A 57,671-nucleotide genomic window follows, 5' to 3' on the forward strand; every position below is an offset into this window, starting at 1 on the left:
GGGTCCTTTGTGTAGACGAGACAGATGCTCGGCAGGGGCTCTACCGGGGAACGCCCCTTGCCGAGCATGGCTCGGCACTGCATGACCGCCGCCCTTGCCGGGTTCAATGCGTCTGACGGCGCTCGGCCCGATGCAGCAACTGCGTGCGGCCGTCCACCACCGCATACAGTGCCAGCCGGCTCAGCTCGAACGCTTCGACCGGTACCGGCTCGGTCAACAGTTGCTGTTGCAGAGGCGGGTCCAGTGCGATGCTGCAGACACTGCAATGCGGGGTAAATTCGAAACGGTGGGGTGCAAACGCAAGACCGCTGCCAGCCAGCCGCTGGTGCAGGGCCACCAGGGGGGCCGGATCAGCCGGCGCCAGCCAGGTCACCGGGCCGCTGGCAAAGCGGCGTAAGCCTGCAAACCGCATACGAATCGGCAGGCAGGCATCGACGATGCCTTGCATGCACTCGAGCACCGGTTCCAACGCCTGCCCCGCCAGCAACGGACCCACGCCAGAGGATCCGGCTACGGTGATTTCAGCCGGAAACCCGGCCAGGCGCGGATCGTATCGACGGCGTATCGCCAGCACCGCGGCGGCGACAGGATCAGGCAGCTCCAGCACCACATAGGTCGGGTGCCTGAACATCTGCCTCAGTGCGCTTCGCGCCGCACATGCCGCACGAAGCGGCGCAGCAGCTGGCGGGCCAGCGGTGCGGCGGTCACTTCGCGGGCGACGCTTCGGGCGCAGCCGCCGTGGCGGGCGATGCAGTCGGCGCGGGCGCGGACGTAGCCACGCATGTGGTGGGTGGCGAATTCGGGGTGGAACTGCAGGCCCCAGGCCTGCTCGCCCCAGCGGAAGGCGTGGCAGTTGTCCTGCACCGAGCGGGCCAGCACGGTGGCGCCTTCGGGCGCACGCAGTACCGTCTGCAGGTGGGTGGCGTGGGCCGGGAAGCTGGCCGGCAGGCCGGCGAACAGCGGGTCGGCTGCGGCCGGGGCTTCCAGTTCCAGGCGGATTGTGCCGGACTCGCGCCCGGCCGGGTTGTAATCCACCTGCCCGCCCAGCGCGTGCGCCAGCAGCTGATGGCCGTAGCAGATGCCCAGCAGCGGCATGCCGGCATGGGCGGCGTCGCGCAGCCAGTCGGCGCTGCGTTCGCTCCAGTCGGCACGGTCGGTGACGAAGGCCGCCGAGCCAGTGACTATCGTGGCGGAGAAGTCGCCGCGGTCGGGCAGCTTCTCGCCGCGCTCGACGTTGACCACCACGGTGTCGGCTTGTTCCAGGCCGGCGGCGACGCGGATCCAGTGCGGAAAGCGGCCATAGCGGCGCAGGGTCGGGAATGGTTGCCCGGTTTCAACGATCAAGAACGGCTGGGGCTTCATTCCGAGGGCGGCAGGACAGACAGGACTTCCTCGATTGTAGTCAGCCCTGCGGCTACCTTTTCAAGACCCGTGCGGCGCAGGGTACGCAGGCCTCCGGCGGCGGCGGCTTTGCTGAATCCGGCCAGATCCATGTCGCGGGTGATCAGTGCGCGCAGCCGCGAACCCAGTGGTAGCAACTCATACAGGCCAATCCGGCCCATGTAACCGGTGCGCCGGCACTCCAGGCAACCGACCGGTGCATATGCCGTGACCACATCTGGTAATGCGTCATGGGCATGACGCAACGGCGCCCAATCGGCATCGCTCAAGGTGTCTGGCACTTTGCAGTGCGGGCAAAGGGTACGCACCAGCCGCTGCGCCAGCACGCCGTTGACGGTGGAGGCGATCAGGTAATGCGGTACGCCCAGGTCGAGCAGGCGGGTGATCGCCGAGGGCGCGTCGTTGGTGTGCAGGGTGGACAGCACCAGATGGCCGGTCAGCGAGGCCTGCACCGCCATCTGCGCGGTCTCCAGGTCGCGGATTTCGCCGATCATGATGATGTCCGGGTCCTGTCGCAGCAGGGTGCGCACGCCGGCGGCGAAATCCAGGTCGATATTGGTCTGCACCTGCATCTGGTTGAATTCGGGCGCGATCATTTCAATCGGGTCTTCCACCGTGCACACGTTCACGTCCGGCGTGGCCAGCCGCTTGAGCGTGGAATACAGGGTGGTGGTCTTGCCCGAACCGGTGGGGCCGGTGACCAGCACGATGCCGTGCGGGCGGGCGACAAGTTCGTTCCAGCCTGCGGCTTCTTCCGGGCTGAAGCCGAGCTGCTCGATGCTTTTGAACGCCGAGTCGGGGTCGAAGATACGCATCACGCACTTCTCGCCAAAGGCGGTGGGCATGGTCGACAGGCGCATTTCCACCTCGCGCCCGCCCGGCGAGCGGGTCTTGATGCGGCCATCCTGCGGGCGCCGGCGCTCGGCCAGGTCCATGCGCCCCAGCACCTTGATGCGGCTGACCACGGCGGTCATCACCGACGGCGGCAGCTCGAATACCTTGTGCAGCACGCCATCGATGCGGAAACGCACCCGCCCCATGTCGCGGCGCGGCTCCAGATGGATGTCGCTGGCGCGCTGTTCGTAGGCATATTGCAGCAGCCAGTCGACGATGCTGACCACATGGTGGTCGTCGGCATTGACGTCGCCGGCGCGGCCCAGTTCCACCAGCTGCTCGAAGCTGGGCAGGCCGCTGCCGTTGCTGCCGTCGCGGGCATCGCTGCGGGCGCCGCGCACCGAGCGGGTGACGCCAAAGAACTCCATCGAGTAGCGGTGCAGGTCCAGCGGGTTGACCAACACCATGTCGATGCGGCGCCGGCTCAGGTGCTGCAGATCGGGCACCCAGTCGCGCGCCATCGGCTCGCTGGTGGCCACCAGCACGCGCTCGCTGTCCACCGCCAGCGGCAGGATGCGGTGGCGGCGCGCATAGGCGTGCGAGACCACCGCGGTGGCGCCGGCCACGTCGACGCGGGTTGGGTCGATGCGCAGGTAGCGGCTGTGGGTACGGTTGGCCAGCCACTCGGTCAGGCGCTCCAGGCTGAGCTCGCCGGTGCCCTGGGTGGCGGCCAGTTTCAGGTTGGCCAGCAGCACCAGCGGGTGCACCTCGCTGGCATTGCGCGCACCCTGGGCGGAAAAACGGATCCGCTCCTGGTCATGCGCGGCGACCAGCCCGTCGGCCAGCAAAGCACCGGCGATATTGGAAAACTGCAGTCTTCCCGGGGCGATAGCCACCTGCGGTGATGGTGCCTGAGAGCCCTCTACGGCCGCGTTTTCCACCCCAAACCCCTTGCTGGCGCGGCCATCGCGCGGTCGGTCGCTATACTAACGCACCCCTTACGTACGGCTCAGGCAGCATGTCCGCGACTCCCCCCGTTTCGATAACTTTCCAGGGACTGATCCAGACCCTCAACGATTTCTGGGCGAAACAGGGCTGTGTCTTGATCCAGCCGCTGGACCTGGAAGTGGGTGCCGGTACCTTCCACCCGGCCACTTTCCTGCGCTCGATTGGCCCGGAAAGCTGGAATGCCGCCTACGTGCAGCCTTCGCGCCGTCCCACCGATGGCCGCTACGGCGAAAACCCCAACCGTCTGCAGCGCTACTACCAGTACCAGGTGGCGATGAAGCCGAGCCCGGACAACATCCAGCAGCTCTACCTGGACTCGCTCAAGGCGCTGGGCATCGACCCGCTGGTGCACGACCTGCGCTTCGTCGAGGACAACTGGGAATCGCCGACCCTGGGTGCCTGGGGCCTGGGCTGGGAAATCTGGCTCAATGGTATGGAAGTCACCCAGTTCACCTATTTCCAGCAGGCCGGTGGCCTGGAATGCCGGCCCGTGCTGGGCGAAATCACCTATGGCCTGGAGCGGCTCTGCATGTACCTGCAGAACTGCGACAACGTCTACGACCTGATCTGGACCTACGGCCCGGACGGCACCCCGGTCACCTACGGCGATGTCTACCTGCAGAACGAGGTGGAGCAGAGCACCTACAACTTCGAGTACGCCGACGTGGAAGAAATGTTCCATCGCTTCGACGCCTGCGAGAAGGAAGCGCAGAAGCTGGTGGAAGCCGGCCTGCCGCTCCCGGCCTATGAACAGGTCTGCAAGGCCTCGCATTCGTTCAACCTGCTCGACGCGCGCCGCGCCATCTCGGTGACCGAGCGCCAGCGTTACATCCTGCGCGTGCGCACCTTGTCGCAGGCGGTGGCCAAGCTGTACGAGGCCAAGCGCCTCGAAGCGGTCGCCGCCAAGGAGGTGCAGGCATGAGCATGCAACCGCTGCTGATTGAACTGGGCGTGGAAGAGCTGCCGGTCAAGGCGTTGCCGGGCCTGGCGCAGGCCTTCTTTGATGGCGTGATCGATGGCCTGGCCAAGCGTGGGGTGGCCTTCGAACGTGGCGATGCCAAGCCGCTGTCGACCCCGCGTCGCCTCGCCGTGCTGTTGCCGGGCGTGGAAACCGAACAGCCCGAGCAGCACTCGGAAGTGTTCGGCCCGTATCTGAACATCGCGCTGGACGCCAATGGCGCGCCGACCAAGGCGCTGCAGGGTTTTGCGGCTAAAGCCGGCATCGATTGGACCGCGTTGGAACGCACCACCGACGCCAAGGGCGAGCGCTTCGTGCTGCGTTCGGTAACGCCGGGCGCGCAGACCGCCAGCCTGCTGCCGGACATCCTGCGCGAGGCCATCGCCGCCATGCCCATCCCCAAGCCGATGCGCTGGGGCAACCACGAATACGCCTTCGCCCGCCCGGTGCATTGGCTGGTGCTGCTGCACGGCAACGACATCGTGCCGGCCGAGCTGCTGGGCCTGACGTCCGACCGCTTCAGCCGTGGCCACCGTTTCATGGCCGACAAGCAGGTGTGGCTGAGCACGCCGAACGACTACGTTGAATCGCTGAAGGCTGCCAATGTACTGGTCGATGCCGACGCACGCCGCGAGCGCATCATGGTCGAGGTCAATGCCGCAGCCGCACAGGCGGGTGGCGTGGCACGCATCACCGACGACAACCTGGAGCAGGTGGTCAATCTGGTCGAATGGCCGGCGGCGGTGCTGTGCAGTTTCGAACGCGAATTCCTGGCCGTGCCGCAGGAAGCGCTGATCGAGACGATGGAGATCAACCAGAAGTTCTTCCCGGTGCTCGATGCCGGCGGCAAGCTGACCGAGAAGTTCATCGGCATCGCCAACATCGAATCCAAGGACGTGGCCGAAGTTTCCAAGGGCTACGAGCGGGTCATCCGTCCGCGCTTCTCCGATGCCAAGTTCTTCTTCGACGAAGACCTCAAGCAGGGTCTGGTGGCGATGGGCGAAGGCCTGAAAACCGTCACTTACCAGGCCAAGCTGGGCAGCGTGGCCGACAAGGTGCAGCGCGTCAGCGCGCTGGCGCAGGTGATTGCGCCGCAGGTCGGTGCCGACCCGGTACAGGCCAAGCGTGCCGCCGAGCTGGCCAAGAACGACCTGCAGTCGCGCATGGTCAACGAGTTCCCGGAACTGCAGGGCATTGCCGGTCGTCATTACGCCGTTGCCGGTGGCGAATCGCCGTCGGTGGCGCTGGCCATCGACGAGAGCTACCAGCCGCGCTTCGCCGCCGATGACATCGCGCTGTCGCCGTTGGGCAAGGTGCTGGCCATCGCCGAGCGTCTGGACACGCTGGCTGGCGGCTTTGCCGCAGGCTTGAAGCCGACCGGCAACAAGGACCCGTTCGCGCTGCGCCGCAATGCGCTGGGTCTGGCCCGCAGCATCATCGAGTCGGGTTTTGATCTGGATTTGCCGGCGCTGCTGGCCACGGCCAACGCCGGCCTGGCCGAGCGCAAGGTGCAGGCCGATGCCGGCGAGTTGCATGACTTCATCGTCGACCGCCTGAAGGGCTATTACGCCGACAAGGGCGTGCCGGCCACCCACTTCAACGCCGTCGCCGAGTTGAAGCCGGCCTCGCTGTACGACTTCGACCGCCGCATCGATGCCATCGGCACCTTTGCCCAGCTGCCGGAAGCCGAGGCACTGGCCGCAGCCAACAAGCGCATCCGCAACATCCTGCGCAAGGCCGATGGTGAGATCCCGGGCATGATCGATCCGGCCCTGCTGCGTGAACCGGCCGAGAGCGAACTGGCCGAAGCCGTGGCCGCCGCCATCGACGACACCGGCACCGCACTTGCGCACAAGGACTACGTGGCCGTGCTCGGCCGCCTGGCCCGCCTGCGCCCGCAGGTGGATGCGTTCTTCGATGCGGTGATGGTCAACGCTGAAGACCCGGCACTGCGTGGCAACCGCCTGGCGCTGCTGCGCACCCTCGGCGACCGCCTCGGCAGCGTGGCGGCGATCGAGCACCTGTCCAACTGACGCATGGACACCGGCGCCTCCTGGCAGTCCGCACAGGCCGCGCTGGCCCGGCGTGACATGCCGGAGGCGCGCCGGCATCTGCTGGCGGTGCTGGCGCAGCAACCCGCGCATGCCTATGCGCGGGTGATGCTGGCCGGCACGGTATTGGCGCAGGGCCGGCTGCGTGAGGCCGTGCAGCAGCTGCAGCAGGCCGCCGCCATCGACTACCGCGACCCTGCATTGCTGTTGCGCGTGGCGCAGGCCCTGTTGCGCGTAGGCGACAGCGAGAGCGTGGCGCGCCTGATGCGCAACGCCTGCGTGACGCAATGCAATGACAGCCCAACCCTGGCGGCATTGGCGCATGTGCTGCAGTCCTTGGGGCTGCACGCCGATGCCCTGCGGCTGATGCAGCGTGCCGCCGCACTTGGCTTCGACAATCCCGATTTCCATTATTTCCTCGGCGTGCAGCTGCAGTTCAACGGTGAACTGGACGCGGCCGAGCAGGCGCTGGCGCGCTGCCTGCAGCTGCAGCCCGCGCATGGCCGCGCCGCATTGACGCGCGCACGACTGCGCCGCTGGCATGCAGACGACAACCACGTTGATGGCCTGCGCAGGCAACTGCAGGTGGTCGCAGCCGATAGCGAAGATGCAGCTGCGATGTGGTTCGCGCTGTACAAGGAGCTGGAGGACCTGGGCGATTTCTCCCAGGCCTGGGAGGCGCTGCGGCAAGGCAATGCTTCGATGTGGCGCCGCCTGCGCCATGATCGGCTGGCAGACCGGTCGCAGCACGAGGCGATGGCAAGGCTGGCCGCAGCGGGCACGTTCCACACGGCCGGTGCAATGGATGAAGATGACGGCGCGCAGCCGATCTTCATCATCGGCATGCCGCGCTCGGGCACCACGGTGCTTGAGCGCATGCTCGGCAATCATTCGCAGATTGCCTCTGCCGGCGAACTGGGTGACTTCGCCCAACAGCTGCGCTGGGCTGCCAACCAGGCCGGTCGCGCGCTGCTTGATCCGGCATTGCTGCAGGCGCTGCCAACGCTGGACTACGCTGCGGTAGGCAAGGGTTATCTACGGCAGACGCGTTGGCGCCTGAACGGCCAACGGCGCTTCATCGACAAGCTGCCGCCCAACTACCTGCTGGCCGGCCCGATTGCGCGCGCGCTGCCGCAGGCGGTGATCGTCTACGTCAGGCGCGATCCGATGGCGGTGTGTTTCTCCAACTACCGCGCCATGTTCGGTGACTCCTATGGCTACAGCTATGACTTCGACGCACTGGCTGCGCACCACGCGGCGCATACGCAGCTGATGCAGGCCTGGCAGCAGCATCTGCCCGGGCGTGTATTGGAGATTGATTACGAAGCGATGGTGGCCGACCCCGATGCGGCGCTTGCGCAGGTGCTGGAATGCTGTGGCTTGGCGCCTGAGCAGGGTGGCAGCGACCTGACCCGCAATGCCGCCGCGACCGCAACCTTGAGCAGCGTGCAGGTGCGCGAGCCGGTGCACGCGCGCAACGTCGACGAGTGGCGTCGCTATGCCGAGCAGCTTGCGCCACTGCGCGAACGGCTGCAGGCGGGCGGATGAAACAAGAGCGGCCGTAGCCGCTCCTGTCTCCCTGCCGTTGCTTGATGCGATTTACTGGCTGCGACCGAAACGCCAGTTCATTTCCAGCATGTACGAGCGGCCATAGCCGTTGTAGTTGAAGATGTTGTAGTACGGATAGCTGGTGTAGGTGCGGTCACGCGGCGGTCGCTCGCCGGTGAGGTTGTTGGCGGTGACGCTCAGTGAGACATCATCGGTCACCGCATAGTCCACGGTCAGGTTGAAGGTGGTCCATGCCTTGACCTTGCCGGCATCATCGGCGGCATAGCCCTCGGTGGTGTCCTGCGCGGCGAAGTTGGGCGTGCGCCCGTAGCGGATGCCATACAAGGTGGTGGTCCAACCACCCATCTGCCAGCCAAGCGTGCCGCTGAAGATGTTCTTGAACTCGGAGGAATAGTACGGGTCACGCAGCAGGTCGATCACCGGGTCCTCGGGGTACTGCTGGCTCTCATGATTGAGGGTGACGTTGTAGCGGGCGCCCAGCATGAAGCTGCCCCAGCTGTCGGTGGCCCAGCGATAGTCCAGGTTGGCGGTGATGCCGCTGACGTCTTCCTTGGCGACGTTGATCGGGTTCACCGCCACCGTGTTGATCTGGTCGGGCTGCGGCGCGTTGGGGCCGGCGCGGCCGATGCGTTGCAGGGCATCCACGCAGGTGGGCGAGCTGGCATCAAGCTGGCCTTGCCGGCATGCCGATTCGTTGCGCAGCAGCAGGTCAAGGTCGAGGTCGGCGACCTTGTTGTCGATCTTGATCCGGTAATAATCGGCGCTGACCGTGAAGCTGCTGTTGGGTGACCAGACCACGCCGCCGCCCCAGGACTTGGCGGTGATCGATTTCAGGTCGCCATTGCCGGAGCGCGAGCCGCGTACCTGCTCGTCGTTGAGCGTGCATTGGCTGATCGGCACCCCCGGTTGCTCGGTGGCGCAACGATAATAATCCGGCACGAAGGTATAGAAACCGCTGTCGCCGGCAAACACATAGGCCATGTCCGGCGACTTGAACGCGGTGGCGTAGTTGGCGCGGAACAGCAGCGCGTCAATCGGGCGGAATTCCAGCGCGGCCTTGTAGGTAGCGCGTGAATCGCTGCCGCCACCGTCGTTCTTGTAGTCATCGTAACGCCCGGACAGGCTGGCGGTGAGCTTGCTGAAGATCGGCACGCGCAGTTCCACCGCCGCCGCCCAGTTGTCGCGCTTGCCCTTGCCCTGGGTGCCGCTGAGGCCCCAGAACTGGTCGCTGACCACGCGGGTGTCGGTGGGGTTGCTCCAGGACTGCTGGCCGGCCTGCAGCACGCCGGCAAAGCCGACATCGCCAGCAGGCAGGGTGAACAGCGAGGTGTTGGTGAACTGCAGGTTGACGTTCTGCGTCCAGGTCTTGGATTTGGTGCGGATCTCGCCCTGGAAGCTGCGGTACTGCTCGGGCGTCAGCGCCTGGTAGAAGCCGGCGTCGTTGGGCTCGTAGATCGGGTAGCCGTAGTACTCGCCCAGCTGCGGGCCGAGGAAGTGCTCGCGGAAGAAGTCCTCCATCTTGTCCTTCAACGGCCACCACTGACGGCTGTCGATCTGGTATTCGGAGCGGGCGTAGTAGGCGTTGTAATCCCAGTTCGATTGCCCGACCGCACCCTTGATGCCGATGGCGATGTTGTAGGAATCGGCGGTCTGGCGCTCGTTGTTGAAGTCGACATCGCCGGTTTCCTCCGGCGAGAAGATGCGCTGGTAGCTTTCCAGGTCGCCGGTGAGGCCGTTGAAGATGTAGCCGCTGGTATCCAGCGACGGCTGCCAGAAGCGTGAGCCCGAGTTGCTCTCGTTCTTGGTGCGGTTCATCAGCAAGGTGGCGTAGATATCGGTGCTGTCGTTGAGCGCGTAGTTCAGGTTGGCATAGCCGGCCGCGCTGCGTTCCTTGTTGAGGATGGTCGAGTACCCCGGCTCATAGCGGCTGCCGCAGTAGTTGCCGCGGCCCGGGCGGGTGTCATAGATGGTGGTGCCACCAAACAGGCCGGCCAGCGGTGCGCAGGCCGCAGCACCCGGATCGATATAGGCGCCATTGCTGGCGTTGTGCACAAAGGTGCGGCTGCCATAGCGGGCGTCGGCGTCGGGACTGTCGTTGGTGGAGTCGAAGTCCTTGCGGTTGAAGCCGTAGATCGGGTCCTGGTTGCTCAGCTGCAGGCCGGCGGTCAGGTCCAGCTTGTCCCAGCTGTGGCCGCTGGTCAGCTGGAAGCGCTGGTTGCTGCCGCCGCCGCCGTCATAGCTGCCCATGCGGAAACTCATCTCGGTGCCGTCCAGCCGCTTCTTGAGAATGATGTTGACCACGCCGGCGATCGCGCTGGAACCGTAGACCGAGGATTGGTTGCCCGGGGCGATGTCGATGCGCTCGACCATGGAGGTCGGGATGCTGGCCAGGTCGACGAAGTTGCTCTGGCCGTTGTAGAGCAGGGGGTAGTCGGCCATCGGCCGGCCGTCGATCAGCACCAGGGTGAAGCCGGGGTCCAGGCCAAGCAGGCTGATCGGTTTGGCCGAGGAGGTGAAGCCGCCGGAGAACTGGCTGTCCTGCACCGCACCGGTGGCCAGCGGCTGCGAGCGCAGCACCTCGTAGACGTCCTTGAAGCCCTGCTTCTGGATGTCCTGGGCGGTGATCGAGGTGACGGGGGTGGCAGTCTCGACCTGCACCTGCGGAATCAGCGAGCCGGTGACGGTGATCTTGTCGAGGGTTTCAACGTTTCGTTTGCTTGCATCGTCCTGGGTCTGGGCGAACGCAAAGGGCGTATACGCAGCAAGGGCGGCGCACACAGCCGTGCTCAGGAGTTGTCGTTTCATCGTGGGTACCTGGACTTGGGAAAGTGCCTGGCCCAGTCAACCGGTCGCTTCCTTGCAGGAACGCACCAACCCGGGACATCTTCACCACGTGTTCTAGGAACCGGAGCGGCTGGGTGTTTACGATAATTTAACTGTACCTGTCAACGTGGCGTGACGGTCCAGACAGGTAGCGCGGCGGGAGGGCCGGCTTTTGGGGTTGCGTGATGGCCCCCGGCGCAAACGGGTCAGGTGTCGCCTGGTTGCCTGCCCCTCATGTAGTGCCGAGCCATGCTCGGCAGAGGCGTTATCGGGAGAGCTTCCTGCCGAGCAGGGCTCGGCACTACTGGGCGTTGCTGGGGGGCTTCTTGCCGAGCATGGCTCGGCACTACATGGGCGTTGCTGGGGGAGCTTCTTGCCGAGCATGGCTCGGCACTACATGGGCGTTGCTGGGGGGCTTCCTGCCGAGCATGGCTCGGCACTACTGGGGGAGCTTCTTGCTGAGCGTGGCTTGGCACTACATTGGTGGTGGAATGAGGGCCGTGTGATTTTGCGGGTCATGTTCAGACCGGTATGCTGACGCGCATGCAGCTATCTCGAATCACCCCGCTCCTTCTGTTTCTGGCATTGCTGGCGGCAGCTCCGCTCGCGCATGCCCGCGGCACCATTGAAAAAGTCCAGATCAAGGGTCTGGACAAGGGTGACGACGCTGAAATCATCGAAAACATCGAGGTTTCACTGTCGGTCTATGACGCTATCGGCAAGGTGCAGGGCGAGTCCCGGCTGGAATATCTGCTGTCGCAGGCCGAGCGGCAAACGCGGACCGCGTTGGAGCCGTTCGGTTTCTACAACCCCAAAATCACCGTTGAAGCGCCGCGTACCGGCGATACCCTGCAGGTGCTGATCCAGGTCGACAAGGGTGAGCAGATCAAGGTCCGCACCGAGGAGCTGTTCATCACTGGCCCGGCCTCGCGCGACAAATATCTGCAGGAAGACATCGAGGCCTTCCAGCCCAAGACCGGCGAGGTCTTCGATTCGGTCAACTACGAAGCCAGCAAGATCAAGATCACCCGCCGGCTGGCCGAGCGTGGTTACTTCGATGCCGATTTCACCCAGCGCAAAGTGGAAGTGACGCGCGCCGAGAATGCCGCCGACATCTTCCTCACCTGGGACAGCGGCCGCCGCTACAACATGGGCCCGATTTCCTTTGAGCAGGATTACTTCCGCCCGGACCTGTTCGAGCCGCTGGTGTATTGGGAGCAGGGCAGCTACTGGCATGAAGGCAAGCTCGACCGCCTGCGCGAGTCGTTGACCAAGCTCGATTACTTCAGCGTCATCGACATCCAGCCGCATCCGGAACAGGCCGATGACAACGGCGAGGTGCCGGTCAACGTCAAGCTGACCCGCGCCAAGCGCACCATCTACACCGCCGGTCTGAGCTACGGCAGCGAGAGCGGCCCGGGTGTGCGCGGCGGCGTCGAGCGTCGCTACGTCAACCGCCGCGGGCACAAGCTCACCACCCAGCTGGATTACGCGCAGAAGCGCAAGAGCTTCATCACCAGCTACCGGGTGCCGGGCTTCCGTTGGCTGGATGGTTGGTACACCTATGCGGTCAGCGCCTATGACGAACAGACCGACTACATCGACCTGCGCAACATCAAGCTGATCGCCAGCCGCAGCGGCGAGATCAACGAGTACTGGACCGCCATCGTGTCGATGAACGCCCTGCGCGAACGCTGGCGCTACAGCTCCGGCGATGCGTTCAATGCAGCGGTCTACAACTATTCAACGCTGGTCTACCCGCAGCTCACCGCCGACTATGTCGATGTCGATGACAAGAGCTTCCCGCGCCGTGGCATGAGCGGCAACGCCACCCTGCGCGGTGGCATTGAAGGAGCCGGTTCGGATACCAGCTTCATCCAGGCCGACGCCACCGTGCGCTGGTACATCCCGTTGGGCGAGACGGACCGCCTGATCCTGCGCGGGCAGGCCGGTACCACCTGGACCAGCGATCTGGTGTCGATGCCGCCCAGCCTGCGCTATTTCGCCGGTGGTGACCGTTCCATCCGTGGTTATGCCTACCGCGAAGTCGGGCCACGCACGCCGGCACCGGACAAGTACGCACTCGGTGCCAAGAATCTGGTGATCGGTTCGGCCGAGTACGAGCATTACTTCGGCGGTGGCCCGTGGGGCGGCGCGGTGTTCGTCGATACCGGCAGCGCGTTCGACAACACCATTGATCTGCATACCGGCGTGGGTTTCGGCGTGCGCTGGAAATCGCCGGTGGGCCCGGTCCGCATCGATATCGCACACGGCTTGAACAACCCCGATTCGCAGTTCCAGCTCTACCTCAACATCGGAGCTGACCTGTGAGCCGCCGTCCCGACGACGTGAGCCCGGAAGAACGCGAGGCGCGCATCGCCGAGCTGCGGGCCAAGCGCAAGGCGCGCCTGCGCACGCTGGCGATCCGCAGCGGCGTCACCATCACCGTGCTGGTGTTGCTGGGCCTGTTTGCCCTGTATTGGCTGCTGCAGACGGTGGCCGGGCGCGAGGTATTGCTGGCGCAGGTGGTGGCACGGCTGCCGGCCGGTTCCTCGCTGACCTGGAGCAAGGCCGAAGGCCCGCTGGCCGGGCCACTGATCCTGCATGACCTGGATTTCCGCTACAACGATCTGCATTTCACCGCCGCACAGGCCTACCTGGATCCGGACATCCGCCCGTTGCTGGGCCGCAAGCTGCGCCTGGATGCTTTGCGCATCAGCGATGCCACGCTGGAACTGGGCCCCTCCGAAGACAAGCCGTTCGAGCTGCCGCGCTGGCCGGATGTGCTGCCGGCCATCGAGCTGCCGCTGGCCCTGCAGGCCGACACCATCGTGATCGATGGCCTGCGCATCACCCAGCTGCAGCAGCCGATCATCGACATCACCCGCATCCGTGGCGGGCTGGAAGCGGCCGATGGCGAGTTCAGCGCCAGCCAGCTCAAGGTCAACAGCAACCTGGGCGATTTCCGCATCGACGGCCATTATCTGCCGCGCGAGGACTACGCCACCGACCTCACCGTGCGCGCGCTGATGCCGCCGCGTCCGGGCCAGCCTGCGGCGCGCCTGGGCCTGGTCGCTCGCGGTGACCTGGCGCATATGGAAGTAGCCATTGCAGGTTATGCACCCAAGCCGCTGCACGTCAGCCTGATCCTGGACGGCCGCACCGATCCGGTCTGGAATGTGGCCGCGCGCAGCGAGCAGCTGGACATCGGCCAGGTGGTACCGGCGCAGTTCCTGGCCGAAGCCCCGGCACCGCTGGCGCTGGATTTCACCGCGCGTGGGCGCGGAGGCCAGGCCAAGCTGCAGGGCCGGGTACGCCAGGGCGAGAACGAACTGGTGCTGGCGCCGTCCAATGTCGCCATCGAAAACCAGGTGCTGACCGTTTCACCTTTGGTTGCCGAAGCCTTCGGTGGCAGCGTGCGCCTGCAGGGCACCGCTGATTTCACCGATGCGCAGAATCCCGGCTTCCGCTTTGCGGTGGTGGCCAACCAGCTGACCTACATCCCGGAGCCGGACCCGAGCTCGCCGGACAGCACGCCGGTGCCGCTGCACCTGAAGGAAGCGCGGCTCGGCGTGGCCGGCAACCTCAAGAACTGGGCCGCGGTCGGCAAGGCCGATGTCGCGCGTGAAGCACAGGACGCCAACCTGGATTTCGACGTGCGTGGCAACGACCAGCAGGCCCATATCGAACGGCTCAAGGCGACCACCCCCGGCGGGGCGCTGGAATTGAAGGGCTCGGCAGCATGGGCGCCGAGCTTGGCCTGGGATGTGGAAGCGAGCCTGGCCAAGTTCGACCCGGGCTATTTCGTCCCCGGTTGGGAGGGCAATCTGTCCGGCACGCTCGCTTCCAAGGGCAAGCAGTTGCCGGCAGTGGCTGGCAGCACCGACATGCGCTTTGAAGCCACGTTGGACGTACCGCAGATCAACGGCATGCTGCGCGGCCGCCGTGTCGATGCACGCGCAAAGCTCGCGCTGCAGGGCACCCAGGGCGAAGGCAATGTGCGGCTGGTGATGGGCGACAGCCAGATCGAGGCCAAAGGCAAGGTCGGTGATCGCCTGGATGTGGACGCACGGCTGCAGCCGCTGCATCTGTCCGATCTGCTGCCCGGTGGCAGCGGCAGCCTGGCCGGTACGCTGCAGCTGCGCGGCACCCCCAGCCAGCCCGACATCAGCGCCGATCTGCGTGGCAACGGCCTGCAATGGGACGACTGGAAAGCGCAGCAGATCAGCATCACCGGCCGCCTGCCGTGGCGCGGTGACAGCGGCGCACTGCAGATTCATGGCAGCGCGGTCGAAGTCGGCATGCTGCTGGACCAGGTCAACATCAATGCACGTGGCAGCGTGCAGAACCTGCAGCTCGATGCCGATACCCGCAACGAGCTCGGTGCGGTAGCGCTCAGCGGCAGCGTGCGGCAGCAGGGCCAGGCCTGGCGCGGCGAGCTGGCGTCGCTGCGCATCGCCCCGGTCAAGGGCGCGCCATGGCAGCTGCGGCAGCCGGCCGCCTTCAATGTGCAGGGCAGCAACTTCACCCTGGCCAATGCCTGCCTGGGCGCGGACACCGGCGGTGCCCTGTGCGTTGCCGCCAACTGGCCGCGCGAAGGCCTGCAGCTGCGGGGCGACGCCTTGCCGCTTGCGCTGGTGCAGCCTTGGCTGCCGCCCAACGAAGGCCGCCGCATGTACCTGCGTGGCGAGCTCACCCTGGACGGCAACATCCGCCCGCGCGGCAATGCTTGGGAAGGCGCCTTCAAGGTGGCTTCGGCAGAAGGCGGCATCCGCCTGGGCGACAACGCCCGTGGCGAGCTGGTGCGTTACGACAATTTCTCGTTGAACGTGGACATGCTGCCCAACAGCATCAAGGGTTACCTGGGTGTCGGTTTCAAGGGCGACGGCTTCATCGACGCAAAAGTGCAGACCGGTTGGGAGCCCAATGCGGCGCTGACCGGCGAGTTGTACATGAACATCGCACGGCTGTACTGGCTGGAGTTGTTCTCGCCCGACCTAGTGCGGCCGCAAGGCCTGATCGAAGGCCACGTCAGCCTGCGCGGCACACGTTCGCAACCGACCTTGGGTGGCGAGGCCAAGCTCAGCAACTTCACCGGTGAGCTCCCCGCACTGGGCCTGACGCTGAGCGAAGGCACGGGCATGTTCGTCGCCCAGCCTGACGGGTCGGCGCGCATCAGCGCCTCGACCAAGACCGGTGGCGAAGGCGCATTGCAGGTGGACGGTGGGCTGTCCTGGTTTGGCGACGCGCAACCGCTGCAGCTGCATATCCACGGCGACAAGGTGCTGCTGGCCAACACCAGCGAACTGCGCGTGGTTGCCAACCCGGACCTGAACTTCACCCTGGCCGGCACCGCGATGGAGCTGCGTGGCAGCGTGCATGTGCCTGAGGCCCACCTGGACCTTGAGCGCCTGGATCGCGGCACCTCGTCCTCGGAAGACATCGTCGTGCTGGATCCGGTGGATCCGGAAGAGGGCCCGTCCTCGCCGCTGGACATGGACCTGACCGTCAGCCTCGGTGACAAGGTCAAGATGAGCGGCTTCGGCCTGAAGGGCGCGCTGACCGGGCGGATGCAGGTGCGTGCACGGCCGGGCCGCGAAATGACCGCCAACGGCGGCCTGGAAGTCAGCGGCCGCTACAAGGCTTACGGCCAGGACCTGACCATCACCGACGGCCAGCTGTTGTGGAACTACGGTGTGGTCTCCGACCCGCGCATCAACATCAAGGCCGAACGTGCGATTGGTGATGTCACCGCTGGTATCACCGTCACCGGCCGCGCACAGCAGCCGAAGGTGGACGTGTGGTCGAACCCGGCGATGTCGCAGTCCGAATCGCTGGCCTATCTGGTGCTGGGGCGCAGCCTGAGCATGGCCAGCAGCGACCAGGCACAGCAGGTCAACGCGGCCTCGGCGGCGCTGTCGGCCGGCAGCGGCCTGTTGGCCGCGCAGGTGGGCGCCAAGCTTGGCCTGGATGATGCAGGCGTCAGCCAGTCACGCGCCCTGGGCGGCTCAGTGATCGGCGTGGGCAAGTACATCACGCCCAAGCTCTACATCGGCTACGGCGTTTCGCTGGTCGGCAGTGGCTCGGTGCTGACCCTGAAATACCTGCTGCGTCGCGGCTTCGACATCGAAGTGGAATCGTCCACGGTTGAAAACCGCGGCTCGGTGAACTGGCGCAAGGAGCGTTGAGGCGCGGCACAGCCGCGCTGTGGCTGTTGCGCGGGTTGGGCGAGCTGCAATGTGTGCACCTTGTAGGAGCGGCGTAAGCCGCGAAACCAGCACTCCCTCCGCAGCCTTTGGCGCATAGCACCGGCCGAAGACGCTTCGCCGCGAAGCCACACTTCGGTGGCTTCGCGGCTCACGCCGCTCCCACAGCTCCCACAGCAGGCAGGCGCCGGCAACACGCAAGCTGATAGCAATCCCGTGTGCACCTTGTGGGAGCGGCGTAAGCCGCGAAACCGGGCTTGCGTCCGCAGCCGGTAACGCATTGCAGTGGCCGAAAGCAGGCTCCATCGCAAACTGACGCAGCAGTAGCTTCGCGGCTTACGCCGCTCCCACAACTTCCACAAGAAGCTTGCGCCGGCTGCACGCAAGTTGCTTGCAACCCCATTCTTGTAGGAGCGTCGTAAGCCGCGAAACCGGGCTTGCGTCCGTAGCCGGTAATGCATTGCAGTGGCCGAAGGCGGGCTCCATCGCAAACTGACGCAGCAGTAGCTTCGCGGCTTACGCCGCTCCTACAGCAGGGCTTCAGTGCATTGCGGTTGCGTTGTTGCGTGATCCGCGTCGCCACAAGCGCAGCCAGCTATCCCGGAGCCAGAACACCAGCGCCAATCCCGCGACCAGTTCCCCAAAGGCCAGCAGGAACATCAGCAGTTGAACGGTGATACCGCCCATCAGCACGATCGCCAGGAACCAGATAGTCAAGGGCATCTTCCAACGGTACACGTGGCGGCCGCGTCGCCAGTGGCGCCAGGCTGCCAGCATCAGCGTCAGCCATGCCAGCACGCTGCCGGCCAGGCGCGCGTGTGCCAGATGGATGAGCAGCACGCTGCTTACGCCAAGTATCGGGATCAACCAGCGATGCAGGACTGCGTAGCCAGGTCGCGGGTGCTCGTCAGCGGAAATCCAGCGCATCATCTCCAACCAGCAAGGGATGAGTGCACGCGCGGCCAACAAGATGCCGCCGCCGTAAGCGCCTGCGCGCAAGGCGCCAGGTAGCCTTGCCATGTTGCTGTCTGCCGGCGCGCGAAGGCCCAGCAGGGCCCAACCCAGCAGCACCAAAAGCAGGAAGCCCACGCCGAGCAGCAAGCCTTGCAGCAGCGCCAGTTGCATGCGCGGGCCGGCCGGCTTGCTGTAATCGCTGAGCGAGGACCAGAACGCTACCTGCGCGGGCTGCAGCGGCGCGGGGACGTTGCCGTCGCCTGCAACACCAAGGCGTTCCAGCAGACGGTTGACCTGCACCGTGCGCCAAGGGGGAACCGCCGACCACAAGGCCTGCCAGGGCTGCCAGGGGCGGGTCAGGCGCTGCAGTTCCCGCTTGGCGTCAGCGGCGGTGACGTGCCTGCCGTAGCCGCGCAGATGCCGGGCCAGATCACTTGCCCCGGCGGGTTGCAGCATCCAGTTGCGATGCAGGCGTTGGCGGCATTGTTGGATGCGGACCGGATCAACCCCGTTATCCACTTCATCCCAACGAAAAAAACGGATCAGTACGTCGAAGCTTTCATTCCGAATGGGCGCATCGTGATTGAACAGGTGCATAGCCAGCAATACGCCGACACGCGGCTTTTCCAGCAACGACCACAGCTCCGGCCTGTTCTGCAGCCAAGCTTCAAAACGGCCAGCCTCGGTGAGGAACGCTTGGCCGAGGATGAGCTGGATCATTGCATCGGTATCGAGCAACGGCGCGATGATCGGGAGGTCCGGCATCTGCACGCCAGCTACCGTGCTGTCCACGCCGGTGGCAGGAGTGCCAGCCGACGGACCGGGGGCCGGTTCAGCGTCGGTGCTGACTTCCGGCAGCGTCTGGGTGTCGCTGCCGGTGAGTTGTACTGGATCACGAAGCTCGCTGAATGCTGCAACGGCAGGGATCGCCGGCAGCTGTGAGTTCGCTGTCGGATTGTCCGTAGTTGCAGGTGCCACAGTCAGAACATGAGGCCCCGGATCAGCCTCGGTGCTGACTTCCCGCAGTGCCGGGAAGTTGCTACCTGTGAGTTGCACTGGATCATGCAGCTCGCCGAACGCGGTGCTCTCGCTGCTGGAGAATTCGGTGCCCGGCATCAAATTTGCGGATGCGAACCGAGCATCCGGCTCATCCGCGGCGTCGGCCAGTGGAGCTTGGCTCTGCGTAGGATCGTCCTGCGCGGCCTCTTCCTCCTCCCATAGCACTCGGTACTGAGCCCATTCCAGTGCTGATTTGTAAGCCTCGTGCAGTTGCTGGAACGCCTCGGGATCATCATCCGGACGAGTGATACGCAGCCGCTTCGCATATGCACGCTTGACCGTGCGCTCATCCGCATCGGGCGCCAGCTCCAACAGCGCGTAGGCCCAGTTCACAGTGAGCGTTCCAATGCATCCAATGCCTCATCCAGCTCGCTTCGTTGCTGATCGACCAGTCGCGTATCCTGGCTCTCCAGCACCTGCCGGAAGTGCGCGAGCCAACGCTGCAGGCGCTCGCGGTCATCGATGCTTTCCTCATAGAGGCGCTCGGCACGCGCAAGTACCGCAAGGTTGAGCTGCTGGTCACGAGGGTGGATTTTCAGTGATTGCAGGTTCTGCAGTCGTTCGCGGATATCTTCCGCTGACAGCAAGCCCGGGTTGCGCTCCAGGATCAGCTCATGGCGTGCGTTGCTTGAGTTCTCGGTCACTTCGACCTGCAGCAGGCCGTTCATATCGTAGGTGAAACGGGCAGTAACACTGCGATCAGCATCGGTCGCGCGGGTGGAGAGTGGTACGCGCAACTCCCCCAGTTTGATGTTCTTGTCCACCATCGGGCTCTCGCCCTGGTAGATATCGATCAGGATGTGATTCTGCTGCGGATTGGCAGGGTGGAAGCTGTCCTCGCGGCTGACCGGAACCACGCTGTTGCGTTGGATGATGGGGTGGAAGTAACCCGGGTGCATCTGACCATCCGGGCCTTGCCTCGATACCTGGGTCCCCAGTGTGTAAGGGCAGACATCGGTAAGCACGATTTCCTGCAGGCTCTGGTCACGGGCTTTCAGTCCGCCGGCTACCGCGGCTCCCAAGGCGATCGCGTGGTCAGGATGGATGTGTCGCAGCGGTAGACGCCCGAACATGCGTGCGACCAGACGACTGATCATCGGCATGCGCACCGCGCCTCCGACCAGGATGATGTTGTCCAGCGCGTCCGGCTTGAGACGGGCATCGCGAATGGCGCGTTCGATCGGTGTACGCATGCGTTGCAGCAGCGGAGCGCACAGCTGTTCGTAGCGCGACTCTTCCAGCGTCCAGCCCAGGTCCTTGCCACCTATGTTCACTTCAACACTGGCGTGTGTTTGCTGGCTGAGTTCACGCTTGAATTGCTCCAGACGGCGCACCAGCTGCGCACGCTCGGCAGCGGTTACCGAAGCAGGAGCGAGCTTGAGCTCGGTGTGGAACGCATTGACCAGCACCTCCAGAAAATCCTCACCGCCGAGGAAGTTGTCACCTGCGCTGGCATGCACTTCGACGATGCCGTCGAACAGTTCCAGCACCGACACGTCGAAGGTACCGCCGCCCAGGTCCAGCACCAGGATGCGGCCCTCTTCGTCGCGCTGCTGCAGGCCATAGGCCAGGGCGGCGGCGGTGGGTTCGTTGATCAGGCGCTCGACGCGGATGCCGGCCAGTTGGCCGGCCGCACGGGTGGCCTTGCGCTGGGCATCGGAGAAATAGGCCGGCACGCTGATCACCGCTTCCTCGACCTTGTGCCCGAGTGCGGCTTCGGCATCGGCCAGCAGCGAGCGCAGCACCAGTGCGGACAATTCTTCCGGGCGGAAGCGGTGTGCGCCCAGCCGCGTTTCGCGCTCGGTGCCCATCCAGCGCTTGAAGTGGGCAACACTTTCACCGGGATGGCTGACCAGCCGATCACGCGCGGCCTGGCCGACCAGCACCGCGCCATCGGCGACACTGACCACCGAGGGCGTCAGCACCTGTCCGTGCGGATTGGGGAAGAGTGCCGGGCCATCGGCAGTGTGCATGCCGATGGACGAATGTGTGGTGCCCAGATCTATACCAACGATCATCCCTGACTGCCCTGTCCTGATTAAGAGAAGAATTGTAGGCAAGCGCAGGCCCTGGAGCCACATTCAGGTGTTTTGAGGTTGCTGGCCTGCGCTTGCACGGCTACTGTCGGCGGCTGTTCTGTAATCCGCTGGAGATCCGATGACGCGTAAACCGCTTACCGCCGCGCTGGCGCTGGGCATGAGCCTGGCCGCTGTTGCCGCCCACGCCAACGAAGGCATGTGGATGCCGACGCAGTTGCCTGAGCTGGCCAAGACGCTGAAGGACGCCGGCTTCAAGGGCGACCCCAGGCAGTTGGCCGATGTCACCGCGCCGCCGTTGAGCGCAGTGGTGCGCGTTGGCGGCGGCACCGGTTCGTTCGTCTCCGACGACGGCCTGCTGTTGACCAATCATCACGTGGCCTATGGCGTCATCCAGTACAACGCCAGCAAGGAGCACAACATCATCGATGAGGGCTTCATCGCCCAGGGCCGCGACGACGAGCGCGCCGCCAATCCGGATTACCGGGTGCTGGTGACGGTGGGCTTCGACAAGGTCACCGATGAGGTACTCAAGGACGCACGCGGCAAGACCGGGCGCGCGTATTTCGACGCGGTGGAAAGCGCGCGCAAGCGCATTGTTGCCGACTGCGAAGTGGAAGGCCGGGTGCGCTGCTCGGTAGCCAATATGTACTACGGCAGCGATTTCTACTGCATCCGCCAGTTGGAGCTGACCGACATCCGTCTGGTCTATGCACCGCCGCGTGCTATCGGCAACTACGGCGATGAAATCGACAATTTCATGTGGCCACGTCACACCGGCGATTTCACCTTGCTGCGTGCCTACGTAGGCAAGGATGGCAAGCCGGCGCCGTACAGCAAGGACAATGTGCCCTACCAGCCGCCGGCACACCTGAAGATGGCGCTGGACGGCCCGAAGGAAGGCGATTACGCGATGCTGGCCGGTTACCCGGGCACCACCTATCGCCTGCGCACTGCTGACGAGTTCGCCAACCAGATCGATACCGTGCTGCCGCGGCGCGTCGAGGTGTTCCAACAGCTGATCGATGTCATCGAAGCGCAGGGCAAGACCAATGCCGATGCGCGCACCCGTTATGCCTCGCAGCTGCAGTCGCTGAAGAACAACCGCAAGCGTGCTGCCGGTGAACTCGAAGGCCTGCTGCGCAGCGACGCCAAGAGTCAGCGTGCGCAGGACGAGCAGGCGATGCTGGCCAGTGCCGATGGCAAGTACAAGGCCGATATCGATGCGCTGTTCGCGTCGTTGGCGGCCGGGCAGCAGGCCGGCGCCAGCGAGTTCCTGCTCAGCACCTTGTCGGGCCAGACCCAGCTGCTGCGTTCGGCACTGCTGCTTGAGCGCCTGCGCATCGAGTCGGCCAAGCCCGACGCACAACGCGAGAGCGGCTACCAGCAGCGCGATCATGCCTTGATCGAAGGTGTGCTCAAGCAGGTGCAGCGCCGCTACGATCCGGCCACCGAAAAGGCGTTGATCAGCGCATTGATGCTGCGTTACCAGCAGCTGCCCGATGACCAGCGCGAGCCTGGCTACGACGATGTTTTTGGGCGCACGCCGCAACAGCTGACCCAGCGCCTGGAGGCACTGTACAAGGGCACCGGCCTTGGCACCGAAGAGGCACGCCTGTCGCGCTTCGCCGCCGCACGGCAAGGCCAGGCGGCGGCTGCGGACCCGTTGATGCAGGCTGCAGCGATGCTGGTCCAGGCGCAGATTGCGGCCGAGGCCAAGGGCAAGGAACGCGAAGGCGAACAGCTGCGCCTGCGCCCGTCCTACATGCAGGCTTTGTTCGCCTGGCGCGCATCGCAGGGCAGGGCGGTATACCCGGACGCCAACAGCACCCTGCGCATCAGCTACGGCAAGGTCGAAGCGCTGCAGCCGCGTGATGCGGTCAGCTACGCGCCGGTCACCACCGTGGCCGGCATTGTCGAGAAGAACACCAATACGGTGCCGTTCGACGCGCCCAAGCCGCTGCTGGCGGCGATCGCCAAGGGTGACTTCGGCAGCACCGCCGATCCAGTGCTGAAGACCCAGACGGTCAACTTCCTGACCAACCTGGATACCACCGGCGGCAACTCCGGCTCGCCGGTGCTCAACGCCAAGGGCGAGCTGATTGGCCTGAACTTCGATTCCAACTGGGAATCGGTCAGCGCCAGCTGGTGGTTCGACCCGCGCTACAAGCGTGCGGTACACGTGGACATGCGCTATCTGCGCTGGCTGCTGGCCAAGGTGTACCCGGCGCCGGCGCTGCTGCAGGAAATGGGCGTGCCGGCGGAGTAAGCGGCACGGGGCAGGGCGGCGCGCAAGTGCCGCCCTTTTTTCATTCATAAAACCGCATGTACCCTGTTTCAGCGGTAACTGACATTACGCTAGGCTAAAATCCCAGATATACGTGGGCTGTTTCCTTAGGCCCGACAGGGAGAGTGTGTGGCATCGGATCTGAACTTGGCGCCCATTGGCGCGGCCAATCCCATGGCCTTGGCGCCGTTACGTATCTGGATTGTCGGCAACCTGGAACTGCTACAGCCGCTGTTGCCCTACGGTGCCCAGATCCAGGCCCTGGACAGCGTTGAGGCGCTGTACCGCGAGCTGGTGATCGTCCCCTGCGACATCGTCGTGATCGATACCACGCGGGTCCGCACAGGCATGGTCGAAACCGTCGAACACCTGCGCCGCCGTGATGACCTGGGCGTGGTGCTGCTGGTGGACCCGCTCACCCCGCAGCTGATTGCCGAAGGCCTGTGGGCTGGCGCCGACGCCTGCCTGCCGCACCGGCCGGAACCCGAATTCCTGGCGGCCAAGCTGTATAGCCTGCGCCGGCGCCTGCCCGGTGAAGCCGCGCAGCTGGTGGAAAACCTGGCTTCCGGCAACGACAACGGCAGTTGGTCGCTGGAATCCGATGGCTGGGACCTGCGTGGGCCCAATGCACAGGTGCTGGCGCTGACCGAGGCCGAACGCGCATTTCTCACTTTGCTGTTCTCCTCGCCGGCCGAAACCGTGGCCCGCGAGCGCCTGATCGCCGCCCTCACCGACCAGCCCTGGAGCTTCGATCCGCACCGGATCGAGGTGCTGGTGCACCGCCTGCGCAACCGCGTGCAGGCAGCCACCGGCTGTACCCTCCCGGTCCGCGCAGTTCGGGGTGCCGGTTACCGTTTGACGGTCTAGTTCACAGTTTTAGATTCAGGGTCGATTCACTGACTTGAAGATGCGCCTGTTCACATTTGTGAGAGGCGCCATGCGTAAAACCCACGTGAAATCAACGTGATAGGGATGTGATGCGCAATGCATCAAGTCCGTTACGAAAGCAAGTGAGATTTTCCGTCATTCAACGGAACTGAATACGCCCGGGCGCGCCGTAAGAATCGCCGCCAACACGGGCACCCCCACGGTGCCGACTTGGCAGTTCGTTTTGGGGCGAACTGTCTGACCACACGAATTTTCCCCGGGCTGCCATCTGGCGGCCTGTGCGCGCAGCGTTTGCACGAGGTTTGCACGGTGAACAAGCATTTCAAGCAGGACAGGGACGTCAGCCACTCTTCCGGTGTGCCCACAGCGGGCCGTCCGCCACGGAGTTGGCTGCGGAAGGCGTACCACGGTGGCCTGCGCGGGTTGGCGGCATTGGGGTTGATGGCCGGTTTGATGGCAGCGGCACCTGCGGCGCAGGCGTACAACGTCGGCCTGTCCTCGTTCCAGGATTCGACCAGCCCCTGGCTGATGGCCAATGGCGACCCGTCCGGTACCAATGAGGGCAGCAACCTGACGCCGCTGGGCGGCATCGTGGTCTATGACGCGGTGGTCGCCAACATCGAGGCCAGTGCTGTTTCGGACATTGCGGCGGTCTTCGACATGGCGCCGGGCATGACGGTCTACGAAATCCCATCCAACTGCAGCAGCCAGACAGCAAGCTCCGGCGCGTTGCGCATCGTCTGCACGTTTACCTCGTTGCCTGCACTGGGCACCGAGGCATTCCAGCTGAAGATGGCCACCAGCGGCATGGTCAAGTCGGTTGTCAATGTGCATGGCGCGGTGGGCCTGGCCAGCCAGGCGCCGACGCTCAATGAAAGTGTGCAGGCGCTGGATCCGGCGACGCACCCGTTCTTCCAGGGCGACAGCAATATCAGCAACAACAAGCTGACCGACAACACCACGCTGACCGACTCCGCCGATCTGGAGCTGGTCAAGACCAGCAACCCGGCGGCACCCGGCAGTGTCATTGGTGGCGGCGAAGTCACTTACACGTTGACCGTCACCAACAAGGGGCCGGGCCCGGCAAGCAACTTCAATGTTGCCGATTCGCTGCCGTCCGGCTTCACCGTGGTCGCGGGCAGTTTCCAGGGAGCGGGGTGGGCCTGGAATGCCGCCACCACCACCGCCACCCATGCCACTGGCTTGGCGGCAAATGCCACCACCACTTTCAGCTTCAAGGCAAAGGCCGACATCTCGGCCGGTGATGTCACCAACCACGCGCTGGTCACCTCGGTCGGCACCATCGATACGCAGCCGAACAACAACGCCGCCCAGGCTGACACCCGCGTCAGGCCCGGCGCGGATCTGGGCGTGGATATTGCGTGGAGCAAGAGTCCAGCCACCACGGACCAGCCGCTGGATCTGAAGATCACCGTCACCAACAAGGGGCCGGAGACGGTCAACGATGCCGTCATCAAGGGCAGCCTGCCTGCAGGCATGCCGTGGAACGGCGCGGATGTCAGCCAGGCACCTGGCTGGGCATGCGTCCCCGATGTGGCCGGTGCCGACCCGGTGCTCTTCACCTGCACCCGCCAGCCAGGCTTCAGCAAGTCCAACACCGGTGAAGTGATCACCATCAACACCACGGCGCCGACCACGCCCGGCGATTACACCGCGTCGGCAACGGTGGATTCGGCTCTGCTTGAAGACCCGGTTACCACCAATGACAGCGACAGCGCCACCGTCTCGGTGCTGGCCGATGGTGCCGACCTCGCGCTGGGCAAGAGCAAGGTCAACCTGCAATCGTTGACCGATCCCGAGCTGGCACCGAACAAGGTGCCTGCAGGCAATACCGTGGCCAGCGACATGCTGTCGCGGTTGACGCTGCACAACAATGGACCAGCCGATGTTATCGGCAACGCCGAGATCCAGGAGCTGCTCGCTGAAGGCGAAGAGTTCAAGGGTGTCCGCAACGGCAACTTCGACTGTACCGCCGTGCCTGCGGCGTGGAGCAGCGGCGTCCGCCAGTTGGTGACCTGTACGCTGAAGGCTGCTGCCTATCCGTTCAAGCTTGGGCAGACGCAGTCCCTGGAACTGATCACCCGTGCGCGGGAGCTGCCGACAGGCGGTGCCGGCGCTCTACTGGTCAACAATGCCTGCACCGGCGGCACCATGCCGAACGGCTATGTTGGTTCAGCGATCGCCAATGAACCGACCACCAGCACGGGCGTGAACGCTGACAAGGTCACTGCCAACGACTGTGCCAATGGTGATGGTGTTGCAGTCACCCAGGGCGTGGCCAATCTGAAGGTGAGCAAGGAAACCCGCGCCCCGACTGCTGGCGACCGTGTGTTGAAGGTTACCGACACCGAGATGAGCTACATCATCACGGTCACCAACACCGGCGATGCCACCGCCGGCGTGGTGGTGAACGACAAGATCCCTGGTTGGTCGAGCTTCACCAAGGCGACGGTGACCAACACTGAAAATTGGGACTGCACGGTGGCGGAAACCGTCATCTGCCGTTCCAAAGCGACGGTCATGGCAAGTGGTGCCGTCAACACGATCACCATCAAGCTGACCCATACCGATGGCGTCTCGCCGGGCTTCCTTGTCGACAGCGTCGGCAAGGTCACCGCGTGCCCGAACGCGCCGCCGGTTGCAACGAACCAACCGCACTTCCATTGCAATACGGTGGGTGTCGGCATCGACGGTGCCCAGCCCAACTCCTTGGGTGAAGGCGACTGGACGGACAACTACGCCAGCGACTGGGTCAGTGCCGAGCGCTACGCGAACATGCAGACGCAGAGCAAGAGCATCACCACCGGTGCTACCGCCGGCCAGGCCGGTGTCAACTCGGTCTATCGCGTTGAATACAAGAATGACGGCCCCTCGGCAGTGCCGGGCGTGGTCATGCGCGACACCTTCAAGCTGCTCGCGGGCGACGCAGGCTTCGTGCTGATCGATGCCAAGACGGCTGGCGGCGCAACCTGCGCCGTGGACAGCCGGGACGCTGGCATTGTCGCGGTGCAGGGGCAGGGCGGTATGTCCTACTCCAACAGCGACCCCGCCGCGGTGCAGACCTTGACGGTTGCATGTCCTGCGGCCGATTTCACTGCTGGCAGCGCGCAGACACTCAATATCACCATCCGCCCCAACGTCAACAGCGGCAATACCGGTCGCTATTTCGACAATACCGGCAATTTCACCATCACTACCGGAACCGGTGCCGATTACCACGGCAGCGATGCCAATGGTGATTTCATCTACAACAGCAACACCAATGTCAGTGACGACACCAAGGATGCCCAGCTCACTTTCAAGCAGGGCGAGGCCGACCTGGCGGTACAGAAGAAGGACGTGTTCGACACGTTCAAGGACCCGATCGGCTACGACGGCACCCAGCCGGCGAAGAATGTCCTGACCTACATGTTGGAGGTCACCAATGGTGGCCCGTCCATCGCTACCAACGCCGTCGCCGAGGATTGGCTGACACCGCCGGAAGGCAAGACCGTCCGCTTCATTGGTGCATCTGCGGTCTTGTCCCACAACGACAATGACTACGGCTCGACGCTTTGTGCGGTACAGGGCCCCTCGACCGTGACCGGCAATGCGGCAAAGACCGCGAAGCTGTACGTGCTCTGCACCTTGCCGGGTGCCGGGTACGGCGCAAACAACGCCCCAGGCGTGATCTCCTCGACCACCGGCCAGAACAAGTCGTATGTTTACCTGCGCTACCTCTATGAAACCGAGCCGGGCGCCAGCGGCGATACGGTGAACAATCAGGTGGTGGTCAGCTCTTCGGAGCTCGATCCGCAGGCTGGCAACAACGACGTCACCGAAACCACCACGCTGTACATGACCGCGGATATGGGCGTGGTCAAGACCATGGTCACCACCGAGCCCAGCCTTGATCCGAGCGTGGCATTGCCATCCGACGTTGGCGTGGTCAGCATCAAGCAGGATTTCTGGTACGTGCTGACCGCCACCAACCATGGTTCCGGGCAAAGCCTTGCCCGTAATCGCGCGCAGGCAGGCGGCGGCGGTGGCACGGTCATCGTTGATACCTTGCCTGCGGGTGTGGTGGTCACCGAGCCGGGGGAGATCAGTTGGCAGAAAATCGGCCCGGCATTCACCGGTGCCACGCCGAACGGCAGCGGCCTCTGCACGCTGGCCTCGCGCACCATCACCTGTGAAGTCGGTGATGTGACCTTTGCCAGCGGCAACCTCGGCACCGTGCGCATCATCGTGCCGTCCCGCTGGGACGCGTTGCCGCCAGGGAGCACCGCGCCGCTGGGCACCTCGAACAACACCGCCAAGGTGACCACCGAGCAGATCGATCCGAACCCGGTCAACGACACCACCACCGTTCCGTTGGACGTGGTCAACCTGTCGATTGCCGGCTACGTGTTCGTGGACAGCAATGGTGGCGCCAGTGACGGCATCAAGCAGGGCGCTGAGACGGGCATCAACAACGTCACCATCACCCTGAGCGGCAAGGATTTCAACGGCGCAACCGTAACCCGTACGCTGACCACCACGAATGATGGCGCATACCGCTTCGACAACCTGCCGCCCTCCGATGAAGCCGGTTACACCGTCACCCAGAGTCACGTGGCCGGTTACAGCAATGGCCTGGTAGCGCCGCCGACCGCCGGCAACGATTCGGCAACCTTCAACCCCGGCTCGTACCTGGCTGCAGTGGATTCCACGTATGTAGCCGTGGTTACCCCGGGCGTGGTGGCAAACCATGGCACCATCGGTACCAAGGGTGCCACGGCAATCAATTACAACTTCCCGAAAGTGCAGGCGGTGACACTGTCCGGCTATGTCTATGCGGATATCGGCTTGAACAACGTGCGCGATGGCAGCGACCCGGCCATCAGCTCGGCCACGGTCGATCTGCTGGACGCGACCGGCAACAAGATCGGTACGCAGACAACCAATACATCTGGCTACTACGAATTCACCGAGCTGCACCCCGGCCTGACCTATAGCCTGCGCGAGCTGTTGCCGGCCGGCTACCAGGATCTGCCGACCGCGATCAACCCAGGCAAGATCGGCGGCGTGCTGTGCACGACCTGCAGCACCCAGACGGTTGCACCCAATACCTCGCGCATCGACAACATCAAGTTGGTGGCAGGCAGCGGCACCGAGTTCAACTTCGGTGAGGCGCAGGTGGCCTCGGTTGCCGGTGTTGTCTATGTGGATCGCGAAGATCCTACGGGCACGGGCCTGTATGACGGTAACGGCACTTACGACAGTGGCGTGGATCGCGGGCTGGGTGGTGTCGCCATTGCCTTGTATGACGCTACCGGTACCACCTTGCTGGCCACGACAACGACCGATGCAACCAGCGGCGCTTATGGCTTCGTCGACTTCAACGAGGCTGCAGGCAAGGTCGTCGCTGGTGCGAGGTATGTGATCCGCCAGACCCAGCCGGCCGCTCTGCTCAGCGGCAAGGAAGCCAACGGCAATGTGATCAATACGATCCCAGTGCCAGCAACCGGTCTGCTGGCGCAGAACTTCGGCGAGATCGCCGGCAACATCAGTGGCCGCATCTATCTGGACGCCGCCAACGATGGCACCTACAGCCCGACCGACGCGGACCTCAACGGCGTAAGCGTGAGCCTGGGCGCCGGCACCTTGAACGTGTTTGGCGAAGTAGTAGCCGCGCAGCAGACCGTTGCCGGCAAGTACGTGTTCCGCGACCTGCCCAATGGCACCTACGCGGTCACCGAGCAGACCCAGCCGCTGTACAACACCGCAACCACCTTGAACGGTGCGACCAATGCCGGCTCCGTCAGCACCGGTGGTACCGCAGGCCTTGCAACCAGCAAGAGCGTAGTGCCCTCGGCCATCACCGGCATTGCCATCGTGGCCGGTGGTTCTTCGCCGGACAACAACTTCGGCGAAATCCTGCCGGTTTCCGTGGCCGGTACGGTGTTCATGGACGTCAACAACGACGGCGCCATGAGCGGTGCTGCCGAAGTCGGGCTGGACGGCGTACTGATCCAGCTGACCGGCGTGGACGATCTGGGCACGGTCACCACCACGATGGTGGTCCCGGTAAACACCGCCAATGGCGGCACCTTCCTGTTTGAAGGCCTGCGTCCGGGTACCTATGTACTGACCGAGCCGAACCAGCCGACCGGTACCGCCAACGGCATCACCACGGCCGGCACGGTATCGAACATCGCATCCGGCACCGCAACCCCGGTGACCACGCTGCCCAGCGCCATTTCGGCCATCGACCTGACCGTGCCTGGCAGCGCGTCCATCGCCAACCTGTTCGGTGAAACGCCGCGCGACAGCAGCATCAGCGGCAAGGTGTGGCTGGACACAAACGATGACGGCATCGTCGGCTCCGGTGAAAACGGCCTGGGTGGGGTGACGGTAACGCTGGAAGGCACCGCCACTGACGGCACCAAGATCAGCGAAACGGTGACCACCAATCCGGACGGCAGCTATGCCTTTACCGGCCTGCCGCCGGGCGACTACACCATTACCGAGCCGACCCAGCCCGCCAATACCGTGGACGGCAAGACCGTGCCCGGCAGCACCGGCGGAACCGCTGGCAAGCAGGGTGATCCGGCATCGGTGATCAGCACGATCACGCTTGGCGTGACCACGCACTCGGTGGACAACAACTTTGCCGAGCTGCCGTCCGGCAGCATCAGCGGACGCGTCTACAACGACAGCAACGACAACGGCGTCATCGAACCCGAAGAAGTGGGTTACGCCAATGTCGATGTAGTGCTGACCGGCGTCGATGACATGGGCGTAGTGGTCAACCTGACGCTGAAGACCGACAAGAACGGCGCCTACAGCTTTGATGGCCTGCGTCCGGGCACCTACGAGGTGACCGAGCCGACCCAGCCGCCGGCAACGCTCAATGGCTTCACCACGCCGGGCTCCATCGGCGGGCAGCGCGTAGGCACTGCCACCGACAAGGCGACCGTGCCGTCGAAGATCAGCGCGATCAAGCTGACCATCGGCGCCAAGTCCATCGACAACAACTTCGGCGAGATCGGCGATTCGCCGGACATGCTGGTGAGCAAGTCGTCCAGCACGGTGAAGTTCACCGTCAACAACGTCGCCACGTACACCATCCGCGTGCGCAACGGCGGGCAGAAGCCGTCCTTCGGCGAGTACATCGTCAAGGATCGTCTGCCGGTTGGCCTGAGCCTGGCAGAAGTCCCGGCCGGCAACGGCTGGACCTGCAGCGGTGCAGTGGGCGATGCCCGCTTTGAATGCCGCAGTTCGGAAGTGGTGAATGCTGGCGCGACCTCGCTGTCGGACATCACCGTCAAGGCCAATGTTGCGGCCGAAGCGGCGCAGGCCGGCACTGTCAATAATGCGGTATTGATCGAGGGCGGCGGCGAGAACGAGTTCCGTACCCCGACCACCACCGAGCGCAACAACTTCGAAGGTGACGTCAGCACGCTGCCGGTGTGCGATGTCGCCATCAGCCAGAACGCCTGCCGCGTGCCCAACCAGGTGCAGCTGTCGGCGTCGGTTGGCGGCACCGTGTGGTTCGACATTGGTAGCGAAGACACCTTGTTGGACGGCGGTGACGAGCGCCTGCAGTCGTGGGTCGTAGAGCTGGTCGACACGGCCACCGGTGCGGTGAGCAAGAGCACCACCACTGCAGCCGATGGCAGCTACCGCTTTGGCGACGTGGTGCCTGGCCAGAAGTGGAACATCCAGTTCCGCGATCCGATGTCCGGTGTGTTGTGGGCCTGGCCGGTCAACAAGGAAACCGCTGCTGGCATCAATGTGTCCTGTGACGCCGACAAGGCCATCAGCGGCAGCACCGCCTCGGCTTGTCGTATCAGCGAGAACGGCGCCAGCCAGCTGCAGGTTGTGCTTGAGGCCGGCATGCATATGCCGCAGCAGAGCTTGCCGGTGGATCCGTCGGGCGTGGTCTATGACGCCGTCACCCGTGATCCGGTGCCGGGTTCGATCGTGACCTTGTCGCCGGTTGGCGTGTGCAATGGCTACGACCCGAAGACCGCAGTGCTCAATGCCATGGCCGGCGGCTACCGCATCGAGGGCAATGCGATTTCGATGACGGTGGGCAACAGCGGCTACTACCAGTTCATGTTTGGCCCGGCCGCGCCGGCACGCTGTGAGTTGCGCCTGACGGTGACGCCGCCGGGTGGCTACCAGTTCGTGTCGTCGATGATCCCGGCCCAGGACGGTTCGCTGTCCCCGGCCGGTGCAGCCGGCACCAGCCATCTGGTGCAGCCGCAGGCCAATGCGCCGACCGGTGCGGTGGGCACGCCTACCCAGTACTGGCTGACCCTGTTTGCAGGTTCGGCTACTGCCGGCATCGTGCACAACCACATCCCGCTGGATACCGCCGAAGCCACCGGTCTGGTCATCACCAAGACCGGTGACCGCCAGACCGCTGAAATCGGTGACACCGTGCAGTACACCATCACCGTGCGGCAGACCGCCGGCAGTGCGCTGGCCACGGTCAACATCGTCGACACGCTGCCGCGTGGCTTCACCTATATCGACGGCACCGGCCGTGTCGGTGGGCGTGCGGTGGACAACCCGCTGGGCAAGCCGGGCCCGCGCCTGGGCTTCAACCTGGGGCCGATCGATGTGGGTGGCCAGCTGGTGCTGACCTACCGCGTGCGTGTCGGCGTTGGTGCGCAGCAAGGTGATGGCGTCAACCGCGCGCAGGCGCATGGCTGCTCGATCACCGGTGGCTGTATTGATCCGGTCGGGCTGACGCCGGTGCCGGGCTCGGTGCCGTCCAACCGCGCCGAGTACCGCGTGCGTGTCACCGGTGGCGTGTTCACCGAGGAAGCCTGTGTGCTGGGCAAGATCTTCGTGGACTGCAACAACAACCACGTGCAGGACCGCGAAGAGCTGGGCATCCCGGGCGTACGCATGTACTTCTCCAACGGCACCTGGATGATTTCCGATTCCGAAGGCAAGTACAGCTATTGCGGCCTGACCCCGCAGAGCCACACCTTGAAGGTGGACCCGTCCACCTTGCCGGTGGGTGCCCGCCTGACCACCAGCAGCAACCGCAACCTGGGTGATGCCGACAGCCTGTTCCTCGACCTGAAGAACGGTGAGCTGCACCGCGCCGACTTCGTCGAGGGCAGCTGCTCCAACCCGCTGCTGGAGCAGGTGAAGGCGCGTCGTACCCAGGGTGAGGTGCGTGCACCGGAAACCGAAACCGGGCAGTCGCAGCTGCGTTTTGACAGCAAGCCAGCCCGTGCGCCGCAGCAGGCCACGGACTCGTCCAACCAGAGGCCGATCGTGCAACCGCGACCCAACCCGCCGTCCGCGGCGGCCCAGCAGGAGGTGCAGCCATGAGCCGCATCGCCCTGCGCAAGATGCCGCGCGTAAGCCTGCTGGCCTGCGCGCTGGCCACCGCCTCGCTGCCGGTACTGGCCCAGAACGTGGGCAGCAGCACCCGCTTCACGCCGGTCAACGGCGAAAGCACCACGCTGTATCCGCGTTCGCTGACCACGCTCGATGCGCCGCCGGAAGTAGTGGCAGCGCGCTCGGGTGAGGTCGATTACAGCCGCAATGCCGGTGTCGATCGCGTCTCGGTGGAAGTGGACCGCGATGGCGTGCCGGCCGATGGCCAGACGCCGGTGCACATCACCGTGCATCTGCTCGGCGCCGACGACAAGCCGCTGGCTGGCAAGTCGTTCGTCACCATCGAGAACAGCGGCGGTCGCATCCGCCTGCCGGGTTCGCGTACCGACGAATTCGGCCCGGGTGCCAGCGACGCCGACAAGGTGATGCCGGGTGTGCAGCTGGAGGTCGAGAACGGCGTAGCCGAGTTCGACCTGATCGCCCCGCATGATCCGCAGGATGTGTTGCTGCGGATTACTGCCGGTGGTGAAACCGCCGAAGGCACGATTGGTTTCCTGCCGGAAATGCGCGACATGCTCGCCACCGGTTTGATCGAAGGCGTGCTGAACTTCCGCAACAAGTCCAACGCCAGCCTGATCTCGCCGGTGCAGCACAACGATGCTTTCGACCGCGACATCCGTCGCTGGGAGAAGCAGTTCAACAACGGCAAGGCCAGCGCCTCGGCGCGCACCGCGTTCTTCGTCAAGGGGCAGATCAAGGGTGAGTACCTGCTCACCGCCGCCTATGACTCGGACAAGGATGTGCGCGGCCGCCTGCTGCGCGACATCCAGCCGGAAGAGTTCTACCCGGTCTACGGTGATTCGTCGCTGCGTGGCTTCGATGCGCGCTCGGCCGAGCGCCTGTACGTACGCGTGGACAACAAGCGCAGCTACCTGCTGTACGGTGATTTCCAGACCGGCGACACCCTGGCCACCACCAGCGGCGTTGGCGGCAGCGGCCCGATCCCGCAGCGCAGCCTGAGTACCTACAACCGCACCGCCACCGGCCTGGGCTGGCACTTTGAAAGTGAGCGCGTGCGTACCAATGTGTTCGCCATCGAAGACTCGCTGCGGCAGATCATCGAAGAGTTCCGCAGCCAGGGCAGCGGCCCGTATGCACTGCGCAACAACGCGGTGCTGGAAGGCAGCGAGCGCGTGGAGATGATCGTGCGCGATCGCAACCAGCCTTCGCGCATCGTCACGGTGAAGCCGCTGGCACGCCTGGTGGATTACAGCTTCGAGCCGTTCTCCGGGCGCATCCTGCTCAACCAGTTCCTGCCCTCGTTCGACAGCGATCTGAATCCGGTTTCGCTGCGCATCACCTATGAACTTGATCAGCAGACCGAGAAGTTCTGGGTGATTGGTGCGGACGGCCAGTACAAGCTGACCGACAAGCTGGAAGTTGGCGCATCGGCGGTCGAAGACCAGAACCCGTATGCCGAGTTCAAGATGGGCAGTGTCAACGCGGGCTATCGCTTCGGCCAGAACACCATGCTGGTGGCCGAGTTCGCGCGTACCCAGAGCGAGGTCAACACCAACTCGCTCAACCAGGTGACTTCGCAGGGTTTGAAGGACGTTACCGGTCAGGTTGAAGGCGACGCTTGGCGCGTCGAGTTCGCCCACGACGGTGACAAGTTCGACGCACGCCTGTTCGGTGCGCGTACCGATCCGGAGTTCAACAACCAGGCCTCGCCGCTGTACGGCGGCCGTGGCGAGTACAGCGGCCGTATGTCCTACGCCGTTGGCCCGCGCCTGGAGCTGTACGTTGAAGCCCTGCGCAGCGAAGACCGCAACCCGGACGGCGGCAAGCGTGATGCCGGCGGCGCCGGTGTGCGCATCGGTGCCACCGAACGCCTGACCCTGGACTTCGGCCTGCGCAGCATCCGCGAAACCATCGGCATCACCTCGCCGTGGTCGAACACCGGCTACGGCCAGCTATCCGGCCTGACCGGCGGCTTTGCCACCGGCTCGGGCGGCGGCGCGCTGGGCTACGGCCAGCAGGCGCTGGACCCGGCCACCGGCCTGATGGTGATCAACAGTGGCGGCGCTGGCGATACGATGACCAGCGATCTGCCGGTAGGCACCAAGCTGGAATCGGACAGTGCCCGCGTTGGTATTGGCTACCGCTTCAACGACAAGTTCAGCGGTGGCGCCGAGTACGAGCAGAGCGTCAGCGGTGAAGACCGCAACCGCGTTGCCGCCGGCATGGACTACCAGTTGTTCGAACGCAGCCGCATCTACGGCCGCTACGAAAAACAGACTGGCCTGACCAGCGCCTACGGCATCACCACCACCGACCGCGAGGCCGATGCGCTGGTGTTCGGTATCGACAGCAGCTACATCCGCGACACCCAGGCATTCTCCGAATACCGCCTGCGTGATGCGATCAGCGGCCGCGATGTGCAGGCGGCCTCGGGTATCCGCAACAACTGGGATATCGCCAAGGGCCTGCGCCTGAGCAGCTCGATCGAACGCGTCAATGTGGTGGCCGGCGATACCGGTGACAGCACCGGCCTGGCATTGGCATTGGATTACAGCGCCAACCCGCTGTGGCGCGGCGCTATCCGTGCCGAACACCGCATCTCCGAAGACGTGCCGGGCACCGCGGACAGCAACGAGGCCTTCAAGACCTCACTGCTGCAGTTCATGGTTGCGCGCAAGCTGAGCCGCGATTGGACCTTGTTGGGCCGCAACTATTTGTTGGCAACCAACTACGAAGAACGTGGCGACGTGCTGCAGGATCGTTTCCAGATCGGCCTGGCTTACCGCGACACCGACCGCAACCGGATCAACGCCTTGATGCGCTACGAGTACAAGCTCGAGCGCGACGAAAGCGGCCTGACCCTGCTCGACGGCAACGTGGTGGATGGCAGCAGCCAGGATGTACGCACGCGTGCGCACATCATCTCCACCCACGCCGACTGGCATCCGTCGCGGCCGTGGTGGCTGACCGGTCGCATCGCCGGCAAGTGGCAGCGCGACCAGTTCGCCTATGGCGACGGCAGCCGCGTCAACAGCAGCTTCAACGCGGTGCTGGTCTCCGGTCGTGTCGTATACGACATCACCGAGAACTGGGATATCGGCGTGCTCGGCTCCACCTTCCGTGGCCAGTACGGCGCCAACCAGTTCGCCTACGGCATGGAAGTGGGCCGCCTGCTGCGGCAGAACCTGTGGCTGTCGGCCGGTTACAACTGGACCGGTTTTGAAGGCGACAGCGATCTCAATGGCTACGAGTACACGCAGCAGGGCTTCTTCCTGCGCCTGCGCTTCAAGTTCGACGAAGACCTATTCCGCCGGGACCCGGTCCGCTACCGCGACCCGGCCCGCTGAGGACGACACCATGACCTTTATGCAAACCAAGAACCGTCCGCTGCGCAGCTTGCTGGCTGTTGCTGTCTTCGCTGTCGCCGGTACCGCCGGCGCCCAGCAGACCCAGCTCAACCCGCAGGCCAAGCGAATCAGCGACGAAGCCATCCATGCCGATCTGCAGTCGTATGAAGCGACCCAGGGCCGCATCCAGGCGCTCAACGATGGTGGTCGCCCGATCCGCGACTATCACCTGTCCAAGGCGCAGTGCTGGCTGGACGTGTCCTTCCACGAATACACCCGCAACGACCGCAGCGCCTTCCCGCAGGGAGCACTGACCGAGTCGGAGAAGCTGATCGTGGACATGGAGAACGGCGTCTCGCCGATCCCCACCGACACCGCCCTGGTCAACGACGCCAAGTACCTGCGTGCCGATTTGTGGCAGCGCCTTAAGGTCATCCACGGCACGCCGGGCTTCGCCTGCGCCTCGCAGAAGGTGGCCTGTGGTGAAGTGGAGCTGGTGCATGCCGGCAACGAGTTCAACCAGCAGCAGTGGCGCCATTCCAAGCCTTACATCCAGATCGCCGAAGACCTGGTCAACGAGGCCGAAACCGCAGCGCGTCTGTGCGGCGTCGATCCGGCTGGCCCGGCGGTTGTTCCGGTAGCGGCAGGCCCGTTGATTGCCAACGTGCTGTTCGAGTTCGACCGCGACGGCTACAAGGACATCCGCACCTACTCGCTGGAGAGCGTGGACCGCGCTTTGGCCACCATCGGCAACGAGAAGCGCGAACTGGCCGGGGTCACCCTGGTTGGCCACGCCGACCGCATGCAGGGCAATGGCTTCGACTACAACCAGGCCCTGTCCGAGCGTCGCGCCAAGACCGTGCGTGAATTGCTGGTGGGTCGTGGCGTGCCGGCTGACAAGATCCGCTACGAGTACCGCGGTGACACCCAGCAGGTACAGCAGTGCGACGGCGTCAAGCCGCGTGCCGCACTGCTGGAATGCCTGCTGCCGAACCGCCGCGTGGAAGTGCGGTTTGAATTGGCGCAGTAAATTCAGCGCGAAGTGTTGACCAACAACGCCCCGGCAATGCCGGGGCGTTGTTCGTTTGGGGCTTGGCGTCAGCCCTAGCTATTCCCGCGCGCACGCAATCTACCCTCTCCCTTGCGCCGCAGGCGCAGTGGAGGGTTGGGGAGGGGTAGGCGAGCGCAGCTCGAAGCTTTGTGCTTCAGAAAATGCGGGCATGCCAAACGGCAAGCGCACCAACTGCCATCGCCAACAGCACCCCTCCCCAACCCTCCCCTGTGCTGCGCACAAGGGAGGGAGCCTAGCCGCAGCCGGCCTGATCTCCGCGTGCTCGCAATCTACAAGGGAGGGGGCAAAAACCCCCAAACCAGCGGAATGGCTACACTGACCCGGCTAAGTCGCACGGGAACTACCCTTGGTCTCCAGCTGGATCCTGCTCCTGGTCTCACTGTGCTACGCCGCGCTGCTGTTCGGCGTGGCCTGGTGGGGTGACCGCCGCCCGCTGTATCCGGACCGCCCGTGGCTGCGGCCGGTGGTCTACAGCCTGGCGCTGGCGGTCTATTGCTCGTCCTGGACCTTCTACGGTGCGGTGGGCTCGGCGGTGCGTTACGGCATCGGCTATCTGCCTATTTATCTTGGCCCGCTGCTGATGCTGATCTTCGGCTGGCGCATCATCGAGCGGCTGGCGCTGATCGCGCGCAGCGAGAACGTGGTCTCCATCGCCGATTTCATCTCCTCGCGCTTCGGCCGCTCGCGGCGGCTGGCGGCCTTGGTGGCGCTGATCGCACTGATCGGCGTGGTGCCGTACCTGGCGCTGCAGTACAAGGCCGTGGCGATGAGCCTGCAGGTGCTGACCGGCGATGCCGCGGGCAAGGGCTTTCTGACCGATCCGGCGCTGTATGTGGCGCTGTTGATGGCCTTGTTCGCCATCCTGTTCGGCACCCGCCAGGTCGATGCCACCGAGCACCACTACGGCATGATGCTGGCCATCGCGGTCGAGTCGCTGATCAAGCTGCTGGCGATGGTGGCCATCGGTGTATTCGCCTATGTCTGGCTCACCGATCGCGGTGATTCGGTGGTGCAGTCGGCACGCACCTTGTTTGAAGGCATGCCGCCGGTGGGCTTTGTATCGCAGACATTGCTCAGCTTTCTCGCAATGATCTGTCTGCCCCGGCAGTTCCATGTGGCAGTGGTGGAATGCGGCAATGCCGGCGATGTACGCCGTGCGCGCTGGATGTTTGGCGGCTACCTGGTGCTGATCTCGTTGATGATCGTGCCCATCGCCAGCGCCGGCGCAGCGCTGTTCGGCACCGGCCTGGCCTCGGACGACACGCTGGTATTGGCCTTGCCGCTGTCCGCAGGCAGTACCACCTTGGCGCTGATTGCCTACGTAGGCGGCTTCTCTGCCGCCACCGGCATGGTCATCGTGTCGTCGATCGCATTGGCGACGATGATCAGCAACGATCTGGTGATGCCGCTGCTGCTGCGGCGCAGTGGCGACCATCGCGAGGCCGCCAATGTCGCCTCGCGCGTGCTGTGGATACGGCGCATGGCGATCGTGCTGCTGGCGCTGGTGGCCTACGGTTATTACCGCGGCAGCAACGACGACACCATGCTGGCCGCGTATGGATTGATGGCCTTCGCGGCGGTGGCGCAGTTCGCGCCGGGCCTGCTCGGCGGCTTGTACTGGCGCGGTGCGAGCCGGCGCGGTGTTGAAACCGGCATGTTGGTGGGCTTTCTGGTCTGGGCCTATACGCTGTTGTTGCCGGCGCTGAGCCACGGTGGTTGGTTGGACGCCAGCCTGCTGACGCAGGGCCCGTTCGGTATCGGTTGGTTGCGGCCGCAGCAGCTGTTCGGCCTCACCGGCTGGGATCCGCTGACCCACGGCACCTTCTGGTCGTTGCTGATCAACACCGTGACCATGCTGCTGGTGTCGATGCGCTGGCGCCCTGATGTGGCCGAACGGCTGCGCGCGGCACCGTTCCTGGACCCCTATGCCAAGCGCCCGGTGGTGGCCGGTGACTGGCCGGCGCACGTCAAGGTACGCGATCTGCTGGCCCTGGCCACGCGCGTCATTGGTGACAACCGCGCGCGGCGCTCATTCGGCGAACAGGCGCAGTTGCTGGATCGCGAATTCCAGCCGGCCGCGGCCGCCGACCGCGTCTGGGTGCAGTTCACCGAACGCTTGTTGGCCGCCTCCATCGGTGCCGCCTCCGCACGCCTGCTGCTGACCAGTCTGTTGCGCGGCTCGGGTATGGACCTGGGCGAAGTGGTGGCGGTGCTGGATGAGGCTGGGCAGGAACTGCGCTTCAACCGCGAGATTCTTTCCACCACCCTGGAGAACATCAGCGCCGGCGTGAGCGTGGTTGATCCGGAAATGCGGCTGACCGCATGGAACCGCCGCTACCAGCAGATGTTCGGTTATCCGGATGGCATGCTTTACGTCGGCCGCCCGGTTGCCGACCTGATCCGCTACAACGCCGAACGCGGTGAACTGGGCTCGGGTGATACCGAGGTGCAGATCAACCGACGCATTGGCTATATGCGTGCCGGTTCGCCGCACGTGTTCGAGCGCACCGGTGCCGATGGCAAGGTGATTGAGCTGCGCGGCCAGGCACTGCCCGGTGGCGGCTATGTCACCAGCTACAACGACATCACCGATTTCAAGAACGCCGAACAGGCATTGCTGGAAGCCAACGAAAACCTGGAGCAGCGCGTCGCCGAGCGTTCGCAGGCGGCGGAAGCGGCGCAGCAATCGAAGACGCGCTTCCTCGCCGCCATCAGCCATGACGTATTGCAGCCGTTGAACGCGGCCCGCCTGTTTGCTTCGGCACTGCGCGACAGCCTGCACGAAACCGATGAGCAGCGGCATCTTGCCGAGCGCGTTGATGCTTCGTTGCGTGCGGCCGAAGAACTGCTCGACGGTCTGCTGGATGTGTCGCGCCTGGATGCCGGCGGCTTGCGCCCGACCATCACCGAGTTCGATGCCAGTCTGCTGGTGCGCGAGCTGGCGGCGCAGTACACGCCGGTGGCGGCGGGCCGTGGTCTGCGCCTGCATGTGTTTGCACGCACCGCATGGGTGCGCAGTGATCGGCGGCTGTTGCGTCGGGTGCTGCAGAACTTCATGGCCAACGCACTGCGCTATACGCGCAGCGGCCGTATCGTGTTGGCGCTACGCGTGCGCGGTGATGAAGTTGAACTGCAGGTTTGGGACACCGGTCCGGGCATTCCCGAGCACCACATGCAGCAGATCTTCAATGAATTCCACCGCTACCAGCAGCCCTTCGACTGGGGCGAGCAGGGCCTGGGCCTGGGCTTGTCGATCTGCCAGCGCATCTCGCGCCTGCTCGACCATGGCTTGAATGCACGCAGCCAACCCGGTCACGGCAGCATGTTCTCGATCAGCTTGCCGCGGGTGCCCACACCAACGGCGCCGTTGCCAACGCCGCGTCAGCAGACCGCTTTTGGGGGCGATGATTCGCTGGCCGGCATGCGCGTGCTGTGCGTGGACAACGACCAGGAGATCCTCGACGGCATGCGTGCGCTGCTGGGCCGCTGGAAGGTGGAGGTGATAGCGGCCAGCACGGTCGACATGGCCTTGGAGAAGCTGAGCGAGCAACCCGATGTGATGTTGGTGGATTACCACCTGCACGATCGCCTGGACGGCCTGGATACCCTGATCGCGCTGCGCGAAGCGGCGCAACGGCCCTTGCCGGGCGCGCTGCTGACCGCCGATGGTCGCGATGAGCTCAAGCGCATGGCACGTGAGCGCGGCTACCGCGTGCTGACCAAACCAGTGAAGCCAGCCTCGCTGCGCGCGTTCCTGACCGCATTGAACGACCCGCGCCGGCGCTAGCATCGAACCTGTAGTGCCGAGCCATGCTCGGCAGGGGGGCTCTACCGGTAATGCCCCAGCGCAGCATCGCCGCGCTTTGCCAAAGCGACCCTCACCCCAACCCCTCTCCCGCAGGAGAGGGGCTCAAACCGTAGTGCCGAGCCATGCTCGGCAAGGGGCTTTACCAGCAATGCCCAAGCGCAGCATGGCTGCGCTCTATCAGAGGTGCTGCAGGCTTCGCGGTTTACGCCGCTCCCACAACCTCGGCTGCCGCATGCAGGTGTTCGTACAGGATCGCGCAGCCGATGACGATCAGGATCACGCCGCCGATGATCTCCGCGCGCTTGCCGACCAGCGCGCCCAAGGCGCGGCCGAGCATGATGCCGATGGTCACCATGGTCATCGTGCACAGGCCGATCACCAGCGCCACCACGCCGATATGCACATCAAGGAAGGCCAGGCCCACACCTATCGCCATCGCATCGATGCTGGTGGCAAAGCCGGTGGCCGCCAGCGTCCAGAAACTCTTGTGCTGCTCGCCGGCCTCGTCGGTGTCGCCGTCAGCCTCGGTCTCGTCGTCCGGCTTCAGGCCGGCAATGATCATGTGCGTGCCCAGTACACCCAGCAGGCCGAAGGCGATCCAATGATCGAAGGCCTGCACATACTGCGACGCGGCGCGGCCCAGCAGCCAACCGATGATGGGGGTGATGGCCTCGATCACACCGAAGATCAAACCCGCGCGCAGCGCATCGAACAGGCGTGGTTTGCGCATGGCTGCGCCCTTGCCGACTGCCGCCGCGAAGGCGTCGGTGGACATGGCGAAGCCGATCAGAACAATGGAGAGTGGTGACATCAGGATTACCGGGTCGGGCGGACACAAACGGCACACGCCGCGCCCAACCGTAGTTGCGCACGCATGCCGCTGGTCTCGCCAACCGGGTCTGGCTGCCCACACCACGGCGCACTGGCCGAGTATGTTGATGTGGGCGCTTCCATTACTGGAAGCAGGCTACTCCCCAAGGGAGCGCGGATTGTAGCAGCAAGCCGGTGCCGCGGCTGCCAGGCATGTTTGTAGGAGCGGCGTAAGCCGTGAAGCTGGTGGATTTGGGCCGCCGGACACAGCGCCATTCATGAATCTGGCTGTTTTGCGACTAACTGGACTGACCGCGATCTGCGAGTGCAGTGGCTTCGCGGCTTACGCCGCTCCTACAAAGGCTGATTACCTGTGTGAGGGCTCAGTCTTCTTCCGGTGGCAGCACGATGGCGTCGTCGTCGATGGCCAGTTTGCCGGCCATCAGCACTGCCTGGGTGCGGTTGGTCACGCCGAGCTTGCGCAGGATGGCGGTGACATGGGCCTTGATGGTTGCTTCGGACACACCCAGGTCATAGGCGATCTGCTTGTTCAGGCGGCCCACGCCCAGCATCTGCAGCACGCGGAACTGCTGCGGGGTCAGCTCGCGCAGGCGTTGGCCCACTTCGCGTTCTTCATTCGGCGTGGGCGGCACGTTGTGCGCCTCCGCCGGCGCCCAGCGCTCGCCATCGAGGATGGTGCCCAGCGCATGGCCGATGGTGTCCGAATCGGCGGATTTTGGAATGAAGCCAAAGGCGCCATGGTCCAGTGCGCGTCGCATCACCGTGGCTTCCTCGCGCGCGGACACCACCACGATCGGCAATTGCGGATGCAACGCACGCAGATGCACCAATGCGTTGAAACCCTGCGCGCCGGGCATGTTGAGGTCCATCAACACCAGGTCGGCATCGGGGTGCTGTTCGGCCAGTGCGTACAGCGCTTCGACGCTGTCGGCCTCCATCAACTGCACGCCCGGTATGACGCGTTGCACCGCGCCCTTGAGGGCTTCGCGGAACAGCGGGTGGTCATCGGCAATGAGCAGGGTAGGCATGGGGCGAATAGTGAGTGATGAGGAGTGAAAAGTGAGGAGTGAGACCTTGGAGCTTGCCGCCCGATGCTACCGCTGTTGCAGCGAACAGGACAGCCGAGCATCGGTAGCGAAGGAGGAGTGAAGGCGCCGGCTGCACTTGCTGTTGCCGTTACTCGCTCCTCACTCCTCTTTACTCACTCCTCGTTGCTTCTTCAGCGGACCTTGCGCTCTTCCACCAGCGATGCGACCACCGATGGATCGGCCAGCGTCGAGGTGTCGCCCAGCTGATCCGGCGCGTTCTCGGCGATCTTGCGCAGGATGCGGCGCATGATCTTGCCCGAACGGGTCTTGGGCAGGCCTGGCGCCCACTGCAGGTGGTCCGGCGCGGCGATCGGGCCGATCTCCTTGCGCACCCATGCCACCAGTTCCTTCAGCAGTTCGTCGGTCTGCGCTTCGCCGGCAATCAGGGTGACGTAGGCATAGATGCCCTGGCCCTTGATCTCGTGCGGGAAGCCGACCACGGCCGCTTCTGCAACCTTGGGATGCGAGACCAGTGCGCTTTCCACTTCGGCCGTACCGATGCGGTGGCCGGAGACGTTCATCACGTCATCGACGCGACCGGTGATCCAGTAATAGCCGTCTTCATCGCGACGGCAGCCGTCACCGGTGAAGTAGCTGCCCGGGTAGGTGCGGAAATAGGTGTCGATGAAACGCTGGTGGTCGCCGTAGACGGTGCGCATCTGGCCCGGCCACGAATCACGGATGATCAGGTTGCCTTCGGTGGCTCCTTCCAGCGGCTCACCGTCGGCACTGACCAGCGCCGGCTGCACGCCGAAAAACGGCAGCGTTGCCGAGCCCGGCTTCAGGTCGGTTGCACCGGGCAGCGGCGAGATCAGGATGCCGCCGGTTTCGGTCTGCCACCAGGTATCCACGATCGGGCAGCGTGCATCGCCGACCACGTCGTAATACCAGCGCCAGGCTTCCGGATTGATCGGCTCACCAACGCTGCCGAGCAGGCGCAGGCTCTTGCGCAAGGTGCGCTTGACCGGCGCTTCGCCATCGCGCATCAGCGCACGGATGGCGGTGGGCGCGGTGTAGAAGATGGTGACCTGGTGCTTGTCGATCACCTCCCAGAAACGCGAGGTGTTCGGGTAATTCGGCACGCCTTCGAACATCACCGAGGTGGCGCCGTTGGCCAGCGGCCCATAGACGATGTAGCTGTGGCCGGTGACCCAGCCGACGTCGGCGGTGCACCAGTAGATGTCGTCCTCGCGCAGGTCGAACACCGCTTCATGGGTGTAGGCCGCATACAGCAGGTAACCGCCGCTGGTGTGCAGCACGCCCTTGGGTTTGCCGGTGGAGCCGGAGGTATAGAGGATGAACAGCGGATCCTCGGCGTTCATGCGCTCCGGTTCGCACTCGGCCGGCTGGGTGTCCACCACATCGTGGAACCAGCGGTCGCGCGGTGCCTGCATGTCCACCGCGCCGCCGGTGTGGCGCACGACCAGCACGGTTTCCACGGTGTTGGTGCCGGGCAGCTTCAGCGCGGCATCGACGTTGGCCTTCAGCGGCACCTTCTTGCCACCGCGCAGGCCTTCGTCGGCGGTGATGATCAGTTTGCTGGCGCAGTCGCCCACGCGGTCGGCGATGGAATTGGCGGCAAAGCCACCAAACACCACCGAATGGATGGCGCCGACGCGGGCGCAGGCCAGCATCGCCACCGCCGCATCGACGATCATCGGCAGGTAGATGGTGACGCGGTCGCCCTTCTTGATGCCGAGGCTGCGCAGGGCGTTGCCCAGGCGGCAGACGCGCTCATACAGCTCGCTATAGGTGACCTTCTGCGCCGGGCTGTCCGGGCCATCGGGCTCGAACAGGATGGCGGTCTTGTCACCGCGCGTGGCCAGCTGCCGGTCCAGGCAGTTGACGCTGACATTGAGCTCGCCGTCCTCGAACCATTTGATGCGGAAATCGTCGAGCTTGTAGCTGACGTTCTTGATCTTGGTCGGCTTCTTGAACCAGTCCAGCCGCTCGGCCGCCTTGGCCCAGAACGCATCGGGGTTTTCGACCGATTCGCGGTACAGCTGCTGGTACGTGTTCTTGTCGATCCGTGCCTTCTCGGCGAACGCGGAATCAACGGGATATACATCAGTCATGGCAACCCTCACCTTTGCACTTGTAACCAATGAATGAGCCCTGTCGTGGACAGGGCCGGGACAACCCAAGTGTGCCGCATCCACCCCACCTCGCGCTGCTTCTTCTGTTAGACGATGGTCGAACAGACGCCTGCTTACGACTAATGGCGAATAGCCGCCCGCTGCCATCCCCGCGCACGCTGGCTGTGACCGTGCAACCGGTGCGGCCCGTTCGCCAGCCTGGAGAGAGGCAGTCCCAATGAATCGAAACATCTTGAAAACGGCCCGCCGGCCACTCGCCGCTGCGCTGTTTGTCGCGCTGGTAGCGCCCGGCATGGCGTTCGCTGAAACCGCCAAGGAAAAGGCGCTGGAAGCGCGCGTGGCCGATCTTGAGCGGCAGGTGCAGCTGTTGCTGTCCACCCAGCAGCAACAGCAGGGCGTCATTGCCCAGACCCAGAGTGAAGTGGTGCAGGTGCGCAGCGCCCAGGCCGAGCGCGCCGCAGCGCCGGCGGTACCGACCGGCAAGCAGCCGATCCAGATCACCACCATCACCCCGGGCGCAGCGCCGGGCACTACCTTCAAGGTGGGCGGCTTCATCAAGGCCGATTTCCTGGCTACCCGTACCGGTGACGGCCAGCTGGCCGACGATGCCACCGGCCGCGCGCTGTACCTGCCGGGGCAGACCCCTGTGCACGGTGCCGGTGGCTCGGGCAAGGCGTCGTCGGTGGATTACAACGCACACGCCAAGTTCTCGCGCTTCAACCTGGGCGTGGACAACGTGGCCGAGAACGGCGACAAGGCTGGCGCGTTCCTGGAGATGGATTTCTTCGGCAACTCGCTGGGCAACCAGACCGCCACCAACACCTACGGCGTCACCGTGCGCCATGCCTACATGTACTGGAACAAGTGGTTGGCCGGCCAGACCTGGTCCAACTTCATGGACGCGGCCTCCATCCCGGAAGCCGCTGACTTCGTCGGCCCCACCGATGGCGTGGTGTTCGTGCGCCAGGCGCAGATCCGTTACACCACCGGCGGCCTGAGCGTTGCCCTGGAAAACCCGGAAACCACCACGCTGACCGGCGCCTACAACCCGGTTACCGGCAAGTGGAATGTACCGGGTGTGGCCAACTCCGATCGTGGCTCGATGCCCGACCTGACCGTGCGTTACGGCTGGAAGGGTGACTGGGGTACCTTCGGCGTGGCCGGCCTGGTGCGCCAGCTCAAGCTCGACAACCAGGCTACCGGCGCCGATGCCAGCAAGGTGGGCGGCGGTGTCACAGTCGGCGGCAAGTGGCTGATGGGCGATACCGACACCCTGCATTACCAGCTGACCGGTGGCGAAGGTATTTCCCGCTACATCGGCCTGGGCATCACTGCCGACGGCGGCTATGACGCCCTGCGCGATGAGATTGATCCGACCGGTGTGATTGCCGGCTACGTGGGTTGGCGCCATGCCTTCACCTCGAAGCTGCGCACCAACCTGATCTACGCCCGCAGCGACTACGACAACGATGCCTCCATCACCGGTGACCTGGTGACCAAGAGCGTGCAGTCTATCCGCGGCAACATCTTCTACACCCCGATGCCCAAGGTCGATGTCGGCGCCGAGGTGATGTACGGCGTGCGTGAGATCGAGAACGGCAAGAAGGGCGATATCAGCCGCGTGCAGTTCACCACCAAGTACAGCTTCTGACCCATTCGTTGCCGGCGGTAGCGTACCGCCGGCAACGCGCCTGAAAACGCAGTACGCCCCATCTCCCTACCCCCACGGGGAGCACTCATGTGACCGTCAAGGCAAGTTCCGCATGCCGTGGCGTTCGTATTCCCAATGCCTGGAGAATTCCGATGAATGCTTCCGTCGATCCCCGTGTAGAGCGGATCGCCTCCAACCCGAAGTACCAACGGTTGCGCAGCACGCGCAACAAGCTGGGTTGGTTCCTGACCATCCTCATGTTGCTGGGGTATTACGGCTATATCGGCCTGATCGCTTTCGACAAGGCCTTCCTGGCCACGCCGATCGGTGCCGGCAAGATCACCACTGTCGGCATCCCGATCGCGTTGGGGTTGATGGTGTTCACCATCCTGATCACCGGCTTCTATGTGCGCCGTGCCAACAAGGAATTCGACAAGTTGACCGATGAGATCGTGGAGGAAGCGCAATGAACCACTCCTTCCTGCGAACCGGCGCGCTGCTCGGCCTGCTGATCGCCAGCGGTGCGGCAATGGCCGCCGGTGGCGACATCGGCCAGACCGTGCGCCAGCCCACCAACTGGACCGCGATCATCATGTTCGCGACCTTCGTGCTGTTCACCCTTGGCATCACCAAGTGGGCCGCCGGTCGCACCAAGTCCGCGTCCGACTTCTACACCGCCGGTGGCGGCATCACCGGTTTCCAGAACGGCCTGGCCATCGCCGGTGACTACATGTCGGCGGCCTCGTTCCTCGGCATCACCGCTGCGGTGATGACCAATGGTTACGACGGCCTGATCTACGCGTTGGGCTTCCTGGTGGGTTGGCCGATCCTGACCTTCCTGATGGCAGAGCGCCTGCGCAACCTCGGCCGCTTCACCTTTGCCGACGTCGCCGGCTACCGCTTCCAGCCCAAGCCAATCCGCATGTTTGCCGCCTCCGGCACGCTGGTGGTGGTGCTGTTCTACCTGATCGCACAGATGGTTGGCGCCGGTGCGTTGATCAAGCTGCTGTTCGGCCTGGACTACTGGATCGCAGTGGCGCTGGTCGGTGTGTTGATGATGGTCTACGTGCTGTTCGGTGGCATGACTGCAACCACCTGGGTGCAGATCATCAAGGCCTGCCTGTTGCTGTCCGGCGTGACCTTCATGGCCGTGATGGTGATGTGGCACTTCAACTTCAGCTTCGAGGCGCTGTTCAGCGAAGCGGTGCGGGTCAAGACCCAGATCGCAGCCAACGGCGGCAAGAGTGCGGAGGAAGCGGCCAGTACCGGCTTGGCGATAATGGGGCCTGGCGGCTTCGTCAAGGATCCGATCTCGGCGATCTCGTTCGGCATGGCACTGATGTTCGGTACCGCCGGCCTGCCGCATATCCTGATGCGCTTCTTCACCGTTCCCGATGCAAAGCAGGCACGCAAGTCGGTGCTGTGGGCAACCACCTGGATCGGCTACTTCTACATCCTGATCTTCATCATCGGTTTCGGTGCGATCGCACTGGTGCTGACCAATCCGGAATATGCGGACCCGGTCACCGGCACCATCCAGGGCGGCCCGAACATGGCAGCTGTGCTGGTCGGCAAGGCCGTCGGCGGCAACCTGTTCATGGGCTTCATCTCGGCCGTGGCGTTCGCCACCATCCTGGCCGTGGTCGCTGGCCTGACGCTGTCCGGTGCATCGGCGGTGTCGCATGACCTGTATGCCACGGTGTTCAAGAAGGGCAACCCGGAGCCGGGCTCGGAGCTGCGTGTCTCGCGCATCACCACCTTGGCATTGGGCGTGATCGCGGTGCTGTTGGGTATCGTGTTCGAGAAGCAGAACGTGGCCTTCATGGTGTCGCTGGCCTTCGCCATCGCCGCCTCGGCCAACTTCCCGGTGCTGATCCTGTCGCTGCTGTGGAAGGACTGCACCACCCGTGGTGCGGTGATTGGTGGCTCGCTGGGCTTGGCTTCGTCGCTGATCCTGACCCTGCTGTCGCCGTCGGTATGGGTGGACACGCTGGGCAATGCGGCCGGCAGTGCGCCGTTCCCGTACACCAGCCCGGCACTGTTCTCGATGACGATTGCCTTCGTCAGCATCTGGTTCTTCTCGATCACCGACAAGAGCAAGAACGCACAGGCCGAACGTGCTGCCTACCCGGCACAGCAGGTGCGTGCCGAGACCGGCATTGGTGCGAGCAAGGCTTCGTCGCACTAACTATTGGTAACGTTTGAAACAACGGCCGGCCTTGCGCCGGCCGTTGTCGTTTGCGCGGTTGGTATGGGGGTTTTCCCTGATGCGGGGTGGGAGGGCTGCTTCCTAAGATGCGGGAGAGGGGAGTTCCGCATTGTCAGGTCAGCAGTTCCACTTCCAGCCTTCTGCGAGGAACCGTATGCCGTGCCGTATCGCCAGAACCACCTTGTCCACGGGCATCGCCCTGATCATCGCCGGCAGCCTGCCCAACGCCTTCGCTCAATCGGCCGCTCCCAAGGCGGATGACTCCACCGACAAGGTGGTGGATATCAGCAGCGTCAATGTCACCGCGTCCGGCTCGCGCATCGACCGGCCTGGCTTCAACGCGCCGACGCCGACGGTGAAGGTGACGCCGGAGGACCTGCAGCTTTCCACCCATACCAATATCGCCGCCGCGCTCAATGACCTGCCGCAGTTCCGTGGCACGGTGTCGCCGCAGACCCACACCACCGGCGTGGATGCGGCGCGTGCGCCGGTCGACCTGCGCGGGCTGGGCACCAGCCGTACCTTGGTGCTGCTGGATGGCCGGCGTTTTTCCAGTGACAACGATCTGGCCAGCATTCCTTCGATCCTGATCAGCGGCGTGGATGTGGTTACCGGCGGAGCCTCCGCCGCCTGGGGTTCAGGCGCGGTTGCCGGCGTGGTCAACGTGCAGCTGGACAGCCAGCTGGTCGGCACCAAGATCGACGTGCAGGGTGGCGTGTCCTCGCGCTCGGACAACCAGAAGCAATACGTCTCGGCCGCCACCGGCTTCGAGATCGCACAAGGCCGTGGCCACATCGTGATTGGCGGTGAGGCGCTGAACAACGACGGCATCATTCCCAAGACCTCGCGGCCGTGGCTTGGCCGCACCGCGCAGCTGTCCAACGGCGACGGCACGTTCACGATGAAAGACAATGTCGGTTACGGCAATGCCGCCATCGGCGGTTTGATCACCACCGGCGTGCTGGCCGGGCAGGCCTTCAATCCGGATGGAAGCCTGCGCAGGTTCCCGGGCTATACCGGTGCGTCACTGATCCAGGGCGGCGAGAGCCCAAGCAACGATGACATCAGCTCACTGATGACGCCGCAGCGCCGTTACAACGTGCTTGGCCGGTTGTCGTGGAACCTCACCGACAACACCAGCCTGACCATGGACGTGCGCCACTCGCGCAGCTGGAACCGTTTCCCGTGGTTCGGCGACCACAACCGTGGCACCGGGCTGAAGATCGGCGTCGACAACGCCTTCCTGCCCACTGCGGTGCGCGATGCGCTGGTGGCTGCAGGCGAAACGAGCTTCGGCCTGGGTCGCTTCAACAGTGATTTCGCGTTCCCCGATATCGACTATGACCGCCGCACCACCCAGTTCACCCTCGCGCTGGACGGCGTGGTCGGCGACAACTGGCGTTGGAGCGGCTATTACAGCCACGGCGACAACCAGTCCGATCTGGCCGCGCCGGGCTTTCTGTTGACCAGCAACTACCGCGATGCAGTGGATGCGGTGATCGATCCGGTCAGCGGCAAGCCGGTGTGCCGGGTGACCCTGAGCAATCCCAACTCCGGTTGCGTGCCGATCAACCTGATCGGCCATGGCGCACCCTCGGCCGAAGCGGCGGCCTACGTCACCGGCACGCCCAAGCGCATGACCAATACCAGGCTCGATGCGGCCGGCCTGGACCTGCGTGGCGAACCGTTCTCGCTGCCGGCAGGTGAAGTCTCGGTGGCCGTGGGCCTTGAGGCGCGCAAGGAACAGATCGAGCAGAAAGTGGGCGCACAGGATCTGAGCAAGTCCTTCAGCACCTGGAGTTCCTCGCCGATGGCCGGCAGCTTCCAGGTCCGCGAAGCCTTCGCCGAAGTGGCCGCGCCGCTGCTGCGTGATCTGCCGGTACTGCGTGACCTGCAGGTCAACGCCGCCGCACGCTTCAGCGACTACAACAGCTCCGGTGCGATCTGGTCATGGAAGTACGGCATGACCAATGAGTTCTTCGACGGCTTCCGTGGCCGCTTCACCCGTTCGCGCGATATCCGCTCGGCCAACCTGTCGGAGATGTACACCACCAGCACCACCGGCTGGTCGACCATCAGTGATCCACTGACCGGCACCTCAATCAGCGCGTTGGTGATTGGCGGCGGCAACCCGCTGCTGGACCCGGAGAAGGCCGACACGCTGACCGCCGGCTTCACCTGGGCACCGGCCAGCGTGCCGGGGCTGATCATGTCGGTGGATTACTTCGACATCGAGATCAAGGACGTGATCACCCAGGTATCGGCGCAGGAAACCGTGCTGCGCTGCATTGCCGGCAACCAGGCCATGTGCGGGCGCATCCAGCGCGATGGCAGCGGCGAGATCGAGCGGATCAATTCCAACTACGTCAACCTGGCCGAATACCGCACCAACGGCGTTGATCTGGATCTGCTCTACAACCTGCCGGCGGCCAATTTGTTCCCTGCCATGTCGGGCAACTTCCACACCCGTGTGCTGGCCACCTGGACCGATAATCTGAGCACGTACGACGGCAAGAACAGCTTCGAGTACGTGACCTCGCAAGGCCTGACCGGTGGCTCCGGCGTGCCGCGCTGGCGCGCAAACGCAACCTTCGGCTGGCGCGGTGACCGCTTCGGTGCACAGACGCGGGCGCGCTACACATCGCCTGGCGTGTACAACAACCAGCTGGTGCTGACCAACGGCAACATCCCGTCCTATGTGTACTGGGATCTGGGTGGCAAGGCGCGCTTCGCGCTGGCCGGCGACAACGAGGTCGAGGTGTACGCCGACATCAGCAACCTGTTCGACAAGAAGTCCCCATTGGGCGCGGTCGGCTCGCCTTACTACGATGTGGTGGGCCGCTACTTCACGCTTGGCGCGCGCATGCGTTTCTAGGGATGATGGCTGCCGCCCGCGCATGGGCGGCGGTGTTCCATTTGCAGAGGATTCCACATGTACCAACACCCGCTTCGTCGTCCCCCATCGCGGCCGCGCCTGCGCGCGCTGTTTGCCGCGCCGTTGCTGGCCTGCATGCTGCTGCCGGCGATGGCCGCGACCAAGCCGACTGCCAGCGCGGGACTTCAGACCGAGGCACAACGGCTGGCGGCTCTGTTGCCCGGTCAGCTCGGTGCAGCCATCGTGCATCTGGAAAGCGGACGCAGCGTCTACCTCGATGCGGATCGGCCGTTCCCGATGGCCAGCACGATGAAGGTGCCGGTGGCCGTGCATATCCTCACGCTGGTCGACGAGGGCAAGCTGAGCCTGCAGCAGCAGGTGACGCTGGACGCCGATGATGTCTACCCGGAAATGGGCGGGCCGATGGATCTGCACCTGAGTGCGGGTTCGGCCATCACCGTGCGCGATCTGCTGCACATGATGATCACGGTGAGCGACAACAACGCCACCGATATTCTGATCCGTCTTGGTGGCGGCACCACGGCAGTAAACGCACGCATGCAGGCGCTTGGCATCAGCGGCATGCGCGTGGACCGCTATATCTGGGAATTGCTGGCCAACTATCGCGGCAATGACGCCTCGCAGGCCAAACCCATGGGTCCGGCAGCCTACGCCGAGTTGTCGCGCAGTGAGCGCAGCGAGGAGCTGCGTCGTGGCCACACCAATGCCTGGAATGAAGACCCGCGCGATACCAGCAGCGCCCGCGCGATGGCGACGCTGCTGCAGAAGGTCTGGCGCGGGGAAGTGCTGCAACCGGCTTCCACCAAACTGCTGCAGGACATCATGCTCGATACCCGCACAGGTGCCGCCCGTCTGCGCGGCATGTTGCCGAAGGAAACGCCGGTCGCACACAAGACCGGCACGGTCGGTGACGTGATCAATGATGTCGGCGTGATCACGCTGCCGGGCGGACATGGCCATGCCATCGTCACGGTATTCGTGCAATCACGCGCCAGCAACGAGGAACGCGATGCGGCCATCGCCCAGCTGGCCCGCGCCGCACACGACTACTTTGTGTTCGTGCCCTGAATGGTGTCGCCTGCTCAGCCAGCAACGCTGAGCAGGCGCACCAGCTGCGCGCGGTGACCCACATCGAGCTTGCGGTAGATCGCGCTGATCTGGCTCTCGATGGTCTTGCGTGAGCGGCGCAGGTGGTTGGCGATTTCATCGTTGCGCATGCCGTCCAGCACCAGCTCGGCGACGCGGGTTTCGGTAGGCGAGAGCTTGCACCACATCGGCCGCGCCCCGGTCGGAACGTCGGCGGCGGCAGGTTGGGGCGGGGTCAAGCGCAGCAGGAACATCGGGTACAAGCCGTCAGCCTGCAGCCTGCCTTGCAGGCTGATCTGCAGTTGCGTGCCGGGTAGCTGCAGGTCGCCCATCAATACATCGGCATCGATAGGCTGGCCGGGTTGAGGCAGCCAGGCGCGCAGGGCTGCGAGGACCGTAGCGGGGAAGCCCACATGCCTGCCGCCATCACCCAGCCAGTGCGCACACAGCAGCTGCGCCGCAGGTGACAGGCTGATCAGGTGCAGCTCATGGTCAAGGATGATGTCGGCCTGGCTTTGGCGGTCAAGCAGCGCCTGGTAGATGGTGCGTCTTTCGTGCTGCAGCGAGCGCACCCGCTGCAGGCCTGCAGCCATCAGCGGGTGCAGTTCGTCGAGGAACTGCTGGTGGGCGCCGGTGATCTGTTCCTGGCCTGCGTGCATGCGGATGCTCAGCACCGCTTCCAGGCCTTCATCGCGCCAGAACGCCATGTGGATGAACTCATTCCAGCCCGGTGCCGGGTTCTGAGCGCGCAGCCGTTGCCGTGCCTGCGCATCGTCCGAGGCCACCTGCGACAGCGTGTACCAGTCGATGCGCGGATTGCGCTGCAGATAGGGTGCTGCAACATCGAGACTGCGCAGTGGCCGCGCGCCACCGTCGGCACTGCTGCCGAGGTAGTGCAGGCTGCGTTGCGGCTGGTAGGCGCCGGTGATGTCGTACATCAAGGTGCAGGAGTGGCAGGGCAGGTACTGGTTGAGCAGGTCCACGCAGGCCCGCCACAGCGCCTGCAGATCCAATGCCCGCAGCAGGTCCCGCTTGGCCTGCACGGGGCAGGCATCGGGGTTCCCTGCGATGTCATGTTCACGTCCCACCATGGTGCGGCATGCCCTCGAGATGGATCGCAGCTGCCCTGTCTGCTGCGGTCGCCATGCAGCTCTGCCGCGTCACGCCGGCACAAGCTGCACGAACTCTTCTAGCACTCATCGTGCGGGGGCGGCAAGCCGGCCCGCGGCTTCTGCGCGCTGAGCGCTGGGGTTGGTATTGCTCGACGGATCAGCTGCCTGCGAAGAGCACCCCTCCCCAGCCCTCCCCTGCGCGTTGCGCAAAGGAGGGGGCAGAAACGGCGTGCAAGGGGGGCTGACAGGTCACGCGCTTCGCTCCCTCCCTTGCGCAACGCGCAGGGGAGGGTTGGGGAGGGGTAGCTCCAATGCCTTTGCTCCCGACTTTGCGCAGCACATCACGCCCGCCTCGCAAACAATCCTTCACTCCTCAACACACACAGGTTTACAGTGGCCGCTGATCTTGGGGGAGGCACCATGGATCCACAGACCGATAATTCAAGCAATCTGCAGCAGCGTCTTGCGCAGCTGCGCGGGGCCTGGCAGCAGCACAAGCCGGACTACGAGCAGCGCCGCGATGACCTGCGCCGCCTGCGTGCGGCGTTCAAGGCGCGCATCCCGGCGATGACCGAGGCCATCGCCGCCGACTTCGGCCACCGTTCAAAGCACGAATCGGTGATCGCCGACGGTATGACCGTCACCGGTGAAATCGATCATCTGCTCTCGCACCTGCGCGGCTGGATGCGGCCGGAGCGGATCGGCGTGGGCTGGCGCTTCTGGCCTGCACGGGCGCAGGTGCGGCCGCTGCCGGTGGGCGTGGTCGGGGTGATCTCGCCGTGGAACTACCCGGTCAATCTGGCGCTGGTGCCATTGGCGACAGCGATTGCGGCAGGCAACCATGTGATGCTCAAACCTTCCGAGCACACGCCGAACAGTTCGGCCTTCCTGCAATCGCTGTTGGCGGAAGTGTTTCCCGCTGATCGGGTGGCGGTGGTGCAGGGCGACGCCGGCGTGGCCTCTGCGTTCTCGGGTTTGCCGTTCGACCATCTGGTGTTTACCGGTTCCACTGCGATCGGCCGCAAGGTGATGGCTGCTGCCGCGCAGCACCTGACTCCGTTGACGCTGGAACTGGGTGGCAAGTCGCCGGCCTTGATCGCCGCCGACTATCCGCTGGATGGCGCGGCCGCACGGCTGGCCACAGGCAAATGGTTCAACGCCGGCCAGACCTGCATCGCGCCGGACTATGTGCTGATCGATGAAGGCCGGGTGGATGCGTTGGTTGCCGCGCTGCGTGCGCAGGTGCAGCAGCGTTATGGCGACTTCAGCGATGCGGGTGATTACAGCCGCATCATCAATGAAGGCCAGTACCAGCGTCTGCAGGGCTATGTGGACGATGCGCTTGCGCGCGGCCTGCAGGTGCTGCCCTTGGCCGATATCGACGCGGAGCGCTCACGGCGCGAGCGTTTGTTCCCGCCGACCTTGATCCTGCAGCCGGGCGATGATGCCACGGTGATGCAGGACGAGATCTTCGGCCCGATCCTGCCGATCCGCAGCTACCGCTCGTTGGATGAGGCCATCGCCACCATCAACGGCCGTGACCGTCCGCTGGCCTTGTATCCCTTCAGCCATGACAAGGCGACGGTGGAGAAGATCGTCGGGCAGACGCTTGCCGGTGGGGTGACCGTCAACGACACCTTGCTGCACTTCGCGATCAACGGCCTGCCGTTTGGTGGCATTGGTGCCAGCGGCATGGGCGCGTACCACGGCAAGGCCGGGTTCGATGCGATGAGCAAGCGTTTGCCGGTGCTATGGCAGACGCGGCGCGCGGGCAGTGACCTGCTGCGTCCGCCGTATTCCAAGGTGGCGCGTTTCATTGAGATGATTTCGCGCTGAGGTAGAAAATCCGCAGCCCGGCACAGGGGGCCGGCTGCGGTGACACCGGCACGAGGGAGAGGGAGCCGGGTGTCGAAAAGCTTTTTATAGCCCCTCTCCCTTCGGGAGAGGGGTTGGGGAGAGGGTAAGAGGCGAAGCCTCTTGCGGCCTGATGTCGCCGGGCTTCGCGCTTACCCTCATCCGCCCCTTCGGGGCACCTTCTCCCGTAGGGAGAAGGGATAGGTCAGGCATTGCTTTTGCGCTCAGCCGCCCAACTCATCCGCAATCCGCTGACGCAAGGTCTGCAGATCCTTGGCAAATGCCTCAATGCCGGTTGCCAGCTTTTCAGTGGCCATCGGATCAGCCGCCATATCCGCATCGAACTTCGCTTCGTCGATCGCAGCGACATTCAAAGCCTCAGCAGCACCAGCAACCAGCTTGCGCGGTAACTCACCAAAATCGGCGTCCAGCTTCTCCAGCAGGTCCGGCGAAATCGTCAGACGATCGCAACCCGCCAGCGCTTCAATCTGCGCAGTCGAACGGAACGACGCACCCATGACAACGGTGCTGGAACCACGGCGCTTGAACTCGGCAAACACACCGCGCACGAACACCACGCCCGGGTCTTCGTCGATGTTGGCCGGGGTTTGGCCGTTTGCCACGTACCAATCCAGAATCCGGCCGACAAACGGCGAGATCAGGAAGGAGCCGGCTTCCGAGCAGGCCAAGGCCTGGGTCGGGTTGAAGATCAGTGTCAGGTTGCAGTCGATGCCTTCGGCCTGCAGCACGCGAGCGGCTTCCACGCCGGCCCAGGTGGCGGCGATCTTGATCAGCACCTTGCTGCGCGGCACGCCGGCCGCTTCGTACATGGCGATGAACTCGCGCGCCTTGGCAATCGTCGCCTCGGTGTTGTGCGCCTGGTCGGCATCCACTTCGGTGGAAACACGGCCCGGCACCAGCTCGGCCAACATCGTGCCGACGCCAACAGTCAGGCGATCGACAACGGCGTTGGCAATGGCCTGCTTGTCACCGGACTGGGCCCGGCCCCACTGCAGCTCGCGCTCGATCAGGCCGGCGTAGACCGGCAGGTCGAGGGCTTTCTTCACCAGCGTCGGGTTGGTGGTGCAGTCGACCGGGCGCAGGCGCTTGATGGCGTCGTAATCACCGGTATCGGCGACGACGACGGACAGTTCGCGCAGCTGCGCGAGCTTGGATGC

Annotated in this window: 28 protein-coding genes and 1 riboswitch (1 of these 29 running past the window's edge); of the genes, 17 read left to right on the forward strand and 11 right to left on the reverse strand. The window is 64.5% G+C overall.

The features are described 5' to 3' along the window. Positions 1–103: 103 nt before the first annotated feature. Genes ACVOKO_RS11320 through ACVOKO_RS11330 form a run of 3 tightly spaced genes read right to left on the reverse strand, consistent with a single transcriptional unit; the run spans position 104 to position 3,131 of the window. Complete coding sequence (locus ACVOKO_RS11320; protein WP_346499010.1) at positions 104–610, reverse strand: 2'-5' RNA ligase family protein; 507 nt, start codon at positions 608–610, stop codon at positions 104–106. A 26-nt stretch (positions 611–636) separates the two neighbouring features. Then, positions 637–1,362: a glutamine amidotransferase gene (locus ACVOKO_RS11325; protein ID WP_346499011.1), complete on the reverse strand. Its 726-nt coding sequence runs from the start codon at positions 1,360–1,362 to the stop codon at positions 637–639. Then, a complete protein-coding gene (locus ACVOKO_RS11330) occupies positions 1,359–3,131 on the reverse strand; it encodes a GspE/PulE family protein (protein ID WP_346499012.1) in 1,773 nt (590 codons plus the stop codon). The genes ACVOKO_RS11325 and ACVOKO_RS11330 overlap by 4 nt, the downstream gene beginning before the upstream one ends. A 122-nt stretch (positions 3,132–3,253) precedes the next feature. Here ACVOKO_RS11330 and glyQ point away from each other — a divergent pair, with 122 nt between their 5' ends. The 3 genes from glyQ to ACVOKO_RS11345 are packed head-to-tail and all read left to right on the forward strand — an operon-like array spanning position 3,254 to position 7,800. After that, on the forward strand, positions 3,254–4,165 hold the full coding sequence (gene glyQ, locus ACVOKO_RS11335; RefSeq protein WP_346499013.1) for a glycine--tRNA ligase subunit alpha: 912 nt from the start codon (positions 3,254–3,256) through the stop codon (positions 4,163–4,165). After that, positions 4,162–6,234 (forward strand): glycine--tRNA ligase subunit beta, encoded by a 2,073-nt coding sequence (gene glyS, locus ACVOKO_RS11340; protein ID WP_346499014.1) that lies wholly within the window; start codon positions 4,162–4,164, stop codon positions 6,232–6,234. Before glyQ ends, glyS begins: the two co-directional genes overlap by 4 nt. Before the next feature lie 3 nt (positions 6,235–6,237). Beyond that, positions 6,238–7,800, forward strand: a complete 1,563-nt coding sequence (locus tag ACVOKO_RS11345; protein WP_346499015.1) for a tetratricopeptide repeat-containing sulfotransferase family protein — start codon at positions 6,238–6,240, stop codon at positions 7,798–7,800. A 51-nt stretch (positions 7,801–7,851) separates the two neighbouring features. Here the strand turns inward: ACVOKO_RS11345 and ACVOKO_RS11350 are convergent, their stop codons facing one another. Continuing rightward, positions 7,852–10,626: a TonB-dependent receptor gene (locus ACVOKO_RS11350; RefSeq protein WP_346499016.1), complete on the reverse strand. Its 2,775-nt coding sequence runs from the start codon at positions 10,624–10,626 to the stop codon at positions 7,852–7,854. 549 nt (positions 10,627–11,175) lie between these two features. Here ACVOKO_RS11350 and ACVOKO_RS11355 point away from each other — a divergent pair. Together ACVOKO_RS11355 and ACVOKO_RS11360 are read left to right on the forward strand one after the other, a co-directional pair. Continuing rightward, positions 11,176–12,975: an autotransporter assembly complex protein TamA gene (locus ACVOKO_RS11355; RefSeq protein WP_346499017.1), complete on the forward strand. Its 1,800-nt coding sequence runs from the start codon at positions 11,176–11,178 to the stop codon at positions 12,973–12,975. Positions 12,976–13,019: 44 nt separating this feature from the next. Then, the gene (locus ACVOKO_RS11360) at positions 13,020–16,832 is read left to right on the forward strand and encodes a translocation/assembly module TamB domain-containing protein (protein ID WP_346499043.1); all 3,813 of its coding nucleotides are present in this window, start codon (positions 13,020–13,022) and stop codon (positions 16,830–16,832) included. Positions 16,833–17,390: 558 nt separating this feature from the next. Here the strand turns inward: ACVOKO_RS11360 and ACVOKO_RS11365 are convergent. Both ACVOKO_RS11365 and ACVOKO_RS11370 read right to left on the reverse strand, forming a co-directional pair. Further along, positions 17,391–19,196 (reverse strand): J domain-containing protein, encoded by a 1,806-nt coding sequence (locus ACVOKO_RS11365; RefSeq protein WP_346499018.1) that lies wholly within the window; start codon positions 19,194–19,196, stop codon positions 17,391–17,393. Then, complete coding sequence (locus tag ACVOKO_RS11370) at positions 19,193–20,881, reverse strand: Hsp70 family protein (protein WP_346499019.1); 1,689 nt, start codon at positions 20,879–20,881, stop codon at positions 19,193–19,195. Before ACVOKO_RS11370 ends, ACVOKO_RS11365 begins: the two co-directional genes overlap by 4 nt. 139 nt (positions 20,882–21,020) lie before the next feature. Between ACVOKO_RS11370 and ACVOKO_RS11375 the strand changes: the two genes are divergently transcribed. The 6 genes from ACVOKO_RS11375 to ACVOKO_RS11400 all read left to right on the forward strand — a co-directional run bounded on the left by ACVOKO_RS11375 (position 21,021) and on the right by ACVOKO_RS11400 (position 41,649). Further along, positions 21,021–23,168, forward strand: coding sequence for a S46 family peptidase (locus ACVOKO_RS11375; protein ID WP_346499020.1), 2,148 nt, complete (start codon positions 21,021–21,023; stop codon positions 23,166–23,168). A gap of 147 nt (positions 23,169–23,315) precedes the next feature. Then, positions 23,316–24,053: a winged helix-turn-helix domain-containing protein gene (locus ACVOKO_RS11380; RefSeq protein WP_346499021.1), complete on the forward strand. Its 738-nt coding sequence runs from the start codon at positions 23,316–23,318 to the stop codon at positions 24,051–24,053. Positions 24,054–24,383: 330 nt separating this feature from the next. Next, positions 24,384–33,413, forward strand: a complete 9,030-nt coding sequence (locus ACVOKO_RS11385; RefSeq protein ID WP_346499022.1) for an SdrD B-like domain-containing protein — start codon at positions 24,384–24,386, stop codon at positions 33,411–33,413. Then, entirely contained in the window at positions 33,410–36,790 is a 3,381-nt protein-coding gene (locus tag ACVOKO_RS11390) for an Ig-like domain-containing protein (protein ID WP_346499023.1), read from the forward strand. Before ACVOKO_RS11385 ends, ACVOKO_RS11390 begins: the two co-directional genes overlap by 4 nt. Before the next feature lie 10 nt (positions 36,791–36,800). After that, complete coding sequence (locus ACVOKO_RS11395; RefSeq protein WP_346499024.1) at positions 36,801–37,820, forward strand: OmpA family protein; 1,020 nt, start codon at positions 36,801–36,803, stop codon at positions 37,818–37,820. 388 nt (positions 37,821–38,208) lie between these two features. Next, positions 38,209–41,649: a hybrid sensor histidine kinase/response regulator gene (locus tag ACVOKO_RS11400; protein WP_346499025.1), complete on the forward strand. Its 3,441-nt coding sequence runs from the start codon at positions 38,209–38,211 to the stop codon at positions 41,647–41,649. A 223-nt stretch (positions 41,650–41,872) separates the two neighbouring features. Here ACVOKO_RS11400 and ACVOKO_RS11405 read toward each other — a convergent pair whose 3' ends face one another. From ACVOKO_RS11405 to acs, 3 genes are all read right to left on the reverse strand, one after another. Beyond that, on the reverse strand, positions 41,873–42,481 hold the full coding sequence (locus ACVOKO_RS11405; RefSeq protein WP_346499026.1) for a manganese efflux pump MntP: 609 nt from the start codon (positions 42,479–42,481) through the stop codon (positions 41,873–41,875). Positions 42,482–42,488: 7 nt separating this feature from the next. Further along, positions 42,489–42,653: riboswitch (yybP-ykoY riboswitch) on the reverse strand. A gap of 210 nt (positions 42,654–42,863) precedes the next feature. Beyond that, complete coding sequence (locus ACVOKO_RS11410; RefSeq protein WP_346499027.1) at positions 42,864–43,529, reverse strand: response regulator transcription factor; 666 nt, start codon at positions 43,527–43,529, stop codon at positions 42,864–42,866. A 191-nt stretch (positions 43,530–43,720) separates the two neighbouring features. Then, on the reverse strand, positions 43,721–45,664 hold the full coding sequence (gene acs / locus ACVOKO_RS11415; RefSeq protein WP_346499028.1) for an acetate--CoA ligase: 1,944 nt from the start codon (positions 45,662–45,664) through the stop codon (positions 43,721–43,723). A gap of 238 nt (positions 45,665–45,902) precedes the next feature. Here acs and ACVOKO_RS11420 point away from each other — a divergent pair, with 238 nt between their 5' ends. The 5 genes from ACVOKO_RS11420 to bla all read left to right on the forward strand — a co-directional run bounded on the left by ACVOKO_RS11420 (position 45,903) and on the right by bla (position 53,509). Further along, positions 45,903–47,336, forward strand: a complete 1,434-nt coding sequence (locus ACVOKO_RS11420) for a DcaP family trimeric outer membrane transporter (protein WP_346499029.1) — start codon at positions 45,903–45,905, stop codon at positions 47,334–47,336. Positions 47,337–47,488: 152 nt separating this feature from the next. Beyond that, complete coding sequence (locus tag ACVOKO_RS11425) at positions 47,489–47,806, forward strand: DUF485 domain-containing protein (protein ID WP_346499030.1); 318 nt, start codon at positions 47,489–47,491, stop codon at positions 47,804–47,806. Next, the gene (locus ACVOKO_RS11430; protein WP_346499031.1) at positions 47,803–49,524 is read left to right on the forward strand and encodes a cation acetate symporter; all 1,722 of its coding nucleotides are present in this window, start codon (positions 47,803–47,805) and stop codon (positions 49,522–49,524) included. The genes ACVOKO_RS11425 and ACVOKO_RS11430 overlap by 4 nt, the downstream gene beginning before the upstream one ends. Before the next feature lie 175 nt (positions 49,525–49,699). Then, entirely contained in the window at positions 49,700–52,420 is a 2,721-nt protein-coding gene (locus tag ACVOKO_RS11435; RefSeq protein ID WP_346499032.1) for a TonB-dependent receptor domain-containing protein, read from the forward strand. Between the two features lie 57 nt (positions 52,421–52,477). After that, on the forward strand, positions 52,478–53,509 hold the full coding sequence (gene bla, locus ACVOKO_RS11440) for a class A beta-lactamase (protein WP_346499033.1): 1,032 nt from the start codon (positions 52,478–52,480) through the stop codon (positions 53,507–53,509). Between the two features lie 14 nt (positions 53,510–53,523). Here the strand turns inward: bla and ACVOKO_RS11445 are convergent, their stop codons facing one another. Continuing rightward, entirely contained in the window at positions 53,524–54,618 is a 1,095-nt protein-coding gene (locus ACVOKO_RS11445) for a helix-turn-helix transcriptional regulator (RefSeq protein ID WP_346499034.1), read from the reverse strand. A 441-nt stretch (positions 54,619–55,059) separates the two neighbouring features. Here ACVOKO_RS11445 and ACVOKO_RS11450 point away from each other — a divergent pair, with 441 nt between their 5' ends. Next, positions 55,060–56,475, forward strand: a complete 1,416-nt coding sequence (locus tag ACVOKO_RS11450) for a coniferyl aldehyde dehydrogenase (protein WP_346499035.1) — start codon at positions 55,060–55,062, stop codon at positions 56,473–56,475. A gap of 242 nt (positions 56,476–56,717) precedes the next feature. Here ACVOKO_RS11450 and ACVOKO_RS11455 read toward each other — a convergent pair whose 3' ends face one another. Continuing rightward, on the reverse strand, positions 56,718–57,671 hold the 3' portion of the coding sequence (locus tag ACVOKO_RS11455; RefSeq protein WP_346499036.1) for a transaldolase. The gene runs 9 nt beyond the window's last position; only the last 954 of its 963 coding nucleotides appear in the window; its start codon lies beyond the right edge, outside the window — the gene reads right to left on this strand; the stop codon is at positions 56,718–56,720.

This window comes from Stenotrophomonas sp. STEN240 (assembly GCF_056756175.1).

Bases quoted from the DNA above. Each gene is read 5' to 3' on its own strand.
- ACVOKO_RS11420 (WP_346499029.1), top strand. From the start codon at position 45,903: ATGAATCGAAACATCTTGAAAACGGCCCGCCGGCCACTCGCCGCTGCG.
- glyQ (WP_346499013.1), top strand. From the start codon at position 3,254: ATGTCCGCGACTCCCCCCGTTTCGATAACTTTCCAGGGACTGATCCAG.
- glyS (WP_346499014.1), top strand. From the start codon at position 4,162: ATGAGCATGCAACCGCTGCTGATTGAACTGGGCGTGGAAGAGCTGCCG.
- acs (WP_346499028.1), bottom strand. From the start codon at position 45,664: ATGACTGATGTATATCCCGTTGATTCCGCGTTCGCCGAGAAGGCACGG.
- ACVOKO_RS11325 (WP_346499011.1), bottom strand. From the start codon at position 1,362: ATGAAGCCCCAGCCGTTCTTGATCGTTGAAACCGGGCAACCATTCCCG.
- ACVOKO_RS11425 (WP_346499030.1), top strand. From the start codon at position 47,489: ATGAATGCTTCCGTCGATCCCCGTGTAGAGCGGATCGCCTCCAACCCG.
- ACVOKO_RS11390 (WP_346499023.1), top strand. From the start codon at position 33,410: ATGAGCCGCATCGCCCTGCGCAAGATGCCGCGCGTAAGCCTGCTGGCC.
- ACVOKO_RS11410 (WP_346499027.1), bottom strand. From the start codon at position 43,529: ATGCCTACCCTGCTCATTGCCGATGACCACCCGCTGTTCCGCGAAGCC.
- ACVOKO_RS11350 (WP_346499016.1), bottom strand. From the start codon at position 10,626: ATGAAACGACAACTCCTGAGCACGGCTGTGTGCGCCGCCCTTGCTGCG.
- ACVOKO_RS11345 (WP_346499015.1), top strand. From the start codon at position 6,238: ATGGACACCGGCGCCTCCTGGCAGTCCGCACAGGCCGCGCTGGCCCGG.
- ACVOKO_RS11355 (WP_346499017.1), top strand. From the start codon at position 11,176: ATGCTGACGCGCATGCAGCTATCTCGAATCACCCCGCTCCTTCTGTTT.
- ACVOKO_RS11450 (WP_346499035.1), top strand. From the start codon at position 55,060: ATGGATCCACAGACCGATAATTCAAGCAATCTGCAGCAGCGTCTTGCG.
- ACVOKO_RS11435 (WP_346499032.1), top strand. From the start codon at position 49,700: ATGCCGTGCCGTATCGCCAGAACCACCTTGTCCACGGGCATCGCCCTG.
- ACVOKO_RS11370 (WP_346499019.1), bottom strand. From the start codon at position 20,881: ATGATCGTTGGTATAGATCTGGGCACCACACATTCGTCCATCGGCATG.
- ACVOKO_RS11430 (WP_346499031.1), top strand. From the start codon at position 47,803: ATGAACCACTCCTTCCTGCGAACCGGCGCGCTGCTCGGCCTGCTGATC.
- ACVOKO_RS11375 (WP_346499020.1), top strand. From the start codon at position 21,021: ATGACGCGTAAACCGCTTACCGCCGCGCTGGCGCTGGGCATGAGCCTG.
- ACVOKO_RS11445 (WP_346499034.1), bottom strand. From the start codon at position 54,618: ATGGTGGGACGTGAACATGACATCGCAGGGAACCCCGATGCCTGCCCC.
- bla (WP_346499033.1), top strand. From the start codon at position 52,478: ATGTACCAACACCCGCTTCGTCGTCCCCCATCGCGGCCGCGCCTGCGC.
- ACVOKO_RS11405 (WP_346499026.1), bottom strand. From the start codon at position 42,481: ATGTCACCACTCTCCATTGTTCTGATCGGCTTCGCCATGTCCACCGAC.
- ACVOKO_RS11395 (WP_346499024.1), top strand. From the start codon at position 36,801: ATGACCTTTATGCAAACCAAGAACCGTCCGCTGCGCAGCTTGCTGGCT.